At 47.7% G+C, this 57,671-nt stretch carries 53 protein-coding genes and 1 riboswitch (2 of these 54 only partly in view); of the genes, 29 read left to right on the forward strand and 24 right to left on the reverse strand.

From position 1 onward, the window contains the following. Positions 1-591, reverse strand: the 5' portion of a protein-coding gene (locus tag NST83_RS02335; RefSeq protein ID WP_342416418.1) for an NAD(P)H-dependent oxidoreductase. Its footprint begins 84 nt before the window's first position; 591 of the gene's 675 nt are visible here — the first part of the coding sequence; it begins with the start codon at positions 589-591; its stop codon lies beyond the left edge, outside the window. 187 nt (positions 592-778) lie between these two features. Here NST83_RS02335 and NST83_RS02340 point away from each other — a divergent pair, with 187 nt between their 5' ends. After that, a complete protein-coding gene (locus tag NST83_RS02340; RefSeq protein WP_137061339.1) occupies positions 779-1,162 on the forward strand; it encodes a helix-turn-helix domain-containing protein in 384 nt (127 codons plus the stop codon). Between the two features lie 125 nt (positions 1,163-1,287). On the opposite strand, the gene NST83_RS02345 is transcribed toward NST83_RS02340, so the two are convergent. The 5 genes from NST83_RS02345 to NST83_RS02365 form a co-directional block, all read right to left on the reverse strand. Continuing rightward, a complete protein-coding gene (locus tag NST83_RS02345) occupies positions 1,288-2,535 on the reverse strand; it encodes a stalk domain-containing protein (RefSeq protein WP_342416419.1) in 1,248 nt (415 codons plus the stop codon). A 205-nt stretch (positions 2,536-2,740) separates the two neighbouring features. Further along, positions 2,741-3,490 carry a YcnI family protein gene (locus NST83_RS02350; RefSeq protein WP_342416420.1) on the reverse strand — a complete coding sequence of 250 codons (750 nt, stop codon included), beginning with the start codon at positions 3,488-3,490 and terminating at the stop codon, positions 2,741-2,743. Positions 3,491-3,538: 48 nt separating this feature from the next. Continuing rightward, the gene (locus tag NST83_RS02355; RefSeq protein ID WP_342416421.1) at positions 3,539-5,260 is read right to left on the reverse strand and encodes a copper resistance protein CopC; all 1,722 of its coding nucleotides are present in this window, start codon (positions 5,258-5,260) and stop codon (positions 3,539-3,541) included. Positions 5,261-5,523: 263 nt separating this feature from the next. Beyond that, positions 5,524-7,362 (reverse strand): diguanylate cyclase, encoded by a 1,839-nt coding sequence (locus NST83_RS02360; protein WP_342416422.1) that lies wholly within the window; start codon positions 7,360-7,362, stop codon positions 5,524-5,526. 283 nt (positions 7,363-7,645) lie between these two features. Continuing rightward, positions 7,646-8,239 carry a DUF5317 domain-containing protein gene (locus NST83_RS02365; protein ID WP_342416423.1) on the reverse strand — a complete coding sequence of 198 codons (594 nt, stop codon included), beginning with the start codon at positions 8,237-8,239 and terminating at the stop codon, positions 7,646-7,648. Positions 8,240-8,442: 203 nt separating this feature from the next. On the opposite strand from NST83_RS02365, the gene NST83_RS02370 reads away from it, so the two are divergent. The 4 genes from NST83_RS02370 to NST83_RS02385 all read left to right on the forward strand — a co-directional run bounded on the left by NST83_RS02370 (position 8,443) and on the right by NST83_RS02385 (position 12,977). Then, positions 8,443-9,678, forward strand: coding sequence for a multidrug effflux MFS transporter (locus NST83_RS02370; protein ID WP_342416424.1), 1,236 nt, complete (start codon positions 8,443-8,445; stop codon positions 9,676-9,678). A 112-nt stretch (positions 9,679-9,790) separates the two neighbouring features. Beyond that, entirely contained in the window at positions 9,791-10,141 is a 351-nt protein-coding gene (locus NST83_RS02375) for a metal-sensitive transcriptional regulator (RefSeq protein WP_137061346.1), read from the forward strand. Positions 10,142-10,198: 57 nt separating this feature from the next. Next, positions 10,199-10,399, forward strand: a complete 201-nt coding sequence (locus NST83_RS02380; protein ID WP_342416425.1) for a copper ion binding protein — start codon at positions 10,199-10,201, stop codon at positions 10,397-10,399. A gap of 112 nt (positions 10,400-10,511) precedes the next feature. After that, complete coding sequence (locus NST83_RS02385; RefSeq protein WP_342416426.1) at positions 10,512-12,977, forward strand: heavy metal translocating P-type ATPase; 2,466 nt, start codon at positions 10,512-10,514, stop codon at positions 12,975-12,977. A gap of 85 nt (positions 12,978-13,062) precedes the next feature. On the opposite strand, the gene NST83_RS02390 is transcribed toward NST83_RS02385, so the two are convergent. Further along, the gene (locus NST83_RS02390) at positions 13,063-14,322 is read right to left on the reverse strand and encodes a HAMP domain-containing sensor histidine kinase (protein ID WP_342416427.1); all 1,260 of its coding nucleotides are present in this window, start codon (positions 14,320-14,322) and stop codon (positions 13,063-13,065) included. Next, positions 14,312-14,998: a response regulator transcription factor gene (locus NST83_RS02395; protein ID WP_137061391.1), complete on the reverse strand. Its 687-nt coding sequence runs from the start codon at positions 14,996-14,998 to the stop codon at positions 14,312-14,314. Before NST83_RS02395 ends, NST83_RS02390 begins: the two co-directional genes overlap by 11 nt. A 125-nt stretch (positions 14,999-15,123) precedes the next feature. Here NST83_RS02395 and NST83_RS02400 point away from each other — a divergent pair, with 125 nt between their 5' ends. The 4 genes from NST83_RS02400 (at position 15,124) to nfsA (ending at position 18,264) form a co-directional block, all read left to right on the forward strand. Continuing rightward, the gene (locus NST83_RS02400) at positions 15,124-15,606 is read left to right on the forward strand and encodes an FMN-binding protein (RefSeq protein ID WP_342416428.1); all 483 of its coding nucleotides are present in this window, start codon (positions 15,124-15,126) and stop codon (positions 15,604-15,606) included. 2 nt (positions 15,607-15,608) lie between these two features. Next, a complete protein-coding gene (locus NST83_RS02405) occupies positions 15,609-16,496 on the forward strand; it encodes an FAD:protein FMN transferase (protein ID WP_342416429.1) in 888 nt (295 codons plus the stop codon). Beyond that, positions 16,497-17,324, forward strand: a complete 828-nt coding sequence (locus NST83_RS02410) for an RnfABCDGE type electron transport complex subunit D (RefSeq protein WP_342416430.1) — start codon at positions 16,497-16,499, stop codon at positions 17,322-17,324. It begins immediately after the preceding gene. Between the two features lie 196 nt (positions 17,325-17,520). After that, positions 17,521-18,264 (forward strand): oxygen-insensitive NADPH nitroreductase, encoded by a 744-nt coding sequence (gene nfsA, locus NST83_RS02415; RefSeq protein ID WP_342416431.1) that lies wholly within the window; start codon positions 17,521-17,523, stop codon positions 18,262-18,264. A 177-nt stretch (positions 18,265-18,441) separates the two neighbouring features. Here nfsA and NST83_RS02420 read toward each other — a convergent pair whose 3' ends face one another. The 5 genes from NST83_RS02420 to NST83_RS02440 form a co-directional block, all read right to left on the reverse strand. Continuing rightward, positions 18,442-19,296 carry a TatD family hydrolase gene (locus tag NST83_RS02420; RefSeq protein WP_342416432.1) on the reverse strand — a complete coding sequence of 285 codons (855 nt, stop codon included), beginning with the start codon at positions 19,294-19,296 and terminating at the stop codon, positions 18,442-18,444. Further along, positions 19,293-20,249, reverse strand: coding sequence for an ABC transporter ATP-binding protein (locus NST83_RS02425; protein ID WP_342416433.1), 957 nt, complete (start codon positions 20,247-20,249; stop codon positions 19,293-19,295). The genes NST83_RS02420 and NST83_RS02425 overlap by 4 nt, the downstream gene beginning before the upstream one ends. Positions 20,250-20,313: 64 nt before the next feature. After that, positions 20,314-21,090, reverse strand: a complete 777-nt coding sequence (locus tag NST83_RS02430; RefSeq protein ID WP_342416434.1) for an ABC transporter permease — start codon at positions 21,088-21,090, stop codon at positions 20,314-20,316. Further along, positions 21,087-21,380 carry an MTH1187 family thiamine-binding protein gene (locus NST83_RS02435; RefSeq protein WP_342416435.1) on the reverse strand — a complete coding sequence of 98 codons (294 nt, stop codon included), beginning with the start codon at positions 21,378-21,380 and terminating at the stop codon, positions 21,087-21,089. Before NST83_RS02435 ends, NST83_RS02430 begins: the two co-directional genes overlap by 4 nt. Before the next feature lie 545 nt (positions 21,381-21,925). Further along, positions 21,926-22,972, reverse strand: a complete 1,047-nt coding sequence (locus NST83_RS02440) for an ABC transporter substrate-binding protein (protein WP_342416436.1) — start codon at positions 22,970-22,972, stop codon at positions 21,926-21,928. Between the two features lie 201 nt (positions 22,973-23,173). Then, a riboswitch (TPP riboswitch) is annotated at positions 23,174-23,283 on the reverse strand. A 209-nt stretch (positions 23,284-23,492) separates the two neighbouring features. On the opposite strand from NST83_RS02440, the gene NST83_RS02445 reads away from it, so the two are divergent. The 6 genes from NST83_RS02445 to NST83_RS02470 all read left to right on the forward strand — a co-directional run bounded on the left by NST83_RS02445 (position 23,493) and on the right by NST83_RS02470 (position 30,966). After that, a complete protein-coding gene (locus NST83_RS02445; RefSeq protein ID WP_342416437.1) occupies positions 23,493-23,927 on the forward strand; it encodes a pyridoxamine 5'-phosphate oxidase family protein in 435 nt (144 codons plus the stop codon). Positions 23,928-24,149: 222 nt separating this feature from the next. Next, positions 24,150-26,222: a bifunctional 2',3'-cyclic-nucleotide 2'-phosphodiesterase/3'-nucleotidase gene (locus NST83_RS02450; RefSeq protein WP_342416438.1), complete on the forward strand. Its 2,073-nt coding sequence runs from the start codon at positions 24,150-24,152 to the stop codon at positions 26,220-26,222. 278 nt (positions 26,223-26,500) lie between these two features. Beyond that, positions 26,501-27,595 carry an EAL domain-containing protein gene (locus tag NST83_RS02455; RefSeq protein WP_342416439.1) on the forward strand — a complete coding sequence of 365 codons (1,095 nt, stop codon included), beginning with the start codon at positions 26,501-26,503 and terminating at the stop codon, positions 27,593-27,595. Positions 27,596-27,959: 364 nt separating this feature from the next. Then, complete coding sequence (locus NST83_RS02460; protein WP_342416440.1) at positions 27,960-28,970, forward strand: NAD(P)-dependent alcohol dehydrogenase; 1,011 nt, start codon at positions 27,960-27,962, stop codon at positions 28,968-28,970. Positions 28,971-29,001: 31 nt separating this feature from the next. After that, a complete protein-coding gene (locus NST83_RS02465; protein ID WP_342416441.1) occupies positions 29,002-30,159 on the forward strand; it encodes an SMP-30/gluconolactonase/LRE family protein in 1,158 nt (385 codons plus the stop codon). A gap of 18 nt (positions 30,160-30,177) precedes the next feature. Further along, positions 30,178-30,966, forward strand: a complete 789-nt coding sequence (locus tag NST83_RS02470; protein WP_342416442.1) for an SDR family oxidoreductase — start codon at positions 30,178-30,180, stop codon at positions 30,964-30,966. Positions 30,967-31,175: 209 nt separating this feature from the next. Here NST83_RS02470 and NST83_RS02475 read toward each other — a convergent pair whose 3' ends face one another. Further along, a complete protein-coding gene (locus NST83_RS02475; RefSeq protein WP_342416443.1) occupies positions 31,176-32,267 on the reverse strand; it encodes a hypothetical protein in 1,092 nt (363 codons plus the stop codon). 221 nt (positions 32,268-32,488) lie between these two features. On the opposite strand from NST83_RS02475, the gene NST83_RS02480 reads away from it, so the two are divergent. Then, positions 32,489-34,189 carry an alpha-glucosidase gene (locus NST83_RS02480; RefSeq protein WP_342416444.1) on the forward strand — a complete coding sequence of 567 codons (1,701 nt, stop codon included), beginning with the start codon at positions 32,489-32,491 and terminating at the stop codon, positions 34,187-34,189. A gap of 120 nt (positions 34,190-34,309) precedes the next feature. Here NST83_RS02480 and pdaA read toward each other — a convergent pair whose 3' ends face one another. Continuing rightward, positions 34,310-35,107, reverse strand: a complete 798-nt coding sequence (gene pdaA / locus NST83_RS02485) for a delta-lactam-biosynthetic de-N-acetylase (protein ID WP_342416445.1) — start codon at positions 35,105-35,107, stop codon at positions 34,310-34,312. 266 nt (positions 35,108-35,373) lie between these two features. Between pdaA and NST83_RS02490 the strand changes: the two genes are divergently transcribed. Both NST83_RS02490 and NST83_RS02495 read left to right on the forward strand, forming a co-directional pair. Continuing rightward, entirely contained in the window at positions 35,374-36,396 is a 1,023-nt protein-coding gene (locus NST83_RS02490; protein ID WP_342416446.1) for an ATP-binding cassette domain-containing protein, read from the forward strand. Continuing rightward, on the forward strand, positions 36,393-37,058 hold the full coding sequence (locus NST83_RS02495) for a methionine ABC transporter permease (protein ID WP_342416447.1): 666 nt from the start codon (positions 36,393-36,395) through the stop codon (positions 37,056-37,058). The genes NST83_RS02490 and NST83_RS02495 overlap by 4 nt, the downstream gene beginning before the upstream one ends. Positions 37,059-37,239: 181 nt before the next feature. Here the strand turns inward: NST83_RS02495 and NST83_RS02500 are convergent, their stop codons facing one another. Further along, the gene (locus NST83_RS02500) at positions 37,240-37,632 is read right to left on the reverse strand and encodes a MerR family transcriptional regulator (protein WP_342416448.1); all 393 of its coding nucleotides are present in this window, start codon (positions 37,630-37,632) and stop codon (positions 37,240-37,242) included. Positions 37,633-37,684: 52 nt separating this feature from the next. Further along, entirely contained in the window at positions 37,685-38,752 is a 1,068-nt protein-coding gene (locus tag NST83_RS02505) for a prolyl oligopeptidase family serine peptidase (protein WP_342416449.1), read from the reverse strand. Positions 38,753-38,955: 203 nt separating this feature from the next. On the opposite strand from NST83_RS02505, the gene NST83_RS02510 reads away from it, so the two are divergent. Beyond that, positions 38,956-39,108, forward strand: a complete 153-nt coding sequence (locus NST83_RS02510; protein WP_170970763.1) for a hypothetical protein — start codon at positions 38,956-38,958, stop codon at positions 39,106-39,108. Positions 39,109-39,180: 72 nt separating this feature from the next. On the opposite strand, the gene NST83_RS02515 is transcribed toward NST83_RS02510, so the two are convergent. Together NST83_RS02515 and NST83_RS02520 are read right to left on the reverse strand one after the other, a co-directional pair. Continuing rightward, positions 39,181-40,557, reverse strand: coding sequence for a transcriptional regulator (locus NST83_RS02515; RefSeq protein WP_342416450.1), 1,377 nt, complete (start codon positions 40,555-40,557; stop codon positions 39,181-39,183). Between the two features lie 98 nt (positions 40,558-40,655). After that, positions 40,656-42,419: an alpha-glycosidase gene (locus NST83_RS02520; RefSeq protein WP_342416451.1), complete on the reverse strand. Its 1,764-nt coding sequence runs from the start codon at positions 42,417-42,419 to the stop codon at positions 40,656-40,658. 152 nt (positions 42,420-42,571) lie between these two features. On the opposite strand from NST83_RS02520, the gene NST83_RS02525 reads away from it, so the two are divergent. The 5 genes from NST83_RS02525 to NST83_RS02545 are packed head-to-tail and all read left to right on the forward strand — an operon-like array spanning position 42,572 to position 47,055. Continuing rightward, on the forward strand, positions 42,572-43,246 hold the full coding sequence (locus tag NST83_RS02525) for a response regulator transcription factor (RefSeq protein WP_137061368.1): 675 nt from the start codon (positions 42,572-42,574) through the stop codon (positions 43,244-43,246). Next, positions 43,246-44,637 (forward strand): HAMP domain-containing sensor histidine kinase, encoded by a 1,392-nt coding sequence (locus NST83_RS02530; RefSeq protein WP_342416452.1) that lies wholly within the window; start codon positions 43,246-43,248, stop codon positions 44,635-44,637. The genes NST83_RS02525 and NST83_RS02530 overlap by 1 nt, the downstream gene beginning before the upstream one ends. 59 nt (positions 44,638-44,696) lie before the next feature. Continuing rightward, positions 44,697-45,614: an ABC transporter ATP-binding protein gene (locus NST83_RS02535; RefSeq protein WP_342416453.1), complete on the forward strand. Its 918-nt coding sequence runs from the start codon at positions 44,697-44,699 to the stop codon at positions 45,612-45,614. Next, entirely contained in the window at positions 45,611-46,327 is a 717-nt protein-coding gene (locus NST83_RS02540) for an ABC transporter permease (protein WP_342416454.1), read from the forward strand. The genes NST83_RS02535 and NST83_RS02540 overlap by 4 nt, the downstream gene beginning before the upstream one ends. Then, positions 46,327-47,055 carry an ABC transporter permease gene (locus tag NST83_RS02545; protein WP_137061372.1) on the forward strand — a complete coding sequence of 243 codons (729 nt, stop codon included), beginning with the start codon at positions 46,327-46,329 and terminating at the stop codon, positions 47,053-47,055. Before NST83_RS02540 ends, NST83_RS02545 begins: the two co-directional genes overlap by 1 nt. A 442-nt stretch (positions 47,056-47,497) precedes the next feature. Here NST83_RS02545 and NST83_RS02550 read toward each other — a convergent pair whose 3' ends face one another. Both NST83_RS02550 and NST83_RS02555 read right to left on the reverse strand, forming a co-directional pair. After that, the gene (locus NST83_RS02550) at positions 47,498-48,724 is read right to left on the reverse strand and encodes a hypothetical protein (protein ID WP_342416455.1); all 1,227 of its coding nucleotides are present in this window, start codon (positions 48,722-48,724) and stop codon (positions 47,498-47,500) included. 110 nt (positions 48,725-48,834) lie between these two features. Further along, positions 48,835-49,569, reverse strand: a complete 735-nt coding sequence (locus NST83_RS02555) for a YiiX/YebB-like N1pC/P60 family cysteine hydrolase (protein ID WP_342416456.1) — start codon at positions 49,567-49,569, stop codon at positions 48,835-48,837. 502 nt (positions 49,570-50,071) lie between these two features. On the opposite strand from NST83_RS02555, the gene NST83_RS02560 reads away from it, so the two are divergent. Together NST83_RS02560 and NST83_RS02565 are read left to right on the forward strand one after the other, a co-directional pair. Next, positions 50,072-50,812, forward strand: coding sequence for a LytTR family DNA-binding domain-containing protein (locus NST83_RS02560; RefSeq protein ID WP_137061375.1), 741 nt, complete (start codon positions 50,072-50,074; stop codon positions 50,810-50,812). A 579-nt stretch (positions 50,813-51,391) separates the two neighbouring features. Beyond that, a complete protein-coding gene (locus NST83_RS02565) occupies positions 51,392-51,886 on the forward strand; it encodes a GHKL domain-containing protein (protein ID WP_170970764.1) in 495 nt (164 codons plus the stop codon). A 90-nt stretch (positions 51,887-51,976) separates the two neighbouring features. Here the strand turns inward: NST83_RS02565 and NST83_RS02570 are convergent, their stop codons facing one another. Continuing rightward, complete coding sequence (locus tag NST83_RS02570; RefSeq protein WP_137061377.1) at positions 51,977-52,933, reverse strand: L-lactate dehydrogenase; 957 nt, start codon at positions 52,931-52,933, stop codon at positions 51,977-51,979. A gap of 691 nt (positions 52,934-53,624) precedes the next feature. Here NST83_RS02570 and NST83_RS02575 point away from each other — a divergent pair. The 3 genes from NST83_RS02575 to NST83_RS02585 all read left to right on the forward strand — a co-directional run bounded on the left by NST83_RS02575 (position 53,625) and on the right by NST83_RS02585 (position 55,668). Further along, entirely contained in the window at positions 53,625-54,446 is an 822-nt protein-coding gene (locus tag NST83_RS02575; protein ID WP_342416457.1) for a MerR family transcriptional regulator, read from the forward strand. 167 nt (positions 54,447-54,613) lie between these two features. Then, on the forward strand, positions 54,614-55,429 hold the full coding sequence (locus NST83_RS02580) for a protein kinase (RefSeq protein WP_342416458.1): 816 nt from the start codon (positions 54,614-54,616) through the stop codon (positions 55,427-55,429). Between the two features lie 122 nt (positions 55,430-55,551). Beyond that, entirely contained in the window at positions 55,552-55,668 is a 117-nt protein-coding gene (locus NST83_RS02585; RefSeq protein WP_212734451.1) for a YjcZ family sporulation protein, read from the forward strand. Between the two features lie 169 nt (positions 55,669-55,837). On the opposite strand, the gene NST83_RS02590 is transcribed toward NST83_RS02585, so the two are convergent. Together NST83_RS02590 and gntK are read right to left on the reverse strand one after the other, a co-directional pair. Beyond that, positions 55,838-56,020 (reverse strand): hypothetical protein, encoded by a 183-nt coding sequence (locus NST83_RS02590; protein WP_342416459.1) that lies wholly within the window; start codon positions 56,018-56,020, stop codon positions 55,838-55,840. A 106-nt stretch (positions 56,021-56,126) separates the two neighbouring features. Beyond that, a protein-coding gene (gntK, locus tag NST83_RS02595) for a gluconokinase (protein ID WP_342416460.1) crosses the window boundary here: on the reverse strand, positions 56,127-57,671 show its 3' portion. The gene runs 9 nt beyond the window's last position; only the last 1,545 of its 1,554 coding nucleotides appear in the window; the start codon falls outside the window, past its right edge; the stop codon is at positions 56,127-56,129.

The following is a 57,671-nucleotide window of genomic DNA, read 5'->3' on the forward strand; positions in this document are numbered from 1 at the left end:
AATGACCGAAATATCCAGTTGTCCGTCCTCCAGCAGTCCTTCTTCCTCTAAAATGGCATGCACCTGTTCGTAGTTAAATCCCTCAATCGGGCAGGAATCAATGCCGATCTGAGCCGCTGCCGTCATCATATTGCCCAAGGCGATATAAGTCTGCTTGGAAGCCCAGTCGAATAACGTACGTTCGTTTTCCAGCAGGCGTTGATTTTCACCCTGAAAGATTTTATATCGGCCCGGCAGGGAGGCAAAGTCTTCCTCAGACATCCCTTTAATCTCTTTATACATATACTCCACATACGGGGAATCATAACGAACATCCTTGCGTGCCAAAATCAGGACAACATGGCTGGCAGCAGGAATCTGTTTTTGGCCCCCGCTTGAAACCGCAGCCAGCTTTTCTCTCAATGCCTGATTTTGTACGACCAAAAATCGCCACGGCTCAAAGCCGACGGAGCTTGGGGAAAGTCGTCCGGTTTCGAGAATAAATTGAAAATCTTCCTCCGGTATGATGCGATCAGGATCGAATTCCTTGGTGGCATGTCTGAACAGAAAGGCATCCAGAATTTCCTGTTTTTTAGCTGATGTATTAGACATGAAGTCTACTCCTTCCGGTTTGGGTTAAGTTGGTGCTCCATTTATTTTCTGCTACTATAATGAGAGCTGATATCGAATGTATAGTCATCATATAAAAAGTTTTTCGCAGGAACAAGTACGCACATATTTGTTCCTTGTCATAAGGCTGGAGACTTCGGTCTATCATCGGCAGAAGGAAGGGGAAACCATGACGCAAGAGATGGAAAATACAGTTAGCGTGAACTTTGGATGTCCGGTAGCGAAAACCGTAGGGGTTATCGGCGGCAAATGGAAAGGGGTCATTTTATATCATTTGACCACGGGACCGCGCCGGTATAACGAAATTCGACGGACCTTGCCCAATATTACGCAGCGTATGCTGACCTTGCAACTGCGTGAGCTGGAACGTGACGGTATCGTACACCGTGAAATCTATAACGAGAATCCGCCGCATGTGGAATACTCGCTTACCCCGTTGGGCGATACGTTGAGACCGTTGCTGGATTTTATGAGAGACTGGGGTGTCTTCTATGGGGAACAGACCTGTGAGCCCGTAGCGGCCAATTCCAAGTGCGGGAAGCCTTCTGGTTGAGGTGTGAAATGAGGAAAGCCCGCTGATGAACTCATGGAGCTTCGCATGGAAGACGCATGAAATTCATCAGCGGGCGGAATAAGGGCGGGGTTATTTTTATAAAATGTAAACCTAGTTATTCTGGATTATTTAAACTCGATGGATTGGTTCATCTGCGTCCAGGCGGTTTCTCCAATGATGCCCAGTCGCCAGATGGCGATGCCTTTCAGGTCATAACGTTTGGCCAGACCGATCTTGGCGTTGACGGTGCTGTCTTTTTCGCTACCCATAGAGATGCCTAGAATCAGCTTGTCCCGCGAGGTTTCCTTCAAAGCCAGTCGAATGGCTTCGTCCACTTTATCGAGTGGCTCAGGCGTTGCTTTTTGTCCGTAATCATAAGCCATGATGATCAGATCGTCCGCCAGATTACCCAGCGTCTTGTAGTCGTAACCTGAGTAAGAGCTGTTCAGCGGGTGCAGGACGACGGTGAGCTTGAGTCCAGCCTGATGCGCTTTGGCCGACAGCTTTTGGATGAAGGCGTTGTAGTCTGAACGCGCCTTGGCTTTATCTCCGCTCCAGCCCAGTCCCTCCAGATCCAGCGTAATGCCCTTGAACTGCTTGTCGGTGGCGGTGCTGACGATTTGGGAAATCGTCTGCTCCTGAAGCTGTGCATTTTCCAAAACTTTGGTCAGCTCGTGATTGCCGTCTCCAGAATAGACCATCAGGTAAGGGGAAGTCCCCTGACTGTCTGCCTCCTGTACAATGGACTCTGGTGTCACGGTGCCAGCGGCTTGAGGCCATTTGTATTCCTTGCCGCTGGTCGTAAATTGTCCGTTCGCATCAATTCGGCTCCAGCCGAAGGCTACCGCGTTAAAATCCGGTATTTTGGATTTTTGGTCGAAGGAAGATAGCGCGTAAAATCCCACCGTATACATAGGCTCACGCGGCGATGTAATGGATACTGTCCGCGTTTCCTGATTCCAGTTGACCGTGGCTCCGAACTGCTGCCCGAAAAAGCCTAACGGAATCATTGTGCTGCCACGCACGGTTTGGGGTGCGGCTGTTAGTTGCACCGTTTGCCCGTCGACGGTCGCATTGCGGCTACCCATTTTCAGCATCACCTGCTTGGTTACAGAGTTCTGTGATTTGGTAGCGGTAATGCTTTGGCTGGCTTGATCCCATTTCACCGTAATGCCAAGAGCCTCAGAAATAGCACGAAAGGGGACCATGGTCGTGCCGTTCATCATTGCGGGCTGTACGGGGAACGGTAACGGATATCCGTCCAGCACAATGCTGACCTGCCCCGCTTCTGCCTGCGCAGACGGGCTATAGATACCTGCTGCGGCACTCAGAAAGATGGCGCTGGATAACAGAGCCTTATTTACGATTTTCATCTTATACTCTCCTATGCATCATAGATTACAAAGCTATCATGTTAGAATCGTGAGGTGTCTACCATTTTACCAAAAAAAATGATAGATAGGTAAATGTGAAATGAATAGGATGAGATGAAACCCAATATGTAAATCGTTATTTTTCATAAAAAAGAAGCTGACACCTTTTTACAGGTGCCAGCTTTTTGCTTTTTTCAATTGAAGCTTATTTACGACGTTTGAGCGCAATACCGACGGCTGCTGCACCAAGCACGACTGCGATGATCGAGAGAATGAGTGCTGTCGTTTGTGCAGCAGAGCTGGCAGGGGCAGCAGCGGCAGGGGCGGCTTCGGTAGCATTATTCGAAGCGGACGCAGGATTGCTGCTATCCTTAGCTGTGTCTGAACTCGTATGGCCTGCGGCTGCACCAGCCGAATCATGCCCATGATCTGCCGTAGGTGCCGAAGCTTCGGAGGTGGCATCAGCCGTGATTTTTGTAATGGAATGCGGATTGTTGCTTCCTTCATCGCCTGTCCATTCCACGATACTTCCGTCACTGTAATATTGGAAAGCGTTCCATGCGGCTTCAGTATTCTGGTTCGCATTTTGTGCCACGAAGCTGAAGCGCTGATACTGCCCCGCCTGGATGCCATCTTTGTCGGTCGTCCAGGTAACAGTGGTTACTTTGCCGGAGCTGTCTTTTTCGGTTGATACTTTCCAATCCGGTACAGGCTCATACTGCTTGAAAACGACTTCTTTCGGAATTTTCAAAGCCACTTTGGTGGTTGGAATGTTTTTTTCTACAGGCACTTTCAACGTGTACGTTTCCCAGGCGTTAGGCTGTGAAACGGAAGGCTTGACCGTCACGTGTGCACTGGCCATACTCGCAAAAAGTAAAGCACCTGCTGCAATCAGACCCATGGAGGTCGCAAGCCTGGAAAATCTGAATTTCACTGTTTGAAGGGTTGTATTCATATAAATAAGCTCCTTTAGTTTGAAAGATTTGTAATTACGTGTCCTAGGTTATTTTACTGGGCTGACATGCAGAGTAAATTCGGCGTCAACTGCATCCAAGGATGCGGTCAGAGCATGTACCTTTACAGTCCATGTTCCTTCGGCGGTCATCAGTTCCTGACTACGGAATGGCTGAAGCTGTCCCACAGGCAGAACGAATTCCTGCCGGGTTTTGTCAGGAGCTTCTGGAACGAGTGTCAATGCGACCTGTTGGATTCCGGTAACGTTGGCTCCTTTGGCATCCTGAACAGTAACCTTAAATTCGTTACTACCCACCGCATTTGGGCTAACCGCCAGTGTGACGTTATATTCGCCTGCGGTGCGAGTTTCCTCAAACGGAACCGCAGGTGCCTGACCGGGTGACAGGTGGGTAAGCACCGCTGCCAGCAGCAGCACGAGTAGGCCGATGGACAGCTCGATGCGCAAGCCCCCGGCGGCACGCTTGGCTGCCGCCGCTTGCCGTGCGCTGCGAAACTGGCTGGCCGCGAAGGCCAGCATGACCAGCAGCAGCGCTGCTTTCCCGAGCAGAACGAGTCCGTAGGACGTGTTCAGCAGCATGGAGGGAGCCGGGACGTACAGCACGGCTCCATACATGCCGGTGGCGAGCAGCGCCGCCACCATGGCAATGCCCCAGCCGGCAAAGCGGCGCAGGGCCGCTTGCCGCAAAGCTGCCCGCTCGGACACGGGCAGCTCTGGACCGGCAGCAGGCAGGCACAACGCCATGACGGCAAGTGAGCCGATCCAGAAGGCTGCCGCGGCCAGATGGACGAAGTCCGCTGCGATGGCTGGAGCCGGATGGGTAGCCGCCGCCGCATGGCCGACAAAGGCCTTGGACAGCATGAGGCTTAGCGTCAGGACGATGGAGCCGTAGCTCCAGAGACGACGCTGGCGGTTGGAGATGCTGTGATCCAGCGCGTAAATCAGTGCTACGCTCAGCACCAGCACGAGAATCATCTGGATAAACCAGATTTGTCCCGCCCCCGTGAACTGGAGGGCTTCTCCAAGAATCGGGAACGAAAAGCCCTGCCCGATAGAAACCCCGGCATCCCAGGATGCCTGAAGCGGCAGACTGATCAGGGTGGCGACAGACGTGATGCCGTAGCCGCTCCATAGCAGTGCGGACCAGCGTGGTAACGTGATGCCTGTCTGATGATCATGTTTCTGCCGCTCACTTGTGTCCTTGCTTAGATTCGTTCCTGGCAGGATGAACAGCCCAAAACAGAGAGCTCCCAAAAGCAACGACAGTCCTATATACAGCAACCAGCGGGTAGCAATGAGGTCAAGCCGCGATACCCCCGATCCTTCGGATGTGGCGGCCGCAGGGTCCGTATACGCATTGGAACCGTTGCCGACCTGGAATGGAATCACTCCGTTGACCGGATGTCCGTCCGCCGATAAGGCTCTCCAATTAACGGTATAAATTCCATTTTTCATCCCCGGAATCAGTTTGATTTCCATGGTGGCTTTGTGCTCCGGGTTGAGCTGTGCTTTTCCTGTATCGACTCGCTTACCTGTTTCATCGGTCACTTTGATCGACATAAAGGCAGACTGCAGATCCTCATTGAAGGTGATGATCACCTGTGAAGGCGACTTGTCCAAAACCTGATTTTCAGTCGGACTGGATTCAACGACAAAGGCATGGGCCCATGATGAGCGAGGAAACAGGATAAGAAGTGGTAGACACAGCAATAGAAGACAAGCCGCACGGGCTGGTCTGGACAGGTACAACATGCCTGTGAAGTCACCTTCTCTCGATTATTTGAAGCGAGGATATCCTCATTTGTAACATTTTATACGGACAAACCCAATCCTTATCTTAATCATAGTACATACAGCGTGAATAGATGGAGCGAATTATGACATTTATATGAAATTTGAAATAAATAGCATTTTGCATGTGCTATTCATATGAAAACCCCTACCGATGTAGAAATCCGGGCGATTTCTGGCGGCAGGGGCAATGAGAAAGAGCTTGTGGGGAATGATATGCCTGTTTACACGGAATCCATGAAAGCAGGTTGCTTATGTTGAATATAGTGGATAAAAATAGCCGTTAGTTCGGGATCGAATTGGCTACCCGAGCAGGCTCGCAGTTCTTCAATGGCCTCCTCAAACGTTTTGGTGGGTTGATAAGGGCGTTCAGTTGTCATCGCATCAAAAGAGTCGATAATCGTCAACATCCGGCACAGCCGGGGAATTTGCTCACCCTTAAAGCCGAACGGATAGCCTCCCCCGTCATAGCGTTCATGATGCAGCTCCACAAAAGGAACCAGATCTGCGAATCGTTCGTTGGCCTCGATAATTCGTTTGCCCCACACGACATGTGCTTGCACCATCGTCCATTCCTCACAGGACAGCTTTTCTTTTTTATTGAGAATATTCCACGGAATTTCCAGCTTGCCAATGTCATGAATGAGAGCACCCAATATAAACCGCCGTTTATCCTCCGGGCCGAGCTGAAGCACCTCGCTCATATCTGCTGCATATCTGAATACCCGTTTGGAATGCTTGAAGGTATTAATATCCTTGTACAAAAACAGATTAAGCTGCTGCTCAATATCACGAATGTCCTGTCCCAGATCGACTTCACGTTCCAGTTCATTTAAACTGCCATGTGTGTGAACGATATTTTTCCCCTGCTTCTTGGCGTAGTACAGCGCTTTATCTGCCAGATCGACCAGCTGTGATCTGTCGTAGATGTCGATGCGGCTTTGTGCAATGCCTGCGGAGAAGGACAAGCAGCCGTGGGGGAAAATTTCCACTCCCTCGTAGCGGGAATCATTCAGTCTTTTTCGGATGGCATTGACCGTTTCATAGGCTTGCTCGGCGGTATGGTCAGGCATTAGTAGCGTGAATTCTTCTCCGCCATAGCGGGAGACGATAATATTGGTGCCGGAAGTTTCCTTTTTGAGAATCTCTCCGAGGAATCCCAACAGCTGATCGCCTTTCAGGTGACCGAAATGATCGTTGTACTTTTTGAAATCATCAATATCAATCAGGGCAAGGCTGAGAGGCGTATTCTGGGATCTGGCTATATTCAGCTCGGTTTCGAGTGCATTTTCAAAATAACTGTGATTGTACAGCCCTGTTCTGCGGTCCATGTTGGCTTTTTCTTCAATTTTCCGGTACATCGTAAACAACTGCTTGAACGCGTGGGATAGCAGCATACTTAGTGCAAGGAACAGCAGAAGCCCTAAAATACCGTTGTAGTAAATCAGTGTGGTCAGTACGAGAGACAGGATGAGTGTGCATAAGTAGACAAGCAGGGATTCAGCGAGAAAAGCCTTTTTTAGCTCATTGAGAGAGCCTTTGTAAGCAATATAAAAGTAGAGACCCAGTGTAATGGTATTCACTGTAAAGTAGCAGAACAATGCCAGCAGGTAGGCAGTAAAATGCTCATCGTTCAAGCCTCCCTGCGTACCGCCGCTAAGCTCAAAGACGACAGACGACAGGAAAATGGAGAGCGCATAGATGGAAAAATTGGCGGCGTGCTTCCACCAGGACAGTTCTCTATATCGGATTGCGGCAATGAGTACATTGAACAATAAAATGAGCATAGCGATTTCAGTACCATGTACAAAAATACAAGCGAGATAGACGGAGGAGTCCATCGATTGCTTGTTACTGGCTGGCGGCAGTTGGAAGGTAAAATGCTCCAAAATCAGAACTGCTCCCAGCAGGGAGTAGATCGTGACCCACTCTGTAGGCGAATAGTGCATAAAGGACCAATGGTTCGTATACAAGAGGATGCCTAAGCCTGCCATACATATGAGAAAAACGTATAATCCCGTCGCGCTAACCCGTTCTTGCAGCTTTTTTATTATACTCATCATTTCATTCTCCTGCCTTGTCGTATCTTGATGTCAAAGCTACCAGGGGGTAAATGGGATAATTTACAATTTTGTAATCGAAAATTTCACATGAAAAAACAGGCCGGAATCCAGCCTGTTTTGTTGAGCCTGTGCTTCCCTTTTCCTTATCGGTAATTAGCCTCCGATTTTGTAACCGGAAGTCAAAGCGATTACGACAGAAGCGACGATAATAGCGTTGATAATCACACGGGAATATTTCAAGTTTTTCATAGGGTTCCCTCCCTTCCTTGGAATAAGGTACGCACTAGGCGTGGCGGGGATTGATTTCTTGCTGATTACCCTTCTTCTTGTTCACGACCATGACGCTTTGGATAAACAGGAACATCCCGAAGTTCATGACGACATCTCCAATACTAATCACCTGCGTACGTGGATAAGGCTTGGAGAGCGGAATAATATCACCCAAAAATGATAAACGTGTACCCGCATCCATCATGTAATGCTTTGAGATAACACTTCCAGATTTAAGCATTTCCGTATAATAAGGGCCTAGCACCTCAGAAGCGCTCAACGAGACTGGCATCCTGCCGCCATTGACCGCCATGACGACAAAATTCAACAGGACTCCGATTAAAATAAGCTTGAATCCCTTGTGGTGCCTGTTCAGCCAGAGAAAAATCAATCCAACGGCATAGATGCCCATAAACAGATACCCGTTTATGGACGCAAGCCAGGCCCATTTTTCCTGAGCATAAAAAATAATGAACTGCACCAGTAGCAGCACAGGAAACATCCAGCCAGCTATGAGTCGAATTTGACTGAAACGAATTAAACCCTGTCGCCAGCCCCCTCGGAACAGACCTACAATGAGACCAAGCAGCACTCCATCATAGACCATGGCTATTCTCCAGTTTTCGCAAATTTTTTTGTTTTGGTTAAGGTATGATTCGACCTTAAATTGGTAAATTCCTGCCTGATATGTAGCAGTTTCGAAAAAAAATTGCGGATTAGCGTGTAATTGTTCGAAGTGGGGCGAAAGGAGTGATATCATGATATATTGCAGTGATATTTCATATTTTTCAGAAAAGGATGGTTGTTATTATGAATCGGTTTTCCAATAGGGTAATGGTTGCCGCAGATATGACCAAATCCCGGATTTTATGGATTGCTTTTGTTCTGGGATCATTGAGCGCCTTTGGACCCTTGTCCATAGATATGTATTTGCCATCATTGCCAACATTAGCTGACAATCTGCATACCACGACTTCGCTGGCGCAGCTCAGTCTGACCGCCTGCTTGCTGGGTCTGGCCGTAGGTCAGATCGTGGCGGGCCCGTTGAGCGATGTAAGAGGACGTAGAGGACCGCTTGTAGTGTCGCTTATCCTGTACGCCGCCGCGTCGCTGTTATGCGTGTTTGCGCCGAGTATCAGCGTGCTGATCGGGCTGCGTTTTATTCAGGGGCTTACCGGGTCTGCGGGGATTGTCATCTCCAGAGCCGTTGCGCGTGATCTATATTCGGGCAAAGAGCTGACACGCTTCTTTTCACTGCTCATGCTTGTGAACGGTGTGGCTCCGATTGCTGCTCCTGTACTGGGCGGTGTTCTGTTGAATTTTGTATCCTGGCGTGGTGTGTTCATGGTGCTTTGCGTAGTCGGGGTGGCTATGTTAATTGCCGTCGTGTTGGGGCTACCGGAAACACTGCCTGTCAGCCGCCGTTCGTCGGGTGGTTTGGAGCAGACGCTTCGTACACTTGGTCATCTTTTTACGGATCGGCGCTTTATGGGATACGCCTTCTCGCAGGCGCTCATTACAGGAGCCATGTTTGCGTACATCGCTGGCTCACCGTTCGTGCTTCAGGATATTTTCGGGGTTTCACCTCAGACATACAGTATTATTTTCGCGGTGAATGGTTTGGGGATTGTACTGTTTTCTCAATTGACCGGGAGGCTTGTCGGCCGTTTCAGCGAACGGCAGTTGCTCTTATCGGGTCTGGTGATTGCGGCTGTAGCCGGAATTAGCTTGCTTACTGTGGCTTTTACCGGAGGTCGACTGTTTGCTGTTCTAGTTCCGCTATTCTTTGTTGTTTCCTGCGTCGGGATCGTGAGTACCACCACCACTTCATTGGCAATGCAAAGCCAGCAGCGCTCCGCAGGCAGTGCGTCCGCCATGCTCGGCTTGCTGCCTCTGTTGCTTGGCTCCATCGCTTCGCCGCTGGTGGGTCTGGGCAGTGGAACAACGCCTATACCAATGGCTATCGTCATCGCTATAGCGGAAGTCGGTGCGTTGTTAAGCTTTATGGTGCTTGCCCAAGGAAGGGCGCGCGAAGGCCAGAAATAAGGCAAACAGGTGACATTTTTCTGGAAGGTTGACATACCCCGTAGGGGTATATTATGCTAGAAGCATATTAACAAATGCATGAATGCATATACACAACACAGGAGGCTGATGTATGGCTAAGGAGCAACCTGTTTCCAACGCTGAAGTCCATGAGGCTCATTGTGGAACAGAGGGGGAAAAGGCCGTCAGAAAAAGTCATCACTCGGCAGAATTCAAAAACAGTCTTACATCCCGATTGAACCGTATTGAAGGTCAGGTTCGAGGAATCAAGGGCTTGATCGAGAAGGATACCTACTGTGACGATGTGCTGAACCAGATTGCGGCTGTCCAGTCCGCCCTGAATGGTGTCGGCAAGCTGCTGCTGGAAGGGCATATGAAAAGCTGTGTCATTGAGCGCATGCAGGCCGGAGAGCCGGAAGTGATTGATGAGCTGCTGGTTACGGTCAAGAAGCTGATCCGTTAAGAGCAATATCCATACACATGAATCGGGTACACGAAGTATCCAGGAGGAGGAAACACAATGGCACAAGTAACATTGAACGTAGAAGGCATGAGCTGCAATCATTGCGTGAAGGCAGTAGAAGGAGCTTTGGAGAAAGTGGGCGCTTCTGGCAAGGTCAGTCTTGAAGCGAAACAAGTAGCTGTAGAATACGATGAGTCCAAGCTGAACGTTGAAGCGTTGAAAACCGTAATTGAAGACCAAGGCTATGACGTCGTTTAAGATGGATGTTTAATGCGTAAAAAGACTTGTTTTAAAGGAGAAGCTTCCGTAAAGAGGCTTTTTCTTTTGAACATGAATATACCCCATAGGGGTATGTAGGAGGAGAGTTACCATGGAAAACCGTGTGACCGACGGTGATAAGCAGACAACGCTTCATATTACGGGGATGTCCTGTGCTGCCTGCGCCAGCCGTATTGAAAAGGGACTGAATCGAATAGACGGCGTGGCGCAGGCTAATGTGAATCTGGCTTTGGAGCAGGCGTCGATTTCGTATGATCCGACGCAGGCGGATATTCCTGATTTTCGAGATAAAATTGCTTCTTTGGGTTTTGGAACCGTGAGTGAGGAAGCCAATCTGAATGTGACAGGCATGACATGCGCAGCCTGCGCAACCCGGATTGAGAAGGGTCTGAACCGGATGCCGGGTGTGACAGGAGCTACGGTGAATTTGGCGATGGAAACAGCACATGTGGAATATGCGGCGGGAAGCATTGCAGTCGGTGATCTGGTGAGCAAGATTGAACAGCTTGGCTATGGTGCTATCCCGCAGAGTGCCGAGGATCACATCGCAGATGTGCGCAGCAAGGATTTGAATCGTAAAAAGTGGAAGTGGATCGTGTCTGCGATACTGTCGCTTCCGCTGTTATGGGCGATGGTGGCTCATTTCTCCTTTACCTCATGGATTTATGTGCCTGGCTTATTTCTGAATCCGTGGTTCCAGCTTGTGCTTACTACACCGATCCAGTTTATCATTGGATGGCAGTTTTACGTGGGAGCGTATAAGGCGCTGCGCAACGGCGGTTCCAATATGGATGTACTGGTTGCTCTGGGCACGTCCTCCGCTTATTTTTACAGCCTGTATCTCACCCTGCGTCCGTCTACCGTGATGGACAGCATGGGAGGCATGGCAGGGATGCCTGTCATGAAAATGCCTGAGCTGTACTATGAGACAAGCGCGGTGCTGATTACGCTTATTCTCGTCGGTAAATGGTTCGAGGCAGTAGCCAAGGGCCGTTCATCCGAGGCGATCAAGAGCCTCATGAGTCTCCAGGCGACGACGGCGCGTGTGGTACGTGATGGGCAAGAGCTTGATATACCGATTGAGCAGGTTCGTGTGAAAGATATCTTCATTGTACGTCCCGGCGAGAAAATTCCTGTCGATGGTGTGGTTGTGGACGGACGCTCGGCGGTGGATGAATCCATGCTGAGTGGCGAAAGCCTTCCGGTGGAAAAAGAAGCAGGTTCTGCGGTTACAGGAGCTACGCTCAATAAAAACGGTGTACTTCGTATCCAGGCCGAGCGTGTCGGTGGCGATACGGCATTGGCCCGTATTATTAAGGTCGTGGAAGATGCGCAAAATTCCAAGGCACCGATTCAGCGGATTGCTGACCAAATATCAGGAATTTTTGTCCCAATCGTTGTAGCTATAGCTGCAATGACCTTTATCGTCTGGTTTTTCCTTGTAACTCCGGCCGATTTTGCAGGCTCCCTGGAGAAAATGATTGCAGTGCTTGTCATTGCTTGTCCTTGTGCGCTCGGATTGGCTACGCCAACGTCTATCATGGCGGGATCGGGACGCGCTGCGGAATACGGCATTCTGTTCAAGGGCGGCGAGCATCTGGAGATGACTCGTTCGGTCAATGCCGTGGTGCTGGATAAAACGGGCACGGTTACGAACGGCAGGCCTGAGCTGACGGATGTTGTGGTCGGAGAAGGAAGCTTGGGCGAAACGGATTTGCTGCGGATGTTGGCTGCGGCGGAAAAAAGCTCGGAGCATCCGCTGGCGGAAGCCATTGTAAGGGGAATTATGGATCGCGGCATTGAGCCAGTAGAGTCAACGGATTTTGAAAATATTCCTGGTTATGGCGTGAAGGCTCATGTGGAAGGCAAGCAAGTGCTGGCAGGTACACGCCGACTGATGCGTCGTGAGGGCATCGCGGTTGGTGAATTAGCCGAGCAGCATATGCATGAGCTGGAGAACGCAGGCAAAACAGCCATGCTGATTGCGGTGGACGGTTCCTATTCCGGACTGGTAGCTGTGGCGGATACGATCAAGGAAACGTCACGGGAGGCGGTTGCCCGTCTGCGTGCGATGAACATTGAGGTTATCATGATTACGGGTGACAATGAACGGACCGCGAAGGCTGTGGCTGCCGAGGCCGGAATTGAGCGGGTACTGGCAGAGGTGCTGCCTGAAGGCAAGGCAGAAGAAGTGAAACGACTTCAGGAGCAGGGCCTGATCGTAGCTATGGTCGGAGATGGCATTAATGACGCGCCCGCGCTGGCTACCGCTAATATCGGGATGGCGATGGGCACGGGTACGGATGTGGCAATGGAGGCTGCCGATATTACGCTCATGCGCGGCAACCTGAACAGCATTCCCGACGCGATCGAGATGAGCCGCCGGACCATGACTAACATAAGCCAGAATCTGTTTTGGGCGCTTGGCTACAACGTAATCGGCATCCCGATTGCTGCCCTGGGCTTCCTCGCCCCGTGGCTGGCAGGAGCAGCCATGGCATTTAGCTCTGTTTCGGTTGTGCTGAATGCGCTCCGTCTCCAACGGGTGAAGCTATAATCTGTGCAAAAATAGCAACGGCAATGCATTTACGTCCTGGACGTTTGTGCCATTGCCGTTTTTTAGTCTTCTGTCCTGTCTCTTTTTAGTCTGCTTGCTGTTTTTTTCGGGGAAAAAATAACTCCACCTGAGTTCCTTTATTTGTTTCTGAATGGATTCGGATGCTTCCGCCATGTACCTCTACAATCCACTGAGCGATGGATAGTCCAAGTCCTGTTCCCCCCTCAGTACGGGATCTGACCTTGTCACCGCGATAAAATCGGTCAAAGACATAAGGCAATTCATCTTCTGCGATTCCGGAGCCGTTATCTGATACGCTGATATACACAGAATTTCCTTGATAACGTCCAATTACTTTTATCTGCCCGGTGGAGGGGGTATATTTCAAAGCATTATCCAGCAGGATGGTAAAAAGCTGGTGTATTCTCCCGTCATCTCCCCATAGGAGCAGAGGCTCCTGTAATTCCGTAAGGATATTGACCCCTTTGGTATCTGCCAATAGTTTGAACTGCTCTGCTAACTCCCGTAATAATGAATTCAGTGTGATGAACGAGGGTTCAATCTGTAGCTGATTGGAATCGGATCGGGCCAGTGTCAGCAGATCCTCCAGCAGCCTGCCCATCCACTTGCTTTCTTTTAAAATTACAGCGATATGAGGACTTTCCTGTTCTATAGAGTGTGTGGGATGCCTCAGGAGCATCTCTGTTTGGGCATGGATGATTGCCGTCGGTGTTCGCATCTCATGTGAGGCATCTGCAACAAAGCGTTGCTGCTTTTCCCAGGAGTTTCGTATAGGCACAAGCGCACGTTCCGCTAGAAATATACCCGCAAAAACAAAAATAATCCCTCCGATGACAATTCCCGCAGTAATATCCCACATCAAGGAATGGAGCGTCCGCTGCACATCCTGCAAGCTCTTGACGAGGCAAACTATGATCTGTGTATTGGAATGCTTGGGCATATACACAAATTGAAGGGCCCGATAACTGCGATCACCGATGCTCACCGTCCGAATGGTCTGTGTGTTTGATTGATCTTTGAACAAACTAGCCATATCCAGGGGAAATGACTGCTGGGGCGTTTGCCCAAGGAACTCATTTTGATCAGACCAGAACAGGTATGTTATTTTCTCATCATTTTCGGGGTCCAAATCATTGGATTGGAGTAGTTCCGATGGAATGCGAGAGGCTTGAGCACGCTTTTGGGCCTGTACCATGATTTCATCCGTATCGTGATATAGCTGGTATTGCATATGAACGTACAGCCAGATGCCCAATATGGAAAAAACGAGAAGAAAAACAATAGTATTCAGGATGACCAGCCGTCTGCGAATGTTAGTGAACATGAGGGTCACCCGTTAACATATAACCGATTCCACGTACGGTTCGGAGAAGATTGTCTGCGTTACGGGCTGCGAGTTTTTTACGCAAAAGATGCATATATACGTCGACTGCGGTCGTGGCTGACCCCGAATCAAACCCCCAAACCCGGTCGAATATCTGCTCACGGGTTAATATTTGCTCTTTATTACATAGAAAGTACTCCAGTAATTTATATTCTGTCGCCGTTAAGTTCAAGCCCTGTTCTCCGCTAAATGCGTCTCTCGCTGCAGGGACTAATCGGATAGGTCCATAGATCAATTCGCCTTCCTGTCCTATGGTGCCCTTTCTCCTCAAAACAGCTCTTGTTCGTGCCAATAATTCCGATACGGCGAACGGTTTCGTGATGTAGTCGTCTGCTCCGATATCCAGTCCGGCGACACGATCCTCTACTGCATCTTTAGCTGTCAAAAGAATGATTGGGACGAGCATAGCGTGTGCCCTCAGCTTTTTGACGATTTCAACACCGCTCATTCCAGGCAACATGATATCGAGAATAATCAAATCATAAATATTCTGTTGGGCCAAATAATACCCCTCGTCGCCAGTTTCTGCGCCATCTGTCAGGAAAGATTCACTTTCAAAGAGGTCACGGACAATTTTGAGAAGAGAAGGATCATCTTCTACGACAAGCACTCGCACACGTTGTTCCACCTTTCAGCGATCAAACTCATTTGTTTGTTTTTTAAGAAAATTTAAATATTCCACTACTATACTAGCATTATCAGCAGAGGCGTATAAGGATAATCATATATGGAGGGATTTTCATGGCACAGATGAATAAAAAATGGGTCGTTTTATGCTCAACAGCGATTACAGCAGTGTACGCAGCCGGATATTTTACGACGGAAACCGAGGCAGCCATGCCGCCATTGCCGCATCACACGCAAGTCAGTATTCCAACAAATGATATATCAAAAAACAATAATCCTTCAAATGTAAAGTCAACCTATACGAATAAACATCATATTTCACCCAAAAGTTTATATAAAGATGGTACCTATACGGGGATGGGCAATAATCGGCGTGGTTCCATTGAAGTTAGCGTAACGATCAAGAATGATAAAATAACGGACGTTGAAGTTAGCCATTTTGCTATGCATTATTCGGAAAGTGATATAGCAGGGCTCCCTTCGGAGGTTGTACAAAACCAGAGTGAACAAGTGAGGAATGTATCCGGTGCAACGTATAGCACCCGGGCATTTCAGGACGCTGTACAAAATGCGCTCTCCAGCGCACAAAACGTGTAGCTATGAAAAGAACTAAATTATATATGGACACTGCCGTAAGCATACAGATTGTTACAGGAAAATCCACATCCGAAGAAGCGGTCACACAGAAAATGAATCAGGCATTTGAGGCTTTTCAAAAAGTAGAGCAAGCTTGCAGTCGTTTTAGCCCTGACAGTGAATTGATGAGCGTCTGCCAACAGGTAGGAGTACCTGTAAGCGTGAGCCCGTTTTTGTTTGAACCCCTCAAATTTGCTTTGGAAATAGCCAAATGGACGGATGGGATATTTGATCCTACGGTAGGAAAAATAATGGAATATCATGGCTTTAATCGACATTATTTAACCGGGCAATCCATTGAAAGTCCTTCTGCCGCTACGGTAACTTATCGGGATATCATTTTAAATGAACAAGATCGTACATTGTGTTTGCAGAAGCCGTTGGTGATTGATTTAGGGGCTGTAGCCAAAGGATTTGCCATTGACTTGGCAGCTCATGAGTTAAAAGAATTTGAAGGATTTGTCGTGAATGCGGGCGGCGATCTGTTTGCAGGAGGGGTGAACGATGGTGGAGAGGCATGGGAAATAGGTATTCAGCATCCTGAACGCAAAGAGGAAATGGTATCGACGGTTCTGCTTTCCAATGAGGCTATCTGTACTTCGGGAGGTTACGAGCGCAAGAGTGCGGCTGAGGCTGATGTACATCATTTGATTGATCCTAAAACCAAGCGCTCGCCCAAGGAATGGGTTAGTTCAAGCGTGATTGCCCCCTTCGCTATGATGGCGGATGCTTTTTCTACGGCATCATTTTTGTTGGGTGCAGCAGAGGGGCAGCGGCTCATGGAACAAGCGGGTTTACAAGGCATCCTCATTACATCTGATTTACAATTGGTTCGAGTAGGAGGGTTATAAATGACGATAAAACAATGGAGTAAATCACCAAAAGGCTATGTTGCAATGGTTATCACGGCTTATCTTCTTATAGCCTCTATCGCAGAGCATGACATGGCTGGCATGATCCATGGAATCGTGGCCGTCGGTGCTGCTGTAGCCGTTGACATTCTTTGTGGCTTGATGAGACAAAGGAAGCGAATGCTGCCGGATGGTGCATTCATCACAGGGCTACTTATCGCCCTGGTGTTAAGCACGGCGACCTCTTGGCCCGTTGTTGCGGCTACTTCTGCGATTGCCATAGTATCCAAGCACCTGTTGGTCTATAGGAAGAAGCCGATTTTTAATCCAGCGGCTTTTGGATTGCTGCTATCTATTCTCATATTTGGATCAGGGCAGAGCTGGTGGGGGGCATTCGGGGATTTAGCCACATGGATGATTGCCTTCCTGCTCATTGGTGGATATGTAATAACGGATCGGGTCAATAAATTTCCGCAGGTGTTTTCGTTTTTCGGGACATTTTTTGTATTGTTGTTCCTTATAGGTCGCTTTCATCTGGGAGATGCTTCGGATGCACTTCGTCCTCCATTCATCAATGCTGCTCTTTTCTTTGGCTTTTTTATGCTCACTGATTTGCCCACGACTCCAGCCAAGATGAAGGATCAAATCGTTTTTGGAATTCTTGTCGCGTTTGTAGGCGCGGCTGTGTATGACCTTTTTGGAGGATTAATGTACTTGTTTATAGGGCTGCTATTAGCAAACCTGTATCATGTACTCAAATCACGTTTGAGTGCAAAAGTGACCAACAGGCCTGTTTCGAATATGCAACCAGTCTCCAAGCGAGGTTAAACGGTTAAAATAAGCAAGTACGTATGGGATTGACTTCCAGCGTGCTTGCTTTTTGCCGTGGAGTGAGGTTGCTTATCATTCCCGAAAGTTTCATAATACTTGTAGTAGTGCCATGCAAACATGCAAAAACCTCTTCGTATACGCACAGTTTGACACAGATAAAAAGCTTATATTATGGATTAGGAGTGAAGCAGTCATGAATGATACGATTTCCTTGTTGATGAATCATCGGTCTGTACGAAAGTTCAAGTCAGACGCCGTTACCGACGAGCAACTCGCAGCTATTGTGGCGGCAGGCCAGATGGCTTCCTCGTCCAGCAATGTACAGGCTTATACCGTCATTGCCGTTACAGAGCCTTCTTTGAAAACAAAGCTGGCTGAGTTGGCGGGGGGTCAGGCTTACGTTGAGCAATGCCCGGCGTTCCTCGTGTGGTGTGCAGATTTGTACCGCTTGAAGCAGGTCACGGTTCACCATCAGCCGGGTCAGCCCTCCTATGAAGGCTCCGTCGAAAACTATACGGTTGCGACCATTGATGCCGCGTTAGCTGCACAGAATGCCGCGGTAGCCGCCGAATCACTCGGTTTGGGCATGGTCTACATCGGGGGCATCCGTACGAAAATAGCCGAGGTATCCGAGCTGTTGGGATTGCCTGAGCTAGTATATCCGGTGTTCGGTATGTGTATTGGGGTACCGGATCAGGAAGGGAGCTTACGTCCACGTCTTCCGCTGTCCGGTGTTTTGCATATGAACGGCTACGACAAAAATCAGACGATGAAAGCTGTGGATCTGTATGATCACACATCGGCTGAATATTTAAAGGAACGCACAGGTGGTCAGCGGTCTACCCCTTGGTCAGAGCAGATGGCAGCAAGACTGACCGAGCCCGCACGTTTGCAGATGAAGTCTTTTTTGGAGCAAAAGGGATTTTTGAAGCAATAAAGGTCGGGTACGCGATAAAAATAACGCAGCAGCATATAAATGGCATGAAGCCATAGGTATGTTTGAAAAATACAAAGAATCTCCTTTTTGCGTATGATGAATTCCGCGTAATAGGAGGTTCTTTGCTTTTGTTGTAAGCTGGCTTGTATATCTTTTCAGATAATAGCTGATATGGCTTTATAAATTAGACAGTGCGTAAAAGCGTCTCGTATTGTCATAAAATAATTGCCGAACGACAGTTTCATTTTGACCTGTCAGCTTGCTATACGCCCGAATGACTTCGGCGGTCATGCGTGGATGGGTCTGTTGTCCGGCAAAAGGCCCCTCAAAGGGCCAGGGGCCGTCCGTTTCCGCCATCACCTGACCGGATGGATACTGTATTGCCAAGCTTCGGATTTCATCCTCATACAAGAGATCCGGTGTGAAGGAGACATAATAGCCGTTACGAGCCATGCGTTCGGTCGTGGCGGTAGAGCCTTTAAACCAATGGAAATGCGCCTGTGTGACGCCATAGCGTCCCAGTAAGTCGCAGGCAATGTCCGCGTCCTCATAGACGGCATGCAGCACAATCGGTTTGTTATGCTTCCGCGCGAACATGACAAAACGCTCCAGTAATTCTATGTAAGGAGCGAGGTCAAAGGGAACTCCACTCCGCAAGGCTTCCAGCCGATTATAGTAGGGCAGGCCGACCTCACCTACCGCGGCCATATGCTCTGCATGCTTGTCCATCCAGTCGAACAACAGATCAAGCTCAGCTTGCGGTGGAAGAGGCTGTTCGGGATGAAAGCCAAAGGCGGGTCGTACCAGCCCGGGAAAACGCTCAGACAAGCACAAATTGGCCCGGCTGGAGGCGAGATGCATGGACACGGCAATGACGGCTTCGACGCTGCTATCTGCAAGCGAAGCGAGCAATAGCTCTTGCTGCTCAGACGGATAGCTATCCACATGAATGTGCGCGTCGATTAGAGGCGCGGGTACTTGCGCCGTCGTTGGCGCTGTCGTGTCCAGCTTCTTATTGTTCGAGTCATTCATAACGGCTTCTCCCCATTACCTGAAGCATCCTCACGGATGCCTCCAGTGTTGTCCGTGTCGCCTTCCAGTCTGTGCTTTTCCTCGCGCATCCAGCCAGTCATTTTCCGCTTCCATTCGATAAAGCGTGGGTCGAGGGTGATTTCTTCCCTGCGAGGGCGAGGGAAGGGAACGTCTACGACGTGTATCACCGAAGCGGGTCGTGCCGACAGTACGTAGATGCGGTCGGAGAGCAGCAACGCTTCCTCAATGCTGTGGGTAATGAACAGCACGGAGCGGCGGTTCTTTTCCCACATCCGCAGGAGCCATTGCTGCATGTCTCCACGCGTCAGCGCATCCAGTGCGCTGAACGGCTCATCCAGCAGCATCAGCTCTTGCGGACTGAGTAGCGCACGCAGGAAAGCCACCCGCTGCTGCATGCCGCCAGAGAGCGTATGCGGATACGCCTTTGCGAATGGGCCAAGCCCGACCTGCTCCAGCCATTGCAGGGCTTCCTTACGGCGTTCGCGTTCGCTGCTGTGCCGGGGCTGCGCTGCTGTATCTTTACGCGGCGCATTTTCCTGCCCGAGCAGCACGTTGTCCAGCGTGGTACGCCACGGGAAAAGCGCGGGCTGTTGAGGCATGTAGCTGATATGCCCGCGTTCCCCAGTCACGTCCTGTCCGTTCATACGGATGTGCCCCAACTGCGGCTTGAGCAGCCCGCCGATGATGTGAAACAGCGTGCTTTTGCCGCTGCCGGACGGACCGATCAGAGAGACGAATTCCCCAGGTCGGACGCTCAAGGATACATCCTGCAATACAGGCAGCGAGCTTCGCTTTTCCCGGAAGGCCAGGCTAATGCCTTCCAGTTCCAAGGCTGGAGGAGTGGAAGAATGCTCCTGCTGTTCCAAGGCTCCTTGGACTCGTTGTTCATCAGCCATATTTTGCGGTGATAAGTCAGTCGGATGCAGACTCATACGCACCACGTCCTTTCTTTGATATCCTGCGGTTCCATCGTATTCTGGTTATACCATTTGGAAGCTATTCCTGATCGGGTTTCCAGCGTACCAGCCATTTTTCCAGCAGTAGAATAGCTACGAACATTAACAAACTGAGTGTAACAATGATGCCAATGGCGGCAAAAATCAGATCCGTGCGGTAGGCTGATTTTTGCAGATTCATATAATAACCAATTCCTTCACTGGCTCCGATCCATTCCGCAATGATTGCGCCCATTACGCTGTAAGTGGCGGCAATCTTGATGCCCGAAAATACTTGTGGCAGGGAATGCGGCAGCTCCAGCTTCATAAAAATAGCCATGCGGCCTGCGCCCGACATACGCATATAGCTCATCATCGTGCGGTCCGTCTGCGTCAGTCCGTCCATGGCCGCTACAGCCACGGGGAAAAAGCAGACCAGTGTAATCACCATCAGCTTGGGCAACACGCCAAAACCAAACCACACCATCAGCAATGGGCCGAGAGCGATGGTCGGAATGTTTTGACTAAGAATGAGCAGCGGGTACAGAGCCGACTTGAGAAAAGGGATGGTATGAAGAACAATGGCGATCCATAGTCCCGTTGCGGTGCCGATAGCAAATCCCGCCAGCGTTAAGCGAACAGTAGCCCAAGTATGGGCACCAAGTAGCGCCGACTGAGACATTCCTTCCTGAACGATCAGGGACGGAGCAGGCAGTATCCATGATTCCACATTCCAATAGGAAACCGCTCCCTGCCAAGCCGCTAAAAAGAAGAGGACCGCCACAAGGGGCGGCCATACGCTTTTCCACCAGGATGCGTTTTTGCCTTTCGGGTTCATGGGCGATATTTCTCGGTCAGCTTATCCATGCTGATGCCCTGCGGGTTATGTGCGATTTTGATTTGTGAAATGATGCTTGGACTGCCTGCTTCCGTTAGTGCCTCGTGCATTTCTTTAACCACCTTCAGCAGCTCGTCCAGCTCGCCTTCCATGGTCGTATCCAATGGGTTCACCTGATGTTTGACACCGGAGCGCTGAATAATTTCAATTGCCTTATCTACATATGCGTAAGAGTCCTCGTTATTGGGGGTTTTAGGAATCACTTGAATACTGAGCAGTGTGTTAGCCATGTGAATTCACCTGTCCTTTATTTGGAGTGTTTTTAGGGAAATATGGTGGTTTAAGGCGGGTGGGAGACCGCTTCGCGTTTCATTTGATCTTACGATCGCTGTTGCCATGGGATTCTTTGAATAGATTTAAAAGGTAAGAATCCCACAGAGTGTATGCTTCCGAAGCTAGCTTTCCATAGGAAAGCTTTCAGGCGAGCGCTTCGCTTCTTCAGATTCAAATGAAACGCTACGCTGCCAACCACCTTAAAAGCACCTTATTTTTAAAGTGGTTTGTGTGGCATTTTTACACACAAGCGCACCTACTTAGTGCTTAGATAAGAGGAACTAAAAGATAAACCCAGTGGAACGAGAATGAAGTAGGCGGAATGGTGCTGTAGAAGCGCGCTTTGGAAGCATCACCTTGCCCGGATTCCACCTCTGGATATTTATAAAAGAAATCTGGGTACAACAGCGATGGGAAGCACCATCCGTCCGCGTAGTGGCGCTTGGTGCACGTCCCTAGTTCGACTTTATTTAGTTGGTAATTTAGCGTTTTAACAAAATGATCAACGCTTGGGCAGGAAGTTGTTTGTGAAGGCGTTATTGACTTCCAAAGGCTTGCTGAGCAGCTTGCGCTCGTACATCCAGTCGGAGTAGTTTTTCCAGACCTCCGCTTTTTGTACGCCCCATTGGGCGGCATCGTCCTGATAACGCGGGCTTAGCCATTTTTGGCTGGCGAGTACCAGCTTTTTATCCAGTTCCGGAACCGCTTTGGTCAAGATGTCTGCGGCTTCTTCCGGGTGAGCGATGGTATATTCATAGCCTTGGGCGGTCGCGTCCATGAAGGCTTTGACCAGTTCGGGATCATTTTTAATCGTCTGTTCGTTGCTCACGATGACGGGCGTATAGTAATCCAGACTTTTGGAATAATCTTTTACATACAGCATATCCAGTGGTTCACCGCGTAGTTGGGCTTCAATCCCAGTCCAAGCGTAGAAGATCCAGGCAAAGTCGATATCGCGCTTCACGGCTGTAAAATAATCGGCATTACCCATGTTGATGATCTTCACCTTGCTCACGTCGCCTTTGTCCGCATCCATAATGGATTTCATGACCGCTTCTTCTACAGGCGAACCCCAGCCGCCGTATTTTTTGCCTTCAAAATCCTTTGGGCTCTTAATCCCGCGGTCTGCCGGGGCTGCGAAGCCAGATGTATTATGCTGAATGACCGCAGCGATGGATACGAGCGGCACCCCTTGCGTACGAGCCTGTGTGACGCCCTCCTGATAGCTGATACCAAAAGGTACAGCATTGGAAGCAACCATTTGATCGGCTCCGCCCGAACCGGGCTGAACGATCTGGACATTCAAGCCTGCTTTTTCGTAAAATCCTTTGTCCTTGGCGACATAGAGGCCCGTATGATTCGTATTTGGCGTCCAGTCGAGCACGACTTTAACGTCCTTGAGTCCCTTGGTCGGGGAGGACGTTTGGGTGTCGGCGGCAGGAGTCTCGCCTTGTGGTGCAGAGGGGGAGCTTCCGCCGCAGGCGGTCAGGGTCAGGGCCATTAACCACAGGCTGATCAGCCCAAGACTTAACATTTTCATGCGCTTCATCGTTGTGTTCTCTCCTTTTATTACCCGTAATCCGTCGGATCAGACAGCTTATGTTTCCCATTTCACAAAAATAACTCCTGCCAGACGCTATCTGTTCCAACAACATCATCTTCAACAAAAAAAGCGCCCCGAAGTTCCGGGACGCTTGCGCTTGTATATACCAAAGTAAGGGATGGCCCGCCGTAATATGAAAAGAAAGGGCGCATCTTGCTTAAGCATTCCTACGCTGGCATTACCCAGATCAGGTTGTAAGGGTCAGTGTCTTGGGACACACTCTCAGCCGGCCGATTCCAGCACCCCTGGCATTGTATAGTCGAATGGGTTGTTCATTCGGGTTTCCTACGACGATTATATGACTAGAAGTCGGGTCTGTCCAGCATAGGGGAAGAAGTGACGGTTCATTTGCCTTACGTCAGGGTACACTTTTACTGTGAGCTTTGTTCTGAATGACCGTGATTTAGTCGGTTCAAGGCATGGGCATTCACAGGAATTCTAATTTGCGAAAAGGAGTTGTTGTACCATGGGTAAAACGGAAACATTGGATCGCAGCCAACTGGAACAAGCCATTGTAAAGGCTTTGGATAACAACAAATTTTGCTCGTTGGGTACAGTAGAAGGCGGCAAGCCGAAGGTGCGCTATATGGCTCTTTTTAATGAAGGGCTGAACATCCATCTCGCGACAGATCGCAAAACACAAAAGGTGGAAGAGCTGAAGGATAATCCAAACGCTTATCTGCTGCTGGGATATGAGGTAGGCGGTACGAAGGAAGTCCTAGAGGTTGAGGCTACTGTCCGGGTAACGGCTGACGAGGGACTTCGCAAACAAGTGTGGAATGATTCGTTGAAGGAATGGTTTTCTGGCCCGGATGACCCTGATTATGTCATTCTGGATGTAAACCCAACTCGTATTGAGTATGTGGGTAAGCAGACCGGACGTCAGGTGTGGGAGAAATAGAATTGGATAGAATATGAGGAAACCAGCAATTCTCCAAGTTATTTGGGAGGTTTGCTGGTTTTTTTAGTTACGGAAAATTAATTATTTTTTCATAAATAAATGGAGTAAATGACTACTCTTTTGTCCGTCATTGGATTAAAATAGGAATGGTGGGTTCAAAGCTTACATATATGTGCAAAAGCATGTGTATGACGCCTACACCTTAATGAGGAGGGATATATTTTGATATTTCATAAAAAATGGTTTAGAGGGCTTACAGCAGTAGTTGTAGCTTGTAGCATGCTGGTGTTTTCAGCCGCTCCGTCCTGGGCTTCCAGCGAATCCAAGGATAGCGGTACAGTGAATTTGCGGATCATGGAAACAACGGATATTCATGCGGCCTTGATGAATTATGACTACTATGCCGACAAGGAAACGAACGAATATGGCTTGATTAACACAGCTGGACTGATCCAGCAGGCGCGCAGTGAAACAAGAAACAGCCTGTTGTTCGATAACGGCGACTTGTTGCAGGGCAATCCATTGGGCGATTATATGGCCAGAAGCAAAACCTTCGAGAAAGAAGGCGGTGTCCATCCGGTCTACAAGATGATGAACTTGATGGGCTATGATGCGGCTACGGTAGGGAATCACGAATTTAACTATGGTCTCGATTTTTTGGAAAGATCCCTCAAGGGAGCTGATTTTCCTTACGTAAATGCGAACGTGTATTACGATGATGGGGCCCAAGGAACTAAAAATTATTTTACCCCTTATCGGATTCTTGATAAAACGGTGACGGATGAAAAGGGTGAAACTCATTCACTCAGAGTGGGCGTGATTGGCTTGGTAACGCCTCAAATTACGCAGTGGGATGAAGGTAATTTGAAGGGTAAGGTCGTTACCAAGGATATTGTGGAAACGGCGAAAAAGTTTGTTCCTCAAATGAAAACGGAGGGTGCAGACATTATTATTGTGCTGGCACACACAGGTTATGAGGATGTGCCGCAAACTCCGATGATGGAAAATGCCGTTAAATATTTGAGCAAGGTGGACGGAATTAACGCTATTCTGTTTGGACATGCGCATAAATCTTTCCCCGGTCCTGATTTTAAGGGAATGAGCGGTGTAGACCTGGATAAAGGAACGATTAATGGTGTACCGGCTGTGGAAGCTTCCTCATGGGGCAAGGATCTGGGCATTATTGACCTGAGCCTGGAAAAGAAAAACCGCGTGTGGAATGTAACCAACTCCCAGTCAGAAGTGCGCCCGGTTGTGAATACTACCAATCCAGCCGTGCAACAGATCAAACCCGAATTCAAACTGACAGAGGCGGTCAAGGACGAACATAAAGGAACATTGGATTATGTTCGTCAACCGGTGGGAACAGCGACTGCACCGATCAACAGTTATTTTGCATTAGTGCAGGATGACCCATCCATTCAGATTGTGACGAATGCACAAAAATGGTATGTACAGAACCATCTTAAAGGGACCGAATACGAAAATCTTCCCGTATTGTCGGCTGGCGCCCCATTCAAGGCTGGTGGTCGAAACGGTGCCGAGTATTACACCAACATTCCTGAAGGCACGATAGCTATTAAAAACGTGTCCGATCTGTACGTGTACCCGAATACGGTTCAGGCCGTAGAAGTTACCGGTGCTGAAATTCAGGAATGGCTGGAATGGTCTGCGGGCCAGTTCAACCGTATCGATCCAAAGAAAACCGAGGAACAATCGCTGATTAACAAAGATTTTCCTACCTACAATTTTGATGTCATTGACGGTGTAAAGTACCAGATTGATGTGACTCAGCCTGCACGATATGATGCCAAGGGGACCGTTATTGATCCTTCTGCTCATCGTATCAAGGATTTACAATACAATGGGAAAGCAATTGATCCCGCACAGAAATTTATCGTAGCGACCAACAATTATCGTGCTTCCTCATCCAAACTGGCAAACCCGGATGGCAAACGCATTGTGATGGCAGCACCGGACGAAAGCCGCCAAGTCGTTATTGATTACATCCGTACGAACGGAACGATCAATCCGTCTGCGGATGGCAACTGGTCTATCGCTCCTTTCGGTGAGGCTAAGGTTACCTTCGAATCCTCGCCCGATGCAAAAGACGTGCTTGGCGGAAACCAGCAAATTTCATTCCTCGGCAGCGCGGCTGACGGATTTGCCAAATATAGTCTTAAAGCTGGCGCTAAGCCCAATGGAGCAACGACTACTGTAAAGGAAACCGTGGCTCCAGCGAAAGCAACGGCGAAGCCAGCTGTAAAAGCAACCAAACCGAAGGCTTCCAAATAAGTCTGGGTTTCTGGCTCCATTTAAATTCAAGATGAAGCAGCAAGTCTCTGTAAGCTGAGAGACTTGCTGCTTTTTTGATTTCAGGGAGTAGCGGTGCTGCTTGGATTTATAATTGGTTTAAAAGGCTTTATTTTTTGTCGAATATATACTTAAGTCCTAATCTGTAGTTAAAAATAACTTTATTTTTTGTGAAAACACGTAATTATGTAGTTCTTTTGTTCTAGTTATTTGTGATATAATGGTGAAAAAATCGGAAAATTGTTCCGAGGAGGACCATTATGACTTGCAGCAATTGCAGCATCATATTACCTATTAAGGACCAGGGATTGCTGAAAATCAGGCATTCCAGGGTGTCGCTTGCTCAAGTGCTGGACAACTTGGGTATGTTGTCGGAACAAATGAAACAGGAACAAGGGCGCGAGGACGGCATTGCGTTTTGCTACGACAGTCCTGCGGTGCTGGAGCAATTGATGGACAGGCTTGCTTGTCTGCCGAAGGAATGGTTGTTACATATGGAGGGTGTGGTGACGGGATCGTTTCATGTTGAAGGGTATGAGGATTGGCTTCCATTCAGCCAACTGCAGGCACGAATCAAGCATCCAGATGTCATGAAAATTATTGTGGATCAGAGCTTTTCCAACCATATGCAGCCTATTATTGACCACAAGCTGGACATTATCGGATTTGAATTTTTGTTGCGTCCGTCACATCCACAGAGACCCTTTCAGCCTTTTCGGCTGTTTGAAATTGCACGTGCAGCCGGGCTACACGCTCATCTGGATCGGTCGGCCCGTATTTCTGCGATTGAAAAAAGTGCAACATGTCTTCCTGCGGGAATCAAACGTTTTATTAACTTTCTTCCTTCCACCATTTATAATCCGACCTACTGCTTGCATCATACCTTTGATACGATTGATCGGTTGTCCATGAATACGGAGGATTTTGTATTTGAAGTTGTAGAGACGGAAGAAATAAACGATCTGAATGTTCTACATCATATTTTTGAGCAATATCGCAACCGGGGAATTTCGGTGGCATTGGATGACGTGGGAGCAGGTTATTCTACGACAGAGCTGATGAATCGACTCCAGCCAGATTATGTGAAAATTGACCGAAGTTTAATTAATGGCTGCTACCGTAACAGTGACCAGCAGCGACAAATTATGGGGATCGTGGAATCGGCTTTTCATTTTGGTGGCCAAGTGCTGGCTGAAGGAGTCGAGCAGCTGGAAGATTTTGAGTTTTGTCGTGAAGCAGGAGTATCGCTGGCTCAGGGTTATTTGTTTGGCAAGCCGGAGCCGAGTCCGCCCTCCAATTTTATGCTTAGTAGCGTAATGTGGTCAGAAACAAATTTAAGTATACGTAATCTATAAAAAGTGGAGCTAAAATGGGCTGTCCCATAAGCAAATTTCAACCGTATTGGACATTGCTTATATCACCATTAATGTAAAAAAACGCGAGTTGCAGAGGTTTTTTCACCCCTGCAACTCGCGTTTTTTGGTCTATGCTTGCCCACTGAGCAAGTTATGGGCAAGCGAAAGCCACCCTGCCTTCAATTTTACTTGGTAAGGAACGTTAAAAAACCAGAGGCAGTTACGACATGTTTTATTTTTAAAGTAAAGATTGACGTTTTGAAGACAAACGGATACAGTGTATTACATAAGAAACAATGTTTCTTTTATAATACATTGTACCCATACTGGATAAAAAGTTTAACATTTAGGGAGGACAACCAAAATGAAAGCAGTGCAACTGAAAAACGGTTTTGGCTTTGAAGAATTAGCCTTGACGGAACTCGACATACCGGTGCCGGGACGGCTGGAAGTTCTGATCCGCATAAGGGCAGCGTCTCTTAATTATCGAGATTTGGTAATACTTAATGGAGTAATGCCGATCGGCATTCAATTTCCCTTCATTCCGTTATCCGATGGAGCGGGTGAAATTGTGGCTGTGGGCGAAGGGGTGACAAAATTTCAGATTGGACAAAGGGTAGCGGGAAATTTACAACAGAAATTCATTGGCGGGAGCACCAGAGCGGAGGTATTAAAGGACAGTCTGGGAGGTCCGCTCAGTGGAGTGGCGGCTGAATATATCGTTCTGCATGAAGAAGGGATCGTCGCCATTCCGGATCACCTTTCTTGGGAGGAGGCTTCCACCTTGCCGATTGCGGCATTAACCGCATGGAGCATGCTGATGGAATCCGGCGGGCTGCGAGCGGGGGATACGGTGCTCTTGCAGGGAACAGGCGGTGTTTCCATCTTTGGGCTTCAATTCTCTCTGATGGCGGGAGCACGGGTAATTATCACATCGAGCAGCAATGACAAGCTGGAACGGGCAAAAGCTCTCGGCGCATGGCAGACAATCAACTATTCGGAAGTTCCCGAGTGGGGTAAGGTGGCTCTGGAGCTGACAGGCGGAGTCGACCATGTCCTGGATGTAGGGGGAGCGGCAACAATGGTGCAATCCATCAATGCACTTCGTACCGGAGGGACTGTGAGCATGGTCGGATTCTTATCGGGCTTGACCATTCCTGAGTTCGATGTCACCAGCATTTTGCAGAAGGCTGCGACGATTCGCGGCAGCCAAGTCGGTAACCGGGAACATTTCGAAAACATGAATCGTGCCATTTCCCGCCATCAATTACATCCTGTCATCGACCGGGTATTTCCGCTCAGCCGAATCGGCGAAGCCTTCGCACTTTTGGCAGAAGGAAAGCAGTATTTCGGTAAAATCGTCGTTCAAATCTAAATATTATTCACATCACATAGGAGGCACTCTAATGCCCAGTAAACCTGATTTGTCTGTCAAAGATGCTCAAGGAAGAAAGAATAAGAAACCGCGTAAATGGGTACGCAGAACCGGATTATCGCTGCTGGCGGTAATCCTTCTGGGAGTGGTTATTTTTATGCTCATCCCTTCCCCTGTCCAGCCTGCAAAATGGCTTGCACCTACGGCCCCCTCTTTTGAACAAGCGGGTCCATGGCAACAAAACAATAAACTCAGCTCCGCAGAGCTTGTTACAGATGCCTCTAAGTTTCCGGAATTTATCACCTTTGACAAGAAAGGGAATTTATATACGGGAGACTCCGACGGGAAAATTTATAAGGCTGCCATTGATACAAAGGGCAATCCGCAAAAGGCCCAGCTATATGCAGATACCAAAGGAACGCCCAATGGACTTATGTTTGACGCAAGTGGAAATCTGATCGTTACGGATGTTAAGAAGGGGCTGCTGTCGGTAGATCCTTCGGGAAACGTGACGGTGTTGGCCGACCAAGTCGACGGCACACCGATCTATTTGGCCAACGAGCTGGATATTGCCAAAGATGGTACCATTTATTTTTCTGACACCTCCAATTATGGCAGTGTAGTCTTCAAAGAAATCGCCGAGAACAAGCCACATGGACGTTTGCTGAAATATGATCCGGCGACCAAGCAGACGACAGTTCTGTTGGAAGGCCTTTATTTTGCGAACGGGGTTGCCTTGTCTGCGGACGAAGATTTTGTGCTTGTGGCAGAGTCGTATCACTACCAATTGACCAGATACTGGCTCAAAGGGCCAAAGAAGGGGACTTCGGATATTTTTGCGGATAATCTCGCCGGTTTTCCGGATAACATTACGCGTGATGATCAAGGCCACTTCTGGGTCGGTCTCTTCACGACACGTATTCCCTTTGTAGATCAGATGCATAAAAGCCCGTGGCTGGCTGGAATGATGGCCAAATTGCCTCAATCGCTGCTCAGCGGTGCAAGCGCACCTGTGAAGCATGGGCTTGCTGTGGAACTTAATCCGCAGGGTAAACTCATCGGAAGCTGGCATGATCCTGAAGGCTCGGTATATGGGGTAACCACGGTTGTAAACCATGACGGATATTTATATATAGGCACAGCTCCTGGAGGCAGTCAGGGTGTTCATCGCGTGCGTTTAACCAAATAAGCTTGAGGAGGGTTTAACATGATATTGGATGAGTTGAAATTATCCTGGAAAGGGAAGGAAAGCTTAGCCGGTAAGGTAGCTTTGGTAACAGGCGCAAGCAGCGGCATTGGGGCATCGATTGCAAAAAAACTGGCAAAGCGAGGCGCGTATGTAGCTGTATTGGCACGCCGTCAGGAGCGATTGGACGAATTAGTTTGCGACTTGCACCAAGAGGAATTGTACGAGGTCATGGCAATACCTGCCGATATCCAAAAAGCGGAAGACGTACGGCAGGCGGTCCACGCCATTCTTGAACGCTGGGGGCGGCTTGACATTATCGTTGCCAATGCCGGCTTCGGGTATCGAAGCCCACTGGCAGAAGTGGATCTGGAAAGATGGGAGGAGCTTTACAAGACGAATGTGCATGGTCTTGTCCTGACACTGAAGTATGGGCTTCAGTCAATGAGGGAACAGGCCAAGGGGGATGTTGTCATTGTCTCCTCTATTGCAGCGAAGGAAGTGGTTGCGGGAGGGGGACTATACAGCGCTACCAAGTACGGCGTTAGCGCCATAGCCTCCGCATTGCGTTTGGAGACCAGTGCGCAAGGAATTCGTGTAACTGCGATCCACCCCGGGGCGGTGGCGACGGAATTTTCGCAGGTGGCCGGATATCCCGAGCAGGAAATTCGGGCGTTTGCTTCGAGCGTTTTGCCGCTGCATCCCGATGATGTTGCAGAAGCTGCCCTTTATGCACTGGAGCAGCCGGAGCATGTCAACATTCCAGAGTTGACCATTATGCCTTCGAGGCAGGTCCAGCGGTTCAAATAGAGCAGTATTTATTCTGCTAATCCAAAAAGCGCGAATTACAGGGGGAAAATAACCCTTGCACTCGCGCTTTTTTTACGCTAATGACGAAGCGTGCACTGCCCAATAAAGTTTAAAACCAGCTTTTAGGACAGCTCCATTTACTATAGAGCAGACCATATCCTGTGAAAATTTTTGCCCTACGTTCGCTCTTCCAGCCATCGTGAGCACAGTTATAGTGAAATGATGTACAGGCCCAACGGCGTGGTTGCGCTGCCTGCAATCATAAAACTTAGAGAATAGCTGGACTTGCCGGGGGGCACGCTGATATCAGCCAATCGGCATACCTTGGTATTATCTCGTAGCAGAGGGATACCATATACACGCTGATCCACACGCACAGACCCGGCGAACGCTCCGCCACGCGGATTGGCGTAGATGCGGACCGTACGTTTCTCGTTACCGTCGTTAATGATGGGAATTGTTGCGTTATATATAACACCGAATTGTCCGCGGTTATCAAGCGCAGGGCCCAACTCGCTGCGCGCCCCGGTAAACAGTAGATCGGCGGGGGTCTCACCGTTCAATTTTTTGGTGGCACATGCTCGGTAGTTGGCGCTTTGCCCGACCACGTACTCCGGCATCTGTGCGTTTGTTTCGGAAAAGGACCATGCACCACGCGGATGCGCTTGCGGTGGTGGTACGGGGGGAAGTGGCTCCGTAAGAATCTCGCGCAGGTCAGTCTGTGTATCCTTACTGACTACGGTGCGGATTACATAGTCCAGCGTACCGTGGCCTTCGGCATATTCTACGGTGAAGTCATAGGTGAATCCGGCCAGCGACCCTTCAGGCAGCTCGAATTCTTCCAGCAGCGCTGTACCTTTGCCGAATTTATGACGGTCTACCGGCTTCACGCGCTTCATCGTACCCGCCAAACAGCTTTTGGCAATAGACTGCCCGACATCCATAATCCAGTTACCATCCTCAGGCGCAATCTCTAAAGCCCGCTCGATATGACGTACCTCCAGCGCAGCATCGCTTTTGTTCTCTACGGTGATGCCCAGTTTGACGGGGGCGCCGATTTTGTTGTAATGCCAGCCGAAAATGCGATGCTTGACCGTCCGGGTTGTCGTACGTACCACGTCATGCCACAAGGTAGCTTGCTCGGCAGGTACAGTCACGGGGGTGAGCGTCTCTGGATTATCGCTAAGCATCAGGCGGCGCTTCCCCCCTTCGGTGGCTGATTCCACATCCACATTGATATTCGGCGGGATCACAGCCGACCCCACAATCAGATCCTTTGGCTCTTTGGGACGATGGTTCATGTGAGTTCCTCCTTTGATTTAGAGAATGGAAACGCTTCTGGTTCATGGATAGGGGTGGTTCATATATATTAGGTAACGCCAGAGTGACTTTTACAACCTGTTTTTAAAAATATTTTTTCAAGCTCCTTTCTCCCCGTTGCACAAACGATTCGTCAGCAGGTATTGCGTGTATGTTAAGAGCGTATGCTATTGGATGTACAGAGAAGCTACAGGAGGGAAACATGCCTAAAAAGATATGGTGGAAGGAAGCTGTTGTGTATCAGATTTATCCGATAAGCTTTCAGGATTCGGATGGAGACGGAAAAGGAGATTTGCAGGGCATTCTGTCCAGGCTGGACTATCTGAGTGAGTTGGGCATTGATGTCATCTGGATTTGCCCGGTGTACAAATCGCCCAATTATGATAACGGCTACGATATTAGCGATTATTATGCCATTATGGATGAGTTCGGGACGATGGAGGATTTTGATAAACTCCTTCACAAGGCGCATGAACGAGGCATTAAAATTATGATGGATCTGGTCTTAAACCACACATCGGATGAGCATCCGTGGTTTACGGAATCTCGCTCGTCCAAGGATAATCCGAAACGAGATTACTACATATGGCGAACAGGCAAAAATAGCGGATATCCAAACAATTGGGAATCGTATTTTTCCGGTTCTGTGTGGAAATATGACAAGCTTACAGACGAATATTACATGCATCTGTATTCCGAGCATCAGCCAGACCTCAACTGGAACAATGAAGAAATGGTCGCTGAACTGTACCGCATGGTGGAATGGTGGCTGAAAAAGGGAATCGATGGCTTCCGCTTTGATGCCATTGCTCATATTGTCAAAGCGGAAGGGCTGCCGGACGCCAATAATCCAGAGAAACGGACATGGGTACGAGCCTATCAGCTTTTTTCCAATTTGGAACAGGTGCATGTGCTTCTTCGCAGGCTGAATGAAAGAGTGCTGGAGCGTTACCCCTTAATGACCGTCGGTGAGACATCAGGCTTGGGTCCTGAACAAGCGCTCGATTATGTGGGGGACCAGCGACATGAACTGAATATGGTTTTCCAGTTTGAACACATGTTTATAGATGCCCAGGGACAGGGGACAGAAAAGTGGAAACCCAAGCCGTGGACACTGGTAGAGTTAAAAAAAATAATGAGTCGATGGCAGACGGTGCTTCATCAGGAGGGGTGGAATGCGAATTATCTGAACAACCATGATCAGCCGCGCGCCCTCTCGCGATTCGGGAATGATGGACAGTACCGATTGGAGTCGGCCAAAATGCTGGCAACCTTCATACATATGCTTGAAGGTACGCCGTACATTTATCAGGGCGAGGAGATCGGCATGACGAATATCGCTTACCCGTCGATTGATGATTACCGGGACGTGGAGACATTGAATTATTATGAGCAGCAGCGGAAGCTGGGCGAACCGGAGAAGCAGATTATGGCGGCAATTTGGAGAAAAAGCCGGGATAATTCGCGGACGCCCATGCAGTGGAATGGAGGACATGCAGCCGGATTTACCGATGGAGAGCCGTGGATGAAAATCAACGATAATCACACGCACATCCACGTTGAGGCGGAAAGACATAACCCGAATTCTATTTTTCACTATTATCGTAAGCTGATTGCTTTGCGTAAACAAGAAGAGGTGATCGTTTATGGTGAATATAAGCTGCTGCTGCCGATGGATACCGAGCTGTATGTGTTTACCCGCACGTTGGGTAAGGAGCGTCTGCTAATCATTTTGAATTTCTTTGACCGTAACCCGGTGTTCCACTGGCCTGAGGAGGACGGCTATCCCGCCGCCAAAGCGGATCTGCTTCTATCCAACTACGATCCGGTACAAGGTGAGAATCTGCAAGCCTTGAAGCTGCGTCCTTATGAAGCCAGAGTGTATAAGTTAAGCTTAAAATAAGCATATGCTCCCTTACCTTCCTTGATCGTAAAGCAAAAAGCCCGATTCACACGGTCTGCTGTACGCAGGTGTGGATCGGGCTGATCATATTTAGCAATTCGTCCAATTTCAGTTGCTGTTTTAGTGGTAATGCTTTACCTTAAGGTCGTCTAGGCTTTTGAACTCATACCCTTGCTTGCGTGCTTCGTCAATAATCGAACCCAGCGCCTCGGTATTGTCCTTGGATACGGAATGGAGCAGAATGACCGCTCCAGGGTGAAGCTGACGTATAACTTGTTGGTAGGCATAGTCTGCTCCCTGCTGGATATTCGTGTCCCAGTCCTTGTAAGCCACAGACCAAAATACGCTCGTATATCCGGCTTCCCGGCAGGAGGCCAATGCCTTTTCGCTAAAAATGCCGCGAGGCGGCCGGACGTATTTCATTTCCTTTTGTCCGGTGAGCTCTGCCGATGCATTTCGTACCCGATCCAGCTCAGAACGGATCTCTGTCGAAGAAATGGTACTCATATCAGGATGACTCCATGAATGGTTGCCAATAATATGGCCCTCACTTGCCATGCGGCGCATCAAAGCGGGTTGATCCTTCACAAAATGTCCGGTTACAAAGAAAGCGGCCGGAACCTTTTTGGCCTTTAATACATCCAGTACCTTGGGCGTATATCCATTCTCATAGCCGTTGTCGAACGTGAGAAATATTTCTTTTTTGGTAGTATCTCCGAGAAAGATGCCACCCTGTTTTTCAACCAGGTGCATAAAGCCCTCTTGTGCGATAGAAGGCAGTTCGCCTCCCTTGCTTTTTTTGAATCCAAAATGATAAGGCTGTTCGTCAACAGTTGAAGCAGCTAGCGCGGATTCACCCGTAACTGCTAACATCCCCATAACCGCAACGCATAGCCACAAGGCAAATATTCGTTTCATTTAACTTCCTCCGCTTTCGTCCCATTTGGGCAAGGTGTGTATGCTTTGGCATATTCCATAGCGTCTGCAATACCACGCCTGTTTATGCAAAAAATGCTCTCAACTTAGGACAACCTCAAAAAACACATATTGACATGAATATTAAATCGAAGTAGTATACTTTATAAAACTTACTAGAATACTCGGATTTAGTGAACTAACGATAAAGGGATGCAAACAACTAGTGATATCTTACATACTTGAAGGAATGGAAGGAGCTGGGGGTAATGATTGAACTAAAAAATGTATCCAAAACCTATGTAAGAAAAGGGTTAAGCATTGAAGCGCTAAAAAATATAAATATCAAAGTGGATAAAGGTGATATCTTTGGCTTTATCGGATTCAGCGGCGCGGGTAAAAGTACGCTAATTCGGTTGGTTAACCGTCTGGAGAAGGTCACCAGCGGGGAGGTTCTTGTCGAAGGAGAGCAATTAAATACCTATTCGACATCCGGACTTCGAAAGGTAAGGAAGAAGATCGGAATGATCTTTCAGCATTTCAATCTGCTGGAGTCGAAAACGGTGTTCGACAATATTGCGATTCCGCTGGTGCTGCTCAAGCGAAACAAACGGGAAATTGAGCAGCGGGTAAAAGAGTTGCTGGAGTTTACAGGCTTGTCCGACAAGGCGAACAGCTATCCGGGCGAGCTTTCTGGAGGTCAAAAGCAGCGTGTCGGTATTGCACGGGCGCTGGCGAGCAACCCGTCCATTCTGCTCTGTGATGAGGCGACTTCGGCGCTTGATCCGCAGACCACGCAGTCAATTCTGGATTTGCTTCGTAAAATCAACAAGGAATACAAGATCACTATTTTGATCATCACGCATGAGATGTCAGTTATACAGCGGATTTGCAACAAGGTAGCTGTGATGGAAAAGGGTGAAATCATCGAGCAAGGCGATGTGCTGGAGGTATTCGGACAGCCACAGCACCCGACGACACAAAGCTTTGTGCGCACGGTTATTCACGATACGGTGCCGGATAGTGTACTGCATACGTTTGAACAGCAAGAAGCACAGCGGATTTACAAGCTGGAATTTATCGGACAGGCTGCTTCCGAGCCAGTGGTTCATGAATTGATTCGGCAGCATGAGGTCTATGTGAACATTTTGTTTGCCAATATGACGGAAATACAAGAGACGACCATTGGCTATATGACGATCCAGGTACGCGGCGAGGAGCACGCCGTCAGGCAGGCTGTTGATTTTATCAAGAGTAAAGGGGTCAACATTCAGGAGGTGAAGGCCATATGATGATTACGGGAACCTCTATAACTTGGGATCAACTGTGGGAGGCTTTATATCAATCCTTGCTCATGGTTAGCATCTCGCTACTCATTGGCGCATTGATCGGTATACCTATCGGTATTTTGCTGGTTATTACCCGTCCGGGCGGGATTTTGGAGAGCAAATGGTTTTACGGCATTTTTAATCCGGTCATTAATATTGTTCGTTCCTTGCCGTTTATCATATTGCTGGTAGCGATCATTCCGTTGACGCGTCTGATTGTGAATACATCGATTGGAACCAGCGCGGCGATTGTACCATTGATTTTCTATATTGCGCCTTATATCGGCAGACTGGTCGAGAATTCTCTGTTGGAGGTGAATCCAGGCATATTGGAGGCAGCCGATGCGATGGGAGCGACCCCTTTTCAGGTCATTCGTTACTTCTTGCTCCCCGAAGCGTTCAGTTCTCTCATTCTATCGTTAACGACAGCCGCAATTGGCTTGATTGGAGCCACTGCCATGGCAGGCGCGGTCGGAGGCGGCGGGATTGGCGACCTAGCGATATCGTACGGCTATCAGCGGTTCGATACGGTCGTTACGCTCATTACCGTCGTGATTCTTGTTGTGTTTGTACAAGTTGTTCAGTCCTTGGGTAACCTATTGTCCCGTAAAGTGCGCAGGGGTTGATTTTTATAATGAATTTATGGATGTCCTCGCTTTAAAATATGATGTGAACGGTAATTCGATCTCGTGTTGGTGCCGGATGGAAAGGGTTGATGTATTTTTGCGGCTTCAATTGTCAGAAAATAACGTGCGCGAACGGCTGCTTGTAGGCAGCCTGTTCGCATGTTGTTGGCATCAAGAACCATTATTTATTAGGGATGTGAAATGATTTCAAATAGTTTTGGATATCAGTCTGAGGGGTTTGAAGCAAGCCTGCCAGTAACGATTGAAGGGTATGCAGCGTGTTTATATGGGCTTCAATCTCAACAATTTTATTTTGAACAATTTCCCTCAATGTGTCTTCAAGCATCTCCTGACTGAGCAGTTGGAGCGTTTCCTGTATTTCCTTAAGTGAATACCCTAATGATTTGGCATCTTTAATAAACTTGATCTTTACCAGATAGTCATCCGTATATATGCGGTATCCATTCGCAGCCCGCTTGGGAGCTGGCAAAATACCATTATTCTCGTAGTAACGAATGGTCGCCATGCTCAATCCGGTACGTTGTGACAGCTCGCCCCGTGTCATTCCCTCCATGCCAGAACCTCCGATTTTCTAGTAAAATTGCTACTTTTTATATCAGAAACAGCTACGATCTCTTTTTCGTATACGTTGGATCGAACGACACCTCAGGATATTCAGGCGAAGCGCCTTTTAATAGCGGCTGCGGTTCAACCTTTAAATATTGGTCGAAAAAGGCTCGTACATACGATCTCGTAATATCAATGTTATGCACAGGGTCTATATTTTTAGCAAATAGAGATGGTGAAATCAGGGCCAGATCCGTAAAGCTCTGATGGAAAAGCTTATCAACCGTCAAATAATAGGTATCATTTTGACTTTTGGTCATGACCGACTTCAGATCGGGAGCAAATTCCGTATAAAAGACTTTATCTTTTTTTGTAACCGACGGTTTTAAGCTCTCGGCAGTGGTTCCTGTCATCATATACATGAAGGGCTGCTGCAATCCGGTATGGGAGACGGTTCCCCAGAATCCACCCTCCAGGCTGACACCCGCTTTAAAACGCGGGTCCTGCGCCAAGGTTTCAGCTGTTGTCGCCCCGCCGTAGGAGTGTCCAAATATGCCCACATGCTCCAGATCCAGCTTGCCTTCGAACAATCCGTTAGGATCTTGTGTATTCCAAGTCGTAAGCGTGTCCAGCACGAATCGGGAATCGGCTGCGCGAATGCTGACACCCTTTACGTTATTTTCATATAGCTCAGCCGATGTCGGGAATTCGGGCTCCGGCGTATAGGAAATGACTCGACCATCAGGGAAGGAAACTTTAGCTGAAGAGTAGGGATGATCCATGCCCACTACAATATAGCCATGACTCACGAGTTCCTCCACAGCCGTCATGCTCTGAAATCGGGTAGAACGGATACCGGGTGAGAACAGCAGAACCGGATATTTTGTCTCAGCGTTTGATATTTCTGCACCTTGGACGACGTGTGTAGGAATCGTTGTGAGGTAACTGAACAACTGCTTCGGTATTCCGAATACAAGGCTGATAGCTTCTCCTAGCTCATCAGGGTAAGGCTCTTTGGGTTTTTGTTTTGCCACATCGGGGTTGACAGGATACCAGACATTGATCATCAATTCCCGCTTGTCGCCAGGTGCCGCACTGAGGGTTTCGTCACGGTTTTGATCGGTCAAACGCTGCGAAATCGGCTGTATCCAGCCTCTTTTCTACTATGATCTGCTATTCGCCGATACAATATCTCTTACTCTAGCATATTCATATAGCATATCTCTTTACAGTTGAGATCGACTCAAGGGGCGGCTTATATCCGCAGGAAACAAAGGAGTCGCAATGGAGAGATTGAAAGGAAAATCACGTATTCAAGGAGGTAATTGCTTTGGGAAGAAAGAGACGAAGCGGCTTTAAAAATAAAAGAATTTCGGTAGACGTCAGACAATCTTCTTCAGCTCAGACGGGACAAGGTGGCAACCCTATTTCTATCAATGCTTCTGATGTTGGGGTAGTAAGAACAGATATTCAGAATAAGTAATCCGATAAAAAAGCTATGAAGCCAACGTGTGCCGATACTCAATCGACACGCGTTGTTTGAGTTTAGCCTGAGTTAGTAATCATCGTTCAAATACATTCCGCACATTAATCTCTTATACTCTGCATCAGTTTCACGGGACGCAAATAATCGGGAATGCTCGTAAAGCCCAATGTATTTAATGATACAGGATTTATTATCGACCTCAAAGGCTTTTTCCATACCGTCGATTAGATATTGAAAACCAACGTCAAATGCCCCTCTGCTTAAATAATAGTGTGCCAGCTCATACAGAAAAAGAATATATAAATCTGGCGTGATCTTGTGCGTATACGTAACAATAGCTTTTTCCCGCACCATAAAGGCTGCAATGTCTGTGTCGAACTTTTTAAGAAAATAGTCTACCTTGATATCCTGTTGATTGGCGGCTCTGACGATTTTGAACAATCCCGGCATCAGCTCGGTTTGTGAAGCTTCAATGCAGTTAACATAATCCAAAATAGCGCTTACATCTCCGGTTAGCATTTTATATAAAAATAGACTGGACCGTGCCCATCCTTTACATTTGTTCAGCCAGTATTGTGTTTCCTCATCCGTCTCCTTCACCCAGCTTAGATCAGCATACGCGTACGTATATTGTAGCGCTTGCTTGTAGTTTCCCTGAGCCTCACAAATGTTCGCACGAAGATAGTTAGAATAGGCCATATAAAAGAACATCGGTCTTTGTGGCTTTTTGAGTGGTTCCTGATTAACCTTATTGGGCTGGTGCATAAGAAGGTATTGAAAATTAGCCTCATCATCCATATCCTGAGCCAGGTCCTTGGCTAAATCCCACAATTTCCTGTGCATATAGGCAATCGCCAGTTCTCTTAATGCGTCGAGTCGGTCGATGTCATCAAGCTGATCCAAAAGTGGAAAAACCCGGTTAGCAGCATCGACGTTTTGTTCTTTATCGGGTCCCAGCCCAAGAATAAACAAGCGATACTGGCACAAGGCCAGTCGTTCTGAACGTCGGCCTCCCTCTCTTTTGACAATATTTTTGTAGAGCAGGGCTGCGGCGGCATGTTTGTCATGTATAAAAAAATCCTCAGCTACTTCGAACAACAGTGGGGCGTAATTCGTGTTATCCAACCATAAATAGCTGGTTTGCCGAATACACTCCAGCTTGCCCAGTTCTTCACATCGGTATAAAAAAGGTTTAATGTGACGCCAATCAGGTAAGGATTCGACCAGACATTCTTCGATGTAATGTTCATAAAAATGGCCTGTATTCAGTCGCATACCGTATGTAACCCGATCCAGTTGCTCTACCGAGAATGGCATTTTTTTGCCCAAAATAGCATGGACTGTTTCCGTTTCTACATCTGCCATTTCGCAAAATTGGATAATGCTTAGGTCTTCTCGTGCCATGAATTGCTCCAGCTCTGTGCGTATCGTGGTTGTATGTTCCAAATGAACCACCCCTTTCACAATCCGGATGCTAAATCAGTGATTATCTGAACATATTATATCACCGTTTTGGGAATGTTTGTATGTGGAAAAGAGAGCGTCTATTCCACCCGCTTCACAGGCGTTGCCTTCAGCACGGCGTAGCCGTAAGCTGTAAGCTCGGCGCGGAAGCCCTTCGCTCCTGCCGACCACTGGCCTTCGCCAAAAGCCAATTCCCATTCCTGCTCGGGAATGTCCAGCTCAAACACGTGGCTTTTACCGGAACGATTAAATAGCACGAGCAGCACCTCTTCCTCGCTGCGGCGCTCATAGGCGAGGGATGCGCCTTCCGGCTCTGCCTCCAGGAAAGTGAGGCTTCCCGCAGCACGCAGCGCCGGGTGCTCCTTGCGCAGCGCAATCAGCTCGCGGTAAAAGTCGAACAGCCCGCGGTCCTGCTTGTTGGGGTCCCACTCCATACACTTGCGGCAGCCTGGATCGGCATCTCCATCCAGACCGATTTCATCACCGTAATAGATGCAGGGCGCGCCCATGTACGTGAACTGGAACAGAACGGCCAGCCGCATCAGCCGCTGGTCATCACCACACAGCGTCAGGAGGCGCGGCGTGTCGTGGCTATCCAGCAGATTGAAGGCCACTTCAGCGGCCTGCTGCGGATAGCGGGCCAACTGCCGTCCGATAGCAAAAGCGAAGCTTTGGGCATCGGACTCCTTTTTGACGAAAAAATCATTCACCGCATAAGTGAACGGATAATTCATCGTCGCATCAAACTGGTCGCCCTGTAGCCATTCAGACGATTCATTCCACATTTCACCCAGAATGTACGCATCCGGGTTGGCCTGCTTGACCGTGGTGCGGAACTCCCGCCAAAAGGCGTGATCCACCTCGTCTGCCACATCCAGCCGCCACCCGTCGATGCCGATTTCTTCGATCCAATATTTTGCCACATCCAGCAGGTACTTCTTCACCTCGGGATGCTCGGTGTTTAGCTTGGGCATCATCGGCTCCAGCCCGAAGGTATCGTAGGTAGGTGTATCATCAACGACTTCCAGCGGGAAGCTATGTACGTGGAACCAGTCCTTGTAAGGGGAGGCTTCGCCTTTTTCCAGTACGTCCACGAACGGCTTAAAGGTACGTCCCGAATGATTGAACACTGCATCGAACAGTACCCGGATTCCCCGGTCGTGGCAGGCATCCACCAGTTTTTTTAACGTCTCCTTGTCCCCAAAATGCGGGTCCACCTCCATATAATCCTCGGTATCGTATTTATGGTTGGTCGTCGCCTTGAACACAGGCGTCATATACAGGGCGTTAATCCCCAACTCGTTCAGGTGGTCCAGATGATCTATAATCCCCTGTAGATCGCCACCAAAAAAATTGTCGGTTTGCGGCGTGTCCCCCCATGCCTCGGCACCTTCCGGGCTAATAGAGGGGTCACCGTTCGCAAAGCGTTCCGGGAAAATCTGATAAAAAACCGCATCCTTCACCCATGCAGGCGGCTTGAGAATATCAATTGGATTCAAAAACGGGTATTGGAACAGGCCGTCTGCATTTTGCGGCTCTTGGGTGGTGAAGTCGTTCTCGTTCATCCATAGCTGTTCTGCTTCGTCTTCCAGCAAAAATCCATATTTCAGCCGGCGGTGAGTGGGCTTTACGGTACATTGGTAGTAATCAAATCTGGCGTCGGTGGCGAATTTGGACATCGGAATGAGCTGTCGGGTGCGATCCCAGTCGTATTTGTCCCCGGTGAGAGCGTGCACAGCGCTCAGGTCATTTTTTTTCACACGGAGTCGTAAATAAATGGTTGCATCATCATAACCAAAAGCCCAATTGCGCTTCGGATGATGGTATATCGCTTCCAGCAGCATATGGTATTCCTCCTATTTTGCAAGCCGTAGAATTTGAAATCATATAGCATATGTCGTATAAGGTAGTTATTAACCTTTTTATGCGGGTTATGTACCATCAATGCTATAATGCCCATTACTATAAAAGAAAAACGATAAGTAGGTGCGCGTGAATGAAAACAAATGTGTTATATATCGAGGACGATCAGGATATCGGAGCTTGGATGCATCAATATTTGGAGGAGCGGAATTACGCTGTGGTGTGGCTGCGCAGCGGAGATGGAGCTGTGGAAGCATCCCGTACATGCCAGCTTGTGATTCTGGATGTGATGCTACCCGGTCTGGATGGATTTACGATTGGAAAAAGGCTCAAGAAGGAACGTCCCGAGCTCCCCATCCTTATGCTGTCCGCCCGTACTTCTATTGACGATAAGCTGCAAGGATTGGATTTTGCCGACGATTATGTGACGAAGCCCTTTCATCCGGACGAGCTGATTGCACGTATGGAGGTTTTGCTGCGTCGATCTGGTACGGTGCCCGAGGAATCCTTACAGTTGGGGCATCTGACGGTGTACCCTCCCGATAACCGTATTGTGAACCGTGATACCGGGGAAGAAATTACGCTGACAGGCAAGCAATATCATATTTTCGCTTATTTGCTACGGCATTTGGGCCAGATTATGACGAAGGAGCAAATGTATGAAGCCGTGTGGGGTGATCCGTATATGGACGGGGACAAAACCTTGATGGTCCACATTCGGCATCTGCGCGAAAAGCTGGAGGCTGATCCTGCCACACCCCGCATCATTGAGACGATTCGTGGTGTAGGCTATCGGGTTAAGGTGTAATGAACGGGCTGCGAAAGGGAACACGTTTCCGAAATTCACTGTTGTTCCGCTACCTGATTATTCTTGTGGTTGCTATGATGCTATTGCCGATTATGCTGCCTGCTATGTTAATTGTAAGTAGTGTCTTGTCTGCTTGGGTTACGGATATGAAGCCTGCTAATTCACATTATCTCTCCAGTTCCCGGACCGAGGATAGCTGGCATCGCGAAGCTGTAGCCTTGAAAGGAGCCACACCAGAGCAAATCTCAGCCCATCTGCGCAAAATACAGCGGGATATTTTCCCCGATTCACAGATATTTTGGGTGGATACCGCAGGTAAAACAAGGTTGGAGCTACCGACACAGCCTGACGTTCCAAAGCAATGGGATGCGGCACAGACAGTTGTATTTATGAAGCAAGCCATAAATTCAGACTTATTTACTGTAGTCGCGTTTATTGGCGGTGGGAAGAGGAACGCCGATCAGGGCTATATGGTATTAAAAATTCCCCGTTCGTTTTATGATCAGCAGCGTAAAGACAATAGCATGACACTGTACTATCTCTTTTTTATTTTACTAATACTCGTAGCATTTATATTCGTATCTCTCCTGTTTTTTGGAGGCATTCGGCGCAGACTGGTGCGGCTTCAGGCAGCCATGTCGCAGAGGGGAGAGGATGGATTGCCCATTCTCGTCAGCACCGGACGACCGGATGAAATCGGCAAGCTGGAGGAAGCGTTCAACCAGATGGTTGAGCAGCTGGCGGAAAGCCGGGGACGTGAGCGCCAGGAGGAAGAGCTGCGGAAAAGGCTGGTCGCTGATCTGTCACACGATATTCGGACGCCGCTTACGGTCGTACGCAGCCACCTGTACACATTGGACGACGAAAACCTGAGTGACAGGGGAAAACGGTCTATTTCATTGATGGAAAACAAGCTAAAAGACCTCGGAAGTCTGATCGACAACCTGCTTGCCTATAATCTTCTCTCCAGCGGCAAATACACTTTGAATAACGAACCGCGTGATATCCTGCGACTGGTGCGGGAATGTGCGGCCAGCTGGTATCCGGTTTGGGAAAAGGAGGGCTTTGAGGTGGATATCGACTTGCCTGAGCATAGTATCGTGTGGAAGGTCGATGAGCAGGGCTTTCGCCGTTTGCTAGACAATCTCTTCCAAAATGTAGTTCGCCACGCCGTCTCAGGCCAATATATCGGTATCCATATAGAGGAACATAACGGGAAAGAGGCATTAGTCATTGCGGATAAAGGACCGGGAATGGAGCAGCAATCCAGTGGAAAAGGAGCCGGGATTGGCTTGGCGATTACTGAATTGCTGGCTCGTGAAATGAATCTGGAGAGGGACATTGTCAGTTCATCCGTCGGGACACAAATCCGTTTTTTAAACAAAACTTAAACTAAGAGTTCCCTTGGTCTTAAACTTGGCACGTTACGATAGGTGTCGAGGTGAGAAACTTGAACGAATACATTATTGAAACGAACGGTCTTAGCAAATTATACAAAGGACGCCCTGCGGTCAACCAACTGGATCTGAAAATAGGTCGGGGAGATATTTACGGCTTTCTCGGCCCAAATGGAGCGGGGAAAACGACAACCATCCGTATGCTGCTCGGACTCATTCGCCCGACTCGGGGAACGATTCGCATATTTGGCAAGGATATCCGCAGACATAAGCTGGATATTTTGCGTAAAGTCGGCTCGCTGGTCGAATACCCTTCGTATTACGGTCATTTGAACGCAGTGGAAAATCTGGAGGCCATTCGTCGCATTTTAAATGTGCCCAAGGAGAACATTGCGGACGTGCTGGAAGTCGTTCGACTGACCAAGCATGCCAAGCGCCCGGTCAAGGGCTACTCGCTGGGCATGAAGCAACGGCTTGGTATCGCCGCCGCGCTGCTAGGCCATCCGGAATTGCTTATTTTGGACGAGCCTACCAATGGTTTGGACCCGGAGGGCATTCAGGAAATGCGTGCATTGATTCAGGCGATGCCCAAGGAACGAGGAATCACCGTGCTGGTATCCAGCCATCTGCTGAGCGAAGTGGAGCATATGGCGAATACGGTGGGAATTATCCGCGAAGGAGAACTGGTTTTCCAGAATACGATTCACAATCTCCGTCAGGAATCCGCAGGGGGGATTCGTATTGTGACGTCAGACCCGGAAACAGCCCAGCTCATTGCACGTGAGCAGGGTTATCATTCGGTGAGAGACGGGGCTGCTCTGGATTTTGAAAATATGAATGACGCAGCTGTGGCGCTGCTGGTCAGAAGGCTGGTCGAAAACACGCATGCTATATACCGTGTAGAGGAACGCCGCAAATCCCTGGAGGATATGTTCATGCAGGTCGTCGGCAAAGGAGGGACTTCCCTATGATGCTACGAGCGCTGACTGCGGATCTGCTCAAAGCGCGCAGAAAGGGTATCTGGTTTCTGGTGTTTCTAGGACCACTTGGGCTGGTGGCGATGCAGGCACTGAATTTCGGGCTTCGTTATGATTATCTGATTCCGCGCAGCAAGGGTCATCTGTGGGAAGCCTTGATGGATAACATTGCTATTTTTGTTCCCCTTGCGCTGGTGTTAGGGGCCACGATGGTCGCTTCCATGCTGGCGAATGTGGAGCATTCGTCCAACTCATGGAAGCAACTGCTGGCCTTGCCGATCTCCAAATTCAGCGTCTATATGGCCAAGCTGACGCTGGCTATCGGGATGCTGTGTGTATCCTGCCTGCTACTTACCGTTGGAACGTGGGGACTGGGCATGATACTTGGCTTCGGGGGAGAGCCTGCTCCGATAGGAGAATTACTGCGGCTCGGATTCTGGCCCTTGGGAGGTTCACTGCCCATTCTCGTACTGCTGTTGTGGCTAACGGTCACGTTTCATAATCAGGCACTGCCTGTAACACTAGGCATTACGCTAGGCATCGGCAGCTTGTTTGCTTCCCAGCTATCTGGGTATTTTCCGCTGGCTTGGCCTCAATTCGCATGGGCTGCACCTCAGGCGTGGATGTTTGCGTCTATTGGCTGCGGAATGGGTGCGCTTCTCAGCCTGCTGACGGCGGCTCATTTTAGCAGAAAGGATGTGGCGTAATGTTCGGAGGATATGTACGACTGCTTTCTGTTGAACGTTTGAAAATAGCCAAGTCGCCCGTCTGGTTGCTTGCGCTCGTCAGCCCGGGGATTGCCGTTCTGATCGGACTGCTGTCGACTCCCGGAGGGAATTGGCTTGCCTTGTTATCTACTATGCTCACATTGCATGCGCTGCTATTTCTGCCGATGCTGACCGCCGTATTTGCGTCCTTGGTCTGCCGATTCGAACATGGGGGCGGCGGCTGGAAGCAACTGTTGTCGTTGCCATTGTCCCGCACCAGTCTCTACGCAGCCAAGCTGACGATGATTATGGCTTTGGTGGGGCTGACTCAGCTATTGTTCGGGGGAGCGCTGCTGGGTGTCGGAGCTGTGCAGGACATGAACGGGCCGATTCCTTGGTCTATGATTGCCCAAAGTCTGCTCGCAGGCTGGGTAGCCTGTCTGCCGCTGGCTGCGTTACAGCTGATGGTGTCTTTCCTATGGTCCAGCTTTGCCGCGCCGCTCGCCTTGAACTTTGTTTTCACAGTGCCCAATATTCTGGTCGCCAACTCACAGACCTATGGTCCGTACTATCCGTGGGTACAGCCTGTGCTGGCGATGATGCCTGCCGGAAGAGACAGCTTCGGGGCTTTCATCGTACCAGCCGATACGCTGATTACGGTTGTTCTGGGCAGCTTTGCTGTGTTTGGGATTGCGGGCCTGACGGTATTCCGTCGTAAAGAAATATAAGACGGAATATGAGGATTCAGCTCTATCTGTTTTTTCAAGGTCTCTATGAAAACAAATGACCCTCTTATGGGTCATTTGTTTTAAAGTTATCGTTCTTCCAGGTCATATTTCAGCCCTGATATATAAAGATCATTCAACTTCTAGCTCGGGAAGTTATTCTAAATGCGGCATAGGTCATCAGGGCATAAATAATGCCGTACATCGCCCATGTATCCAAGTTGGCTCTAAAGGTGGCTATATTTGTTGTGATAAATAGGAGGGGAAGTAAAAGAGCTACACCTACACCCGGTAGAATTCTCGAATGAAGAATTGCGCACATAATTCCCGTTATAATGGCGATTAGAGGGCATACGAGCAGAGTGGGAACAAGGGGGTTCAGTTGGTGAAAAACTAAATAAATCATAAATACACCTCGCCTTGAAGGAGTATGGCAACTTCGTAGCTAATTTGTGCCCAAAAAACGAACCATTTCTTTATCGGAATGATAGCTCAAGGGAATGACAGCCTCCTCGGAACCTGTCTCTAAACTGTAGCGTCGTATTTCTCTGACTCGGTCCAAAGGTTTTTTCTTAACAAAGTCATATAATATATCAATTGAATTTCCAGAAATATGTGTACCTGATATATATCCTCTTTCAGTTTCTTTTTTTTGAATAAAATCTTTACTCTGTTTTAATTGAATTTTTTTAACGTTTTGTAAGGAATCATCCCATACCATGATTTTATTATTATTTGATATGATATACAAATTTCCGTCATGTATTGCAGTATCATACAAGGAAAATGATTCGTTAGAGATAGAAATTTCTTTATCTAGGGTGCCATTGGAGGGATTTACAATTTGCATAACAGGCCGATCCTGAATACCCGGACGATTTCCATCCAGCATGACGATTAAACGATTATGAAACCATTGAAGGGACGATCCGTTATTTTGCCCCACTGGATAATATGCTTGTTCCTGAGATTTATGATTTGGGATAGAATAATTATGAAGCAAGCTATTTGTGTTTAGGTCAATTACATAAATACCGACGTTTTCTCCATTCCCGTCTATGTATAGTACATAAGCTTTATTATCTTTTTCTACCACAGATTGGAAATATCCTGGCAACATTATGTGATGAAGTGTCGAATTGCCGGTCTTTGAATATACCAACTCATTAGCATATACCTTTGGCGAATATTGTGGATTGTTACCCACATTCATTGAGAAAAATAGATATTCTCCACTACTTTTAACAAAAGAGGTGCCGATTGCTCTATCCTGGTCGTACTTTGAAGGACCAAAAAAAGAGCGAATGATCCCTGATTTATCCAGAACATAATGCCGATTTTGTCGCTCAGAGGTGATATAGTAGTTGCCAGACAACTTGGTAGAATAATAGAGAGCACGACCATTTTCTAGCTTCTGCACACCTATAATATCTCCAGTAGGGCTGTAGCTTACAAGATCAGCACCTTCCTTCATTGCGTCAGAATAGATGGCCACAAAGCCTTTTTCAGCGGTATTCAGTTCTATATTTTTTGAGAGAGCACTCATAGATGGATTAGAATTTTGAGATGAATGATTTTCTGTATTTTTATTAATGATAAAAAGGGTTAAAAGAAGAACGATTATGCATGCTATAACAATTACGATCCAAACCACCTGTTTCTTTGTTAGCAATGTCTTTACCCCCATGAGAATTTTGATATCAATATAAAAAATGATTCCAGTTAGTAGAATTGTGTATTTCAACTAACTGGAATTTTAAGTATTATAGTTGATTACTATGATTAGTTACTATAATATATACTCGTATTACCTGATTTTGCAATTTCCATTGGAGTTACAATAGGGTCGATAGTGACATAATCGACATCAATTCCTTGAGTTTTCCACGCTTTCCATACTAATTGTGAGCAATAAAATTTATCTTCAGACCACGGATTAACAAAATTCCAATTGTAAGGTTTACCTATTTTCGTGTAGGCATAGCTGGCAGCCCCTGTATAATTACTGCTACTAGCACCTTTAACATGCATAGCATAAATATTGGTACGACTACCCCAATCGTTTGTATGATACTGTACTCCATCTGCAGGGAATGATTCTATAGTGTAGCCGTTGGTATTAGATACGATCCCTGCATGTCCAGGGTAACCAAAATCAATTCCCCAAGAGCTTGCGTTAAAGGCTACTAAAATATCTCCGTAGGAACCTAATTTAGTAGCGTTCGGCGAAATGGCTGTGTTCCGTTCGTCAGATTTGTCTCCTTGCAACGCGATCGCTTGCTGGTCTTCGAGGGCTTTTTCTTTTAATTTTCCACTATTGATATACTCAATTTCTTCCATATTATGCTTCTTAACCATTTCAATATCCTGATCAGTCATTCCTGCACCCTTCATTTCCTGGTAAACATCAGTGGAAATGGATGAATTCACTTCTTCAGCGCTGGCTTGAATAGTAGGGAGAGCCAAAACACTGATTACAACACTTAAAGATATAATCGTTTTAAATAATTTGTTCATATTACTTCAGCCTCCATCGTTAATAAATTAGATAAAACAAAACAATACAATACACTACATAATAGATACATGGTTTTCAGTTTTTCGTTTGAATCAAAGTCAAAATTCACCTCCACATGTAAAAGTGATCATCCAGCCCTTTGATATTTTTATAAAAGACCGAGGTAAAAGTAAGCTTATGTAATGTTATAAAAAGAAACAAAGGGAAGAAGTGACAGCTTAGTATATTGAATCAGGTAAACGCACTTCGCCAGAGGTATTACCTGAATACAACCATTCTATTTTCGGAAGAAGTTAGGTCTTAAAACCCTTTATTTCTTGTATTCTTATTTACTCATTATCTGGTATTATAATATACATATTTAACAATAAAATTCTTTAAAATGGTCTAAATGGATGTATTATAGGCGTGAACGACATGTTTATGTCAGGTTATATTTTTAAAAGAGCTGCTTGTATCAATCATTAAAATCTGTCGGGAGTTTTGAAAGGGGATGTTACTTTGCTGAAGGTTGCTATTTGTGATGATGAAGTGGAGCAACAAAATCATGTGAAAAAGCTATTCTTGAAAATGGACCAAGAATTTCATATTTCTTGCTTTTCCTCTGGTGAGGAACTGTTAGCTTATTATCAAGAAAATGAAAAAAATCCCTTTCATGTTCTTATTCTGGATATTGAGATGATCGGTATGAATGGCCTTGAGACAGCAAGAATGATACGTGCAATTCCAGATTATGATGTTCAGATTATTTTTTTAACAAGTTATCCTGAGTATGTGATGGACAGCTTTGATGTTCAGACATTTCAATATTTGCTTAAATCAGTTTCCTACGAAATTTTTGAACAGAAAATTATTAAATTATCTAAATATATTCTTTCTTTAAAGAAGCGTTTTCTGGTCATTAAAGTAGATTGTCAAGAGATTGTATTGAAATATGCGGATATTATATCTGTAGAAATGCATGGTGGATCTATGAGTCGTCGAAAACTGGAGATTACAACCATATGTGACAAGTTCCTTATGAGGGGAATTCTGTCCGATTATGCAAAAAGACTGGGGCATTATCAATTTTTACAGGTTCATCGTTCTATTCTTGTTAACATGGAACATATTAACAAATTTTCGGGGCATTTCGTTTTTATGTCGAATGGCACAGAATTCCCTATAGGTCGCTCCAAATTAAAGTCTGTTAAGGACGCTTATACCAAATATATGATTGGTGAATTTAAGGTAAATGGGTGATTTAATGATATACAAGTTTCTTGTGTGAGACATTGTTTTGAAGTTAATGTAGTAAGTACATACATGAAGGTAATCAGCAGATGATGGGAAGTTATTTAATTCGTTTTATGGAAGGTAAAGCATTGGAAGGAGGATCCTTGAACGATTGCGGAGTATGTGAACAGGCTGCTGGTATTGTCAGTTTCTTTTATAATAACACTTATATTTTTTATATTTAAAAAAAACCTTAAGCGGGGAGGTAACCCTAGAGTACATGGAGGATACTATTTAATAATAGTACTTGTTATACTAATCAGTACACTCATTATAAACACGTTATTTCATTATTGCAGTACAAATATTTTTTGTGTATTCTCTGTTATTGGACTATTGATCGTTAATTTGTTGGTTCTTTATTTGTTCTGCAATATGATCGAAAAGTTTAGATTGGCTGAAGTGAATGTGCAATTGCTAAGACAAATGGAATATCAGGATACAACTTATGATAAAACAACTAATTCCTTCAAGGACATCAAGCGGATTATACATGATACCAATAAGCATCTCTTGTTTATAGATAGATGTATTGAGGAGGGGAGGTTGCATGAGGCCTCAGGATATATCCATCTGACTCTGGACAAGATAGACATTTCGTATTTGAAAGTAAATACTGGAAATCTGGTCATTGATGCGTTGGTAAGTAATATATTAAATATTGCACAGGATAACGGAGTACGGGTCAAATACAAAATTAATCTTCTTGATAAAAACCTGAAAATCGAAAGATATGATCTCTGTGTCTTGTTAGGAAACATATTGGACAATGCAGTTGAAGCGGCGATATTATCAGGCCAGACAGATGATAAGTATGTGGAGATTAATATATTTTCTAATGAGTACACGCTATTTATGAATGTTATTAACACAATGAAGGATTTCACATGTAGTTTTCGTACGAAAAAACAAGAGCCTGATTTTCACGGAAACGGGTTAGCTAACATTCGAAGGGTTACGGAGAAATACGATGGAAATATACGTATTGAGGCTATGAATCACAGATTCAACATCATGGTTTCTCTTCAGCTTTTAGAATGAATATAGTTGGATAAGTATGTTTTTTGAAGTATACATCGCGCCGGATTGATAAAATACGATAATACATCTCAACCCGGCGTAGGACACATTTTATACTAAGCCCGGCAGGGCACGGATATTGTCACTGATGAGGTGGCAGGAGGCGTCGAACCTGGCTTGCTCTTCCGGGCTTAGCTCCAGCTCGATGACCTCTTGAATTCCTTTACTGCCGATGATCGCCGGAACGCCTGTGCAGACATCGGTATGTCCATACTCGCCGTCTAATACGGCCGATACTGCTATAATTTTACCGTCATCATTCAAAATCGAACGGGTAATGTACGCCAGCGCATTAGCAATGCCGAAATAAGTAGCCCCTTTGCGGGTGAAAATCTCCCAGCCTGCATCCTTCGTTTTGCGGGCGATGTCATCCAGATCGACGTGGCTGAACCGCTCCTGATGCTGACGCAGGATGTGCAGGATTGGCTTGCCGCCAATGGTCACGTGCGACCATGCAACGAACTGGGAATCACCGTGCTCGCCAAGAGCATACCCCTGTACGCTGCGCGGATCTATGGAAAACACCTCGGAAAGCAGCGTCTTAAGCCGGGACGAGTCAATGGAGGTGCCCGTGCCGATCACCTTGTTGCGTGGAAGACCGGATATGCTTTGTACGAGATAGGTCACAATATCGACAGGATTAGCTGCAATGACGAAAATGCCGTCAAAGCCGCTTGCCATAATCGCCGTTACAATTTCGCGCGTAATGATCACTGCATCATCCAGTACGGACAGACGATCTTGACCTGGTTTGGGGTTAGCCCCTGCCGTGATAATGACAACGTCCATATCCGTGCAATCTGCATATCTTCCTGCATGTACCTTGGTACGTGTGGACGTAAAATCCATACAATGGGACAGATCCAGCGCATGGGCCAAAGCCCGATCATACGTGCGGTCAATCATCATAATTTCGTCACAAATGGACTGATTGACCATTGAGTAGGCACAGCTCGAACCAACCATACCCGCGCCGACAATAGCTACCTTCCTTGCCTTCCCCTTCATTTATGTTTCCTCCTCGTTCCAGCGAACGTTAATATGCTATAAATTATGCCTTAAACCCATTTTACGTTACATAACATAACATATTGCTGAGCTTTTGGAAATATCCATTGTTTTGCCTTCATTCCGAAAAATATAAAAATAACGATGGCCAGAGGTGCATATATATGCTGAAATATAGAGAATACATGGAATACGCAGTGTTTTTGCAGGTATGGATTGCAGGGAGTGAGTAGCTTCTTTTTGAGGTGGCATACGCATGGATTGTACTTTTCGACGCATTGATGGTAGGAATAATGCCATGGGATTATGTAGAGTATGACATTTATGTGACGTTTCTAAAAAATGCTCCCTAATTGAATGGGAAACATGCGAGGCACCACGGACTTTGTCAGATTTTAAATGCTGCTGGTTTATCCAGCAATAAGCTATATAACATGGTGCTGTACAAGCGAAGCGGTGGCGATGGGAAGCCCATCCGACTGCGCAGTGGCACAATAGGAAACTTTTAAGCCGCGCTTATCATGGTAATATGAAGTCGCTTCCTGCATTTTTATAAAATATTCGCTTATGACAAAGGTTCCTAGCAGTCCGCAATATTAGAACATTTTTGCCAAAGGGTTTCCATTTGATTCCGCGAATTGTACATATACAAGCTTATTTCTTTCCATACCATCCGGGGAGGTAATGATCAATGGAAGAAAGCAGATCGACGACGGAAGCAGCAAAGCAGTTGGGAATCGGAGCTAGTACCCTTCGTAAATATGCGGCAGCGCTGGAGGAGCAGGGCTATGTGTTCCCCCGTTCCGCCAATCAATCGAGAATGTTCAGTCCAGAGGATGTAGAGTGCTTAAAGGTGATGCGAGGGGCGTTGCGTGAGGAGCATTTGACGATGGAGCAGGCGGTTCAGGTGGTGCTTGAGAGGATAACCGCACCCTTCCAAATCGAGGATGCAGGCGTCCGTTTGCCCCCCGTATCGGACGGTGAGTCCCTGGCTGCAACCTGGGAGGAAATATTGGCTGCGGCAGAGGGCAGGGATGAGTCTGTAATGCAGGCGCAAGCCGCCGCTACTCTTGAATCGATAGGAATAGAGGATGAAGTTAGCGTGCAGGAACAACAGAAGCATACCTTGGAGCTAACGATTGAGCACAGGCTGGAGCAAACAAGGGAGAGGGAGAAAGAAGAACCGGAACAGACACCAGTGCAGATCCAAACGCAGGAGCCTATAGAGTCCCAAGCAATGACGGAGATGCAGATCATGGTGCAGAGCGCTCTACTGGAGATGCGAAGTCGATTGGAAGAGCTGGAAACAGAGCATAGCCGTTTGGTGGAAAAGAACATCAACCTCTCCAATCAGTTGGAGGAACAAAAGCGCTGGATGAAAGAAAGGGTGGAGGAAGAACGGGATCGGCAGTTAATCACCAATTTGCGAACCTATCAGGGCAGACAGCGTAAGTCACGCGGTTCGCTGCTGTCCTGGCTCGGTTTGACACCACGCAGACGTAGAGAAGCATAGGTATGATAAGACCATCAGACCTTCCCGGTTCTGGTGGTCTTATTGCGGATGGTATAATAGCGAACAGACCGGATTGAATGGATTTAGGGCAACTGGCGTATACAAGAAAACAAGAGCTAGTCGCATATTTAGCGTTGCTGCAAAGTGTATAGGAAAGGGATATCAGAATGTTTGCTTGGTTACGGAATGCTTATGAATGTTGGATAGATTATCCAAAACAGCCCGGCGATCTGCTGAGCGGACGTTATCATATTCTTTCGCTGCTGGGTATGGGAAGCTATGGTCTGACCTACCTCTGTCTGGACAAGCATAATGGGCAGGAGGTGGCGGTCAAGCTACCCAGACCGAGCAAGCGGGCGAAAGGTGTTCAACTGTTACAGCGTGAAGCCGACATTATGCGACAAATGGAACACCCCTATATCCCGAAGCTGCTCGAAAGTGCGGAGCATCGGAATGAATTGTACTTGGTCATGGAATATATCTCCGGCATGACGCTGGAGGAGCTTATATTTGAACAGGGGCGTTCTTTTACGGAACAAGAGTGTATCGTCTACACCTTGGAGCTAATGGAGCGGGTTGTGCATGTGCATGAACGAGGCTACATCCATCGGGATATCCGCATTCCCAATGTGATCCATCGCGAAGGGAAACCGTACTTGATCGACTTTGGCCTTGCACTGGCGATGGGCGAGCAGCAGGAGGATGTATTTACCGAATCCATGCTGGAAAAGCGCGCACCTGAACGACAGGATGTCGCTATCTACAGCGATTTGTACGATGTCGGGCATTTGATGCTTTTTATGCTGTATAGCAGTTACGAGCCTCAGCCGGACCAACCGCCGGGAAGCTGGCAGGAAGAATTGAAGCTGAGTTCACCTGTGCGCCATCTGCTGGAATGTCTTTTTCAGATTGGCCCCAGGTATGAACATAGTCGTCAGCTTATGATGGAACTGGAGAAGGCGTTGGTGCAGCAGGAGGGTTAGTCCTTAAAGATCGTCCATACAAATATCGGACATTCGCCGCAAAAATGGGGGAATGCCCCCCTTACGCATTTGACCAGGTCTACATACAATGATCCTGTAAATGAGCGAAAGGAGTGTTGTAAATGAGTCATATGTGTGGAGTAGGCGGTATGGGGTGCGGCGGAGGTTGGACTTCAGTAGGAGCGATTCTGGTTCTGTTTATTTTGCTGGTCATCATCTCCAAGACTCTGTTTCTGTAATTCCGGCGAAAGACGATTTCCTGTAAAATGCACAGATGTTGCCCTGCATAACGCCGGGCGCACAACAATAAAGCGAAGTCCCATGATGAGAGGGGTCTTCGCTTTATACGATTTGAAGGAGCCACTGGCTTCCTTCCTATGCTTGGGTTCATTCGTCGCAGCTCAATACTTACGAACTGGAGTAATGACGGCGTTTGTCCTTGTAATATTGGTGTCCGTTATAGCTGTTCTTGTATCCTGAATCTGATGAAGAACGGCGTTTACGATCGTAATAACGGTCCGAGCTGTTGTATTTCCGCTTATGAGAATGAGAGGTGGAATGAAGCAGGCGGTGCAGTAATTTTTTGAGCATCGTCTAATCCTCCTTCTTATCCTGTCCGACTGATACATAGATCACTTTCTGATATAGACAGGTTCTTATGAAACGGTAATACGCAGCGGTGTTGGAACGGGTTCCACTAATTTAAAGGCTTTAAGGATTTGGCCTGAAACTCGGCAATATCCTTGAACTCTTCTTCAAATTTACGCGAAATACGGATATAGATCGGCAGTAAATCACGGTAAATATCCACATGCTCTGCCACGGGCTTATGCTGGTGAGTGGTGCCGATCATACCAGATACAGTGTCCAGCGAATCAATCCGTCCCAGTGCGTACAAGCCCAGAATAGCTGCGCCAAGACAGGAGCTTTCCAGACTTTCCGGGATAATGACCTCTTGATCGAAAATATCCGCCATGAGCTGTCGCCATAGCTCCGAGCGTGCAAATCCGCCAGTGGCGTGAATGACCGAAGGTCTGCCAATGACCTCTTCCATGGCCAGCATAACTGTGTACAGATTGAACAGCACACCCTCCAGAGCAGCGCGGATCATGTGCTCTTTTTTGTGACGCAGGGACAAGCCGAAGAAGGAGCCGCGGGCATTCGGGTCCCACAGGGGCGCACGTTCTCCGGACAGATACGGGAGAAAGAGCAGGCCGTCCGAGCCGGGGCGTACCTGTTCCGCGATTTGGGTCAGCACATGGTACGGATCAATCCCCAATCGTTTGGCGGTTTCCACCTCGGAGGCTGCAAATTCATCGCGAATCCAGCGGAACACAATACCGCCATTGTTCACCGGGCCGCCGATCACCCACAGCTTTTCGGTCAATGCGTAACAGAAAAAACGTCCCTTGTCATCGGTCAACGGCTTATCTACCACGGTGCGGATGGCTCCGCTGGTACCGATCGTGACAGCGATAACCCCTGGCTTGATGGCATTCACCCCAAGGTTGGACAAGACACCATCGCTGGCTCCTATAACAAAAGGAGTTGTTTCCAGCAAGCCCATATCATGTGCATAGGTAGCGTCCAGTCCCTTCAGGACATGAGTTGTCGGCACCAGCTCAGACAACTGCTCCTTTGTGACACCTGCAATGCGCAGTGCTTCCTCGTCCCAATCCAACTGCTGTAAATTCATGAGACCGGTAGCGGAAGCAATCGAATGATCCACGACGTATTGCTGGAACAACCGGGCAAATACATATTCTTTAATGGAAATGAATTTGTACGTCTGAGCCGCAACATCTGGTAAATCCCGTGTAATCCACATCAGCTTCGTCAGTGGTGACATGGGATGAACGGGTGTCCCGGTGCGCAAGTAAATGTCATGTCCATTGTATTCATGCTTGAGCGAGTCAGCCCATTTGGCGCTGCGGTTATCTGCCCATGTGATCGAGGCGGTCAGCGGCTTGCCGTTTTTGTCCACCGCCAGCACGCTGTGCATGGCCGAACTGAAGGAGACGAACAGCACATGCTCGGCTGCTACTCCGCTTTGTTTCATGACCTCCTGTACCGTCGTCACGACGGCTTTGAAAATATCGTCCGGGTCCTGTTCCGCTGCATCCGGCTCAGGTGTATGCAGCGGATAGCCTACATGATGCTGAGCAGCAATATTGCCGTTTTCTTCAAAAAGCACCGCCTTGGTACTGGTCGTGCCGATATCGACTCCGATCATATATCGGGT

Origin of the sequence: Paenibacillus sp. FSL R10-2782 (assembly GCF_038592985.1) — a bacterium.
GTDB lineage: Bacteria > Bacillota > Bacilli > Paenibacillales > Paenibacillaceae > Paenibacillus > Paenibacillus terrae_C.

Excerpts from the sequence above, each read along its gene's own strand:
- NST83_RS02410 (WP_342416430.1), top strand. The coding sequence starts at position 16,497 with ATGACGATAAAACAATGGAGTAAATCACCAAAAGGCTATGTTGCAATG.
- pdaA (WP_342416445.1), bottom strand. The coding sequence starts at position 35,107 with ATGAAACGAATATTTGCCTTGTGGCTATGCGTTGCGGTTATGGGGATG.
- NST83_RS02425 (WP_342416433.1), bottom strand. The coding sequence starts at position 20,249 with ATGAGTCTGCATCCGACTGACTTATCACCGCAAAATATGGCTGATGAA.
- NST83_RS02590 (WP_342416459.1), bottom strand. The coding sequence starts at position 56,020 with ATGCTCAAAAAATTACTGCACCGCCTGCTTCATTCCACCTCTCATTCT.
- NST83_RS02580 (WP_342416458.1), top strand. The coding sequence starts at position 54,614 with ATGTTTGCTTGGTTACGGAATGCTTATGAATGTTGGATAGATTATCCA.
- NST83_RS02340 (WP_137061339.1), top strand. The coding sequence starts at position 779 with ATGACGCAAGAGATGGAAAATACAGTTAGCGTGAACTTTGGATGTCCG.
- NST83_RS02530 (WP_342416452.1), top strand. The coding sequence starts at position 43,246 with ATGAACGGGCTGCGAAAGGGAACACGTTTCCGAAATTCACTGTTGTTC.
- NST83_RS02355 (WP_342416421.1), bottom strand. The coding sequence starts at position 5,260 with ATGTTGTACCTGTCCAGACCAGCCCGTGCGGCTTGTCTTCTATTGCTG.
- NST83_RS02350 (WP_342416420.1), bottom strand. The coding sequence starts at position 3,490 with ATGAATACAACCCTTCAAACAGTGAAATTCAGATTTTCCAGGCTTGCG.
- NST83_RS02460 (WP_342416440.1), top strand. The coding sequence starts at position 27,960 with ATGAAAGCAGTGCAACTGAAAAACGGTTTTGGCTTTGAAGAATTAGCC.
- NST83_RS02370 (WP_342416424.1), top strand. The coding sequence starts at position 8,443 with ATGAATCGGTTTTCCAATAGGGTAATGGTTGCCGCAGATATGACCAAA.
- NST83_RS02400 (WP_342416428.1), top strand. The coding sequence starts at position 15,124 with ATGGCACAGATGAATAAAAAATGGGTCGTTTTATGCTCAACAGCGATT.
- NST83_RS02455 (WP_342416439.1), top strand. The coding sequence starts at position 26,501 with ATGACTTGCAGCAATTGCAGCATCATATTACCTATTAAGGACCAGGGA.
- NST83_RS02365 (WP_342416423.1), bottom strand. The coding sequence starts at position 8,239 with ATGGTCTATGATGGAGTGCTGCTTGGTCTCATTGTAGGTCTGTTCCGA.
- NST83_RS02585 (WP_212734451.1), top strand. The coding sequence starts at position 55,552 with ATGAGTCATATGTGTGGAGTAGGCGGTATGGGGTGCGGCGGAGGTTGG.
- NST83_RS02465 (WP_342416441.1), top strand. The coding sequence starts at position 29,002 with ATGCCCAGTAAACCTGATTTGTCTGTCAAAGATGCTCAAGGAAGAAAG.
- NST83_RS02495 (WP_342416447.1), top strand. The coding sequence starts at position 36,393 with ATGATGATTACGGGAACCTCTATAACTTGGGATCAACTGTGGGAGGCT.
- NST83_RS02525 (WP_137061368.1), top strand. The coding sequence starts at position 42,572 with ATGAAAACAAATGTGTTATATATCGAGGACGATCAGGATATCGGAGCT.
- NST83_RS02440 (WP_342416436.1), bottom strand. The coding sequence starts at position 22,972 with ATGAAGCGCATGAAAATGTTAAGTCTTGGGCTGATCAGCCTGTGGTTA.
- NST83_RS02420 (WP_342416432.1), bottom strand. The coding sequence starts at position 19,296 with ATGAATGACTCGAACAATAAGAAGCTGGACACGACAGCGCCAACGACG.
- NST83_RS02445 (WP_342416437.1), top strand. The coding sequence starts at position 23,493 with ATGGGTAAAACGGAAACATTGGATCGCAGCCAACTGGAACAAGCCATT.
- NST83_RS02480 (WP_342416444.1), top strand. The coding sequence starts at position 32,489 with ATGCCTAAAAAGATATGGTGGAAGGAAGCTGTTGTGTATCAGATTTAT.
- nfsA (WP_342416431.1), top strand. The coding sequence starts at position 17,521 with ATGAATGATACGATTTCCTTGTTGATGAATCATCGGTCTGTACGAAAG.
- NST83_RS02575 (WP_342416457.1), top strand. The coding sequence starts at position 53,625 with ATGGAAGAAAGCAGATCGACGACGGAAGCAGCAAAGCAGTTGGGAATC.
- NST83_RS02375 (WP_137061346.1), top strand. The coding sequence starts at position 9,791 with ATGGCTAAGGAGCAACCTGTTTCCAACGCTGAAGTCCATGAGGCTCAT.
- NST83_RS02380 (WP_342416425.1), top strand. The coding sequence starts at position 10,199 with ATGGCACAAGTAACATTGAACGTAGAAGGCATGAGCTGCAATCATTGC.
- NST83_RS02405 (WP_342416429.1), top strand. The coding sequence starts at position 15,609 with ATGAAAAGAACTAAATTATATATGGACACTGCCGTAAGCATACAGATT.
- NST83_RS02520 (WP_342416451.1), bottom strand. The coding sequence starts at position 42,419 with ATGCTGCTGGAAGCGATATACCATCATCCGAAGCGCAATTGGGCTTTT.
- NST83_RS02385 (WP_342416426.1), top strand. The coding sequence starts at position 10,512 with ATGGAAAACCGTGTGACCGACGGTGATAAGCAGACAACGCTTCATATT.
- NST83_RS02390 (WP_342416427.1), bottom strand. The coding sequence starts at position 14,322 with ATGTTCACTAACATTCGCAGACGGCTGGTCATCCTGAATACTATTGTT.
- NST83_RS02545 (WP_137061372.1), top strand. The coding sequence starts at position 46,327 with ATGTTCGGAGGATATGTACGACTGCTTTCTGTTGAACGTTTGAAAATA.
- NST83_RS02500 (WP_342416448.1), bottom strand. The coding sequence starts at position 37,632 with ATGGAGGGAATGACACGGGGCGAGCTGTCACAACGTACCGGATTGAGC.
- NST83_RS02430 (WP_342416434.1), bottom strand. The coding sequence starts at position 21,090 with ATGAACCCGAAAGGCAAAAACGCATCCTGGTGGAAAAGCGTATGGCCG.
- NST83_RS02345 (WP_342416419.1), bottom strand. The coding sequence starts at position 2,535 with ATGAAAATCGTAAATAAGGCTCTGTTATCCAGCGCCATCTTTCTGAGT.
- NST83_RS02470 (WP_342416442.1), top strand. The coding sequence starts at position 30,178 with ATGATATTGGATGAGTTGAAATTATCCTGGAAAGGGAAGGAAAGCTTA.
- NST83_RS02570 (WP_137061377.1), bottom strand. The coding sequence starts at position 52,933 with ATGAAGGGGAAGGCAAGGAAGGTAGCTATTGTCGGCGCGGGTATGGTT.
- NST83_RS02435 (WP_342416435.1), bottom strand. The coding sequence starts at position 21,380 with ATGGCTAACACACTGCTCAGTATTCAAGTGATTCCTAAAACCCCCAAT.
- NST83_RS02490 (WP_342416446.1), top strand. The coding sequence starts at position 35,374 with ATGATTGAACTAAAAAATGTATCCAAAACCTATGTAAGAAAAGGGTTA.
- NST83_RS02360 (WP_342416422.1), bottom strand. The coding sequence starts at position 7,362 with ATGATGAGTATAATAAAAAAGCTGCAAGAACGGGTTAGCGCGACGGGA.
- NST83_RS02555 (WP_342416456.1), bottom strand. The coding sequence starts at position 49,569 with ATGAACAAATTATTTAAAACGATTATATCTTTAAGTGTTGTAATCAGT.
- NST83_RS02540 (WP_342416454.1), top strand. The coding sequence starts at position 45,611 with ATGATGCTACGAGCGCTGACTGCGGATCTGCTCAAAGCGCGCAGAAAG.
- NST83_RS02475 (WP_342416443.1), bottom strand. The coding sequence starts at position 32,267 with ATGAACCATCGTCCCAAAGAGCCAAAGGATCTGATTGTGGGGTCGGCT.